We start from the raw sequence: 56,988 nt of genomic DNA, 5'->3' as shown, positions 1-56,988 counted from the left end.
CCGGCTGCCCCGCGACACCCCGCCGCCGCGCGGTCCGGGCCGTCCGCCGTCGAACCCCTGACCACCCCCTCGTTGTGGGCATGAAATCTGCAGGTCCGGACCGGTCCAGACCTGCAGATTTCATGCCCACAACGAGGGCGGGGTGGGGGGGGGGTGCCTAGGCTGTGGGCGTGGCCGACCCGAAGACAGTCCCCGCTCCGCGCTGGACCCCGCCCGCGCCCGCCGCGCCGGCCCGCACGCCGCAGGAACGCCGTCGGACCGGGGCCGAGATCTGGCTCGTCCTCGGCCTCAGCCTCGGACAGAGCGCGATCTACGCGGTCGTCAACATCCTCGCCCGGCTCACCTCCGGCACCACGCTGGCCGAGCAGTCCGCCACCCTGAACGCCACCCGGTCGGCACGCCCCTACGTCGACCTGACCTACCAGCTGCTCGGCATCGCCTTCGCCGTGCTGCCCGTCGCCCTCGCGATCTACCTCCTCAGCGCTCGCGGGCCAGGGACCCTGCGCCGCATCGGGTTCGACGCCGCCCGCCCCGGCCGCGACACCGCCTGGGGGTTCGCGCTCGCCGCCGCGATCGGCATCCCCGGGCTGGCGTTCTACACGCTCGGCCGCGCGCTCGGCATCACCGTGGAGATCCAGGCCAGCGCCCTGGCCGACTACTGGTGGACCGTCCCCGTGCTCGTCCTGGCCGCCCTGCAGAACGGCCTCCTCGAGGAGGTCGTCGCCGTCGCCTACCTGCACGAACGCACCGCGGACCTCGGCTGGCACCGGGTGACCTTCGTCGTGACCAGCGCGCTGCTGCGCGGTTCGTACCACCTCTACCAGGGCTTCGGGCCGTTCCTCGGCAACGTGGTGATGGGGATCGTCTTCTCCTGGTTCTACACCTCGCGCTGGGGGCGGCACCGCGTGCTGCCCCTGGTGATCGCGCACACGCTGCTCGACATCGTGGCGTTCGTGGGCTACGCCTTCCTGCCGGCCGACTGGCTTGCGGCCCTCGGCGTCGGATGACCTGACCGACCGACGGTCGACCCGGGCACGGATCACCCTCTCTCGACCGGCCCGACGCGGCCCGCGCACCTAGACTCGCCGATATGTCCCGAGCCAGCGGCGAGGCCCCCGCGGGCCCCGGCACCCCGCCGAGCACGGTGCACGACGTCGGCTCCTCCCGCCGGGAGGACGCCCAGCCGCCCACCGGCGCCTTCGACGCGCTCTTCCTCGCCGGCGGCGTCCCCGACGACGACGCCGGCCTCGTCCGCGTCGTCGACACGCCCGAGCAGCGGGTGCGCAACCCCTCCGACCTGCTCGGCATCATCAGCAGCGCCGTCGGCGTCGCACTGGTGCTGGTGCTGTCGGTCGTCGCCCACGGCACCACCGAGGGCGTCACCGCCGACGTGCGCGCGTTCAACACCCTCCTCGGCGAGCTGCTCTTCATCCCCGTGGTCGTCCTCGAGGGGCTCGTCACGCTGTTCGTCCCCGTCGTGGTGCTCGTCGAGCTCGCCGTCCGGCGACTGGGCCGCCAGGTCGTCGAGTCGATCGTCGCCGCCACGTTCGGACTCGTGCTCGGCGTCCTCGCGGTGCTGATGGTCGACTGGTGGGGCGGCGACGAGCTGCTGCGGTCGCTGTCGATCTTCCGCGACGGCGCCTGGCAGATCACGATCCCCGGGTACGTGGCGGGCCTGGCGGCGCTGCTCACCACCGCCGGCCCGCGCACCCGCCGCCGCACCGTGCGCTGGTCGTGGAACGTCCTCTACCTCGCCCTGATCATCGCCCTCATCACCGGGCAGGCGCCGCTGCCGGGCGTCCTGGTCGCCCTGCTGCTCGGCCGCCTGGCGGGCCAGACCGTGCAGTACGCCTCCGGCGTGCGCTCCGAGCGTGCCTACGGCGGCGAGCTCGTCACCGCCGTGCGCCGCGCCGGCTTCCGCCCGACGACGCTCGTGCGCGTGCGCGACGTCACGGCGCCCGCCGACGCCGGGGCCGCGGAGGACGCCGCTCGCCCGGAGCTGCCCGACGAGACGGTCACCGACGTCGACGCCTCCGGCGAGGTCACCTCGCGCACCACGCTGCGGGCCCTGCTGCGCAACCGACCCCGGTACGGCACCCGCCGCACCACCGGCACCGGCACCGACGACCCCCGCTCGCGGATCCCGTCGGCGCAGACCCTCGCCGACCCCGCCACCCGGGCCCTGACCCGCACCGGCGACGCCCGGGTCTACGCGATGTTCACCCCGGACGGGGACCGCCGCGACGTCGTCGTCCTCGACGGGGACCGCCACGTCGTCGGCGTGCTCACCCGGCTGTGGCGCGGCCTGCGCCTGCGGGGCCTGGAGGGCCGGGCGCAGGTGTCGCTCAAGGCCGTCGCCGAGCGCACCGCGATGCTCACCTACGCGGCCGACGCCGCGCACGTCCGCACCCCGCGCCTGCTCGGCGTCGGCGAGGCCGCGGACTCGATCGTGCTCGTCACCGAGCACGCCGTCGGTGCCGTGCCCTGGCGCGACCTGCCCGACGCGGCGCTCGCCGGGGCGCGCGGCGACGCCGTCCTGGCCGCCGCCTGGGCGCAGCTCGGGCGGGCGCACGAGGCCGGTCTGACGCACCACGCGCTCACGCCGGACGTGCTGCTCGTCGACTCCGACGGCCCCCGACCCCGCGTCTGGCTGACGGGCTGGGAGCAGGGCGAGATCGCCTCGACCGTCCTGGGCCGCCGGCTCGACCTGGTCCAGATGCTCGCGCTGCTGGCCCTGCGGGTCGGCCCGCGCCGCGCCGTCGCCTCGGCGGTGCGGGCGCTCGACGCCGACGACGTCGCCGCCGTCGGACCGCTGCTGCAGTCCATCGCCCTGCCGGCCGTGACGCGCGTGGCCGTGCGGCAGCGGCGCGGGATGCTCGACGAGCTGCGCGACGCCCTCGTCGAACGGCTGCCGCAGGTCGACGTCCAGCCGCAGAACATCACACGGTTCGGCGCACGGACCGTCGTCACGCTCGCGCTGTCGATCGTGGTGGTGACCGCCCTGGTCACCACCATGAACCTCGACGAGATCACCGACGCCGTGAGCCGGGCCAACCCCTGGTGGGTGGTCGCGTCCTTCGCCCTCGGGGCGATCACGTGGTTCGGGGCCGCCCTGACGTTCGTCGCGTTCTCCCCCCGACGGCTGCCGCTCTGGCGCGCCACGCTGACGCAGATGGCGGGGTCGTTCGTGGCGCTCGCGGCACCGGCCGGCATCGGTCCCGCGGCGCTGAACCTGCGGATGCTCACCCGACGCGGCGTCGAGCTGCCGATGGCCGTCGCGACGGTGGCGCTGGTGCAGGTGTCGCAGTTCGTCGTCACCGTGGTGCTGCTGGTCGTGCTGTCGATCTTCACCGGGTCGGGCGGGCTCATCGAGCTGCCGTCGATCACGGTGCTGCTCACCATCGCCGGGGTGGCGACCGTCGTCGTGGCGACGCTGCTGGTCCCGGCGATCCGCCGCTGGGTGTGGGGCAAGATCCGACCCACGCTGGAGCAGGTCTGGCCGCGGCTGTCGCAGATGCTCGGCCAGCCGACCCGTCTGGCGCTCGGCATCGGCGGCAACGTGGTGATGTCCCTGGGGTACGTGCTGGCGTTCGACGCCGCGCTGGCCGCCTTCGGCCAGTCCCTCAACCTCATCGACGTCGCCGTCATCTACCTCGTGGGCAACGCGCTGGGCGCGCTGGTGCCCACGCCGGGCGGTCTGGGCGGTGTCGAGGCGGCGCTGACCGCCGGTCTGACCGCCGCGGGCATCCCGGCGTCGATCGCGCTGTCCACGACCATCCTGTTCCGACTGGTCACCTACTGGGGCCGGGTGCCCTTCGGCTGGGCGGCGATGCGCTACCTGGAGCGCAAGGGCGACCTCTGAGCCGCCCCCGGCCGCTGTGCCGCCCGCGGCCGGTTGCCCGTCGACTGCCACCAGTCGCCCGCCGCCCGCCGCCTGCCGCCTGCCACCAGTCGCCGAGATCGACTCAGGGGGCCGAGATCGACTCACGGTGAGTCGATCTCGGTCCGGACGGGTCGATCTCGGCAGCGCGCAGCCCCGGATGCGCGCCCCCGGACGCGCGCCCCGGACGCGCGAAGGCCCGCCGTCCGCGACTCCGCAGACGACGGGCCTCCGAGGCGCTGACCGAGGTCAGCGGAGGATCACTTGGCGACAGCCTTCTTCAGCAGCGAGCCGGCGCTGATCTTGACGCCGTATCCGGCCGGGATCTGGATCTCCTCACCGGTGCGGGGGTTGCGGCCGGTGCGGGCGGCACGCTCGACGCGCTCGACCGACAGCAGACCGGTGACCTTGACGGCCTCGCCCTTGCCGAGGGACTCGATGAGCACCTCCTGGAAGGCGTTGAGCGCAGCCTCGGCGTCCGACTTGGTCAGGTCGGCCTTGGCGGCGATGGCCGAGGCGAGCTCGGACTTGTTCAGCGACATGTGAATCCCTTCTCCGGATCACGACGCACGGAGCCGTGCGCCGTCACGTTCACGGTCAGCCCGGTGGAACCGGTGGACCGGGAACACACTATGGAACATCCGCGGGTTCCTGCGACTTTTGGCCTCTTCGGCGCGCCAGCCGGACCCGTACGGACGGTTGGTCAGCTCAGCGGCCCCTGGGTGGGGCCCTGGCCGTGGTCGTCGTGCAGACGGCGTCGCGTCCGCATCAGCAGCACGGCCGCGACACCGATGATCGCCACGAGCGCGGCACCGTACAGCACCGGCATGGCCCCGGCGGCGGACGCGTCGTCCTCGGCGGGCGCCGACGGCGAGGGCTCGTCGGCCGGGGCGGCCGCTCCGAGCCCCTCCATCTCGCCCGACTCGGACAGCTCGGCCTCGGCGGACGCGGCGGGCACCGGCTCGTCGGTCTCCTCAGCGGCGTCCTGACCGGCCGCCGTGTAGGCGAAGCCGCCCTCGATCGGGTGCCCGTCCGAGGAGACGGCGCGCCAGGCGACCTCGTACTCGCCGCCGGCGACCTGCTCGCCCACCGTGGCGGTGACCACGGGGCCGTCGACGCTCACCTCGGCGTCGACGGCTTCGCCCGACGGCGGGGTCACCCGGACCTGGGTGCCGTCGGCGATGATGTCGGAGCTGTACGTCAGGGTCAGCGTGTCGACCGGCTCGTCCAGCGACGCCCCGTCCTCGGGGTCGGTGGACAGCAGCTGGTCGTGCGCGCTGGCGGACAGCGCGCCGAAGAGCATCGCGGCCGTGCCGCCGACGGCGGTCAGCAGCATCGCGAGCGCCACGATCGCCGCGATGAGCCGGTTCCGTCGCTGCGGGCGGACCGGTGTCCAGTCCGGCCCCTCGGACGGGACGGACGGTCGGGATCGGGGCCGGGAGCCCTCGGGGTTCTGCGCCACGTGGCCGACGATAGCCCCGCCGTCGGACGCTCGGCCAACGTCGACCCGGTGTCGTCGGGCACACTCGGGGTGTGGACTTCCGCAACGCCTACGCCCACGGCTTCGCCCGCGTCGCCGCCTGCACCGTGCCCGTGACGCTCGCCGACCCGGCGGCCAACGCCGCGGCGATCCTCGACCAGGCCCGGGCCTGCCACGACGACGGGGTGGCCGTCGCGCTGTTCCCCGAGCTGTCGGTCTCCGGCTACGCGCTGGACGACCTGCACCTGGCGGACACCCTGCTCGAGTCGGTCACCGACGCCCTCGAGCAGATCGTGGAGGCCAGCGCCGACCTGCGCCCGCTGCTCGTGGTGGGGGCGCCGCTGGAGATCGACGGCCGCGTGCACAACTGCGCCGTGGTGGTCCAGGGCGGCCGGGTGCTCGGCGTCGCCCCGAAGTCGTACCTGCCGACCTACCGGGAGTTCTACGAGAAGCGCTGGTTCGCCTCGGGCACCGACCTGCGCGGGGCGACGGTGCGGCTGCCGTTCGCCGACGACGAGGTCCCCTGCGGCCCGGACCTGCTGTTCCGCGCCTCCGACGTCGCGGGGCTGACGGTGCACGTCGAGGTGTGCGAGGACATGTGGGTGCCCGTGCCGCCGTCGGCCGAGGCCGCGCTGGCCGGGGCGACGGTGCTGCTCAACCCGTCCGCGAGCCCGATCACCATCGCCCGCGCCGAGGACCGCCGGCTGCTGGTGCGCTCGGCGTCCTCGCGCTGCCACGCCGCCTACGTCTACGCCGCGGCGTCGCAGGGCGAGTCGTCGACCGACCTGTCCTGGGACGGGCAGACGATGGTCTACGAGGCCGGCGACGAGCTCGCCGAGACCGAACGCTTCCCGGCCGGACCGCGTCGCGCGGTGGCCGACGTCGACCTCGACCGGCTGCGCCAGGACCGGCTGCGCCAGGGCACCTTCGACGACAACCGCCGCGCGCTCGGCGACCGGACCAGGGACTTCCGCACCGTCGAGTGGCGGGTGGGACCGCCGTCGGGCGACCTGGGCCTGCGCCGGCACGTGGACCGGTTCCCGTTCGTGCCCGACGACGCGGCGCGGCTCGCGCAGGACTGCTACGAGGCGTACAACATCCAGGTCACCGGCCTGGAGCGGCGGCTGGCCGCGATCGGGCAGCCGAAGGTGGTCATCGGGGTCTCCGGCGGCCTGGACTCGACGCACGCGCTGGTCGTGGCCGCGAAGGCGATGGACCGGCTCGGCCGTCCTCGCACGGACGTCCACGCCGTCACGATGCCGGGGTTCGCGACGTCGTCGGAGACCAAGGACCGGGCCACGCGGCTGGCGCGCGCGCTGGGCGTGCGCTTCGAGGAGCTGGACATCCGACCCGCCGCCGAGCAGATGCTGCGCGACCTCGACCACCCGTACGGCGCCGGTGAGCCCGTCTACGACGTGACCTTCGAGAACGTCCAGGCCGGGCTGCGCACCGACTACCTGTTCCGGATCGCCAACCACCGCGGCGGCATCGTGCTGGGGACCGGCGACCTGTCCGAGCTGGCGCTGGGGTGGTGCACCTACGGCGTCGGCGACCAGATGTCGCACTACGCGGTGAACACCGGGGTGCCGAAGACGCTGATCCAGCACCTCATCCGCTGGGTGGCGGACTCCGGCGACTTCCCGGCGGAGGTCGGCGACGTGCTGCGCGAGATCGTCGTGCAGGAGATCTCCCCTGAGCTCGTGCCGGCCGGCGAGGGCGAGGCGCCGCAGTCCACCGAGGCGATGGTCGGCCCCTACGCGCTGCAGGACTTCACGCTGTACTGGACGCTGCGGTGCGGGATGCGGCCGTCCAAGATCGCGTTCCTGGCGTGGCACGCCTGGCGGGACGCCGAGGCCGGGGCGTGGCCGCCGAACTTCCCCCACGACGACCGGTCGACCTACGACCTCGCGACGATCCGGCGGTGGATGCTGGTGTTCTTCCGCCGGTTCTTCGCCTCGCAGTTCAAGCGCTCCGCGCTGCCGAACGGGCCGAAGGTCTCCGCCGGCGGCACGATGTCGCCGCGCGGCGACTGGCGGATGCCCTCGGACGCCTCGGCGGCGGCGTGGCTGCGCGAGGTCGAGGAGAACGTGCCGGCCGAGTGAGTGCGGGGCGGCCCCCGTTCGATGCCGTCACCTGCTCCGTCGGTCGCCTCGGCCCGAGGGCTCGGCGATCACGTCGGTGATCATGTCGGCGACCGCTACGGCGATCTCGCTCGCCGTCCGGCCACTCGTCACGACGATGTCGGTCGCCATCGTGCGGCTGCCCGTGTCGTCGAACCACTCGGCCAGGAAGTCGTGACCGTTGCTGACCCAGTCGGTCCCCTTGTCGCGGAGCGACCGACGACGCAGCTCGGCCAAGGCCTCGGCGCGGTCCAGGGACGGCAGGACGAGGAGCCGGTGTTCGACCGGACGGAGAATGGTCGCCACGCGGGCGCGCAACGTGCCGTCCGCATAGCTGGTGTGCCCCGCACCGAGGGCGACGACGGCTCCGGGATGCGCGGCGACGACTCGTTCGACGGCGTGTGCGCGCGCCGGTTCCCACTCGCGCTCGGCCGCCACCCGTCCCACGGCGGCGATCCGGTCGACCAGCCGATCGATGCTCCATCCCACCTCGGCGTAGTAGGGGGCGGCGACCGCGTCGAGGTCGACGAACGGCCGTCCCAGCCCCTGGGCGACGAGTTCGCCCAGGGTCGACTTGCCGCACGCTGCGGGCCCGACGAGAACCATGAGCGGCGAGTCCGACATCGGACGATGATCGCACCCTCTGTCCGGGGGATATGGCGTCCTCGACCCACGCCGTCTTTCCGTATACGATATTCGAGTGAGTCAGGAGAAGATTCACGGGCAGCCCGTGAGCGACGAGCAGGTCCGCGCGTGGGCCGACGAGGCGGAGTCGGGCTACGACGTGACGACGCTGCGTCGGCGCGGACGCCCCAGCGCAGGCGACGGCCCCGGAACGGTCGTGCCGGTGAGGCTCGACGCCGCCACGCTCAAGGCACTGACCGAGCGTGCGCGAGAGGAGGGGCTGGCCAACCGGTCGGAGGCCATCCGTGCGGCGGTGCGCGCCTGGGCGCACGTCGCGTGAAGCTGCACGACGCAGCTCGCAAGCACTTCAGGCGCGACCGCCTGACCGAGGAAGGCGTCCTTCGAGCGGCAGCAGAACCCGTCTTCCGGTCCCCGCTCGACGACGAAGACGACCCCCGACGCTGGCTCCTGCTCGACGACACCGGGAGGCTCCTCGAGCTGGTCCTGCTCCGCTTCGACTCGGGGGACGAGCTCGTCATCCACGCGATGAAGGCGCGACCGCAGTACGTCGACCTGCTTCCCTGAGACCGACGGCTCGGACGCCGCGCACGATCCAGCGCACGCACTGGACGACGGCGGCGCCGACCGCGGCGTTGAGGGCACCGAGCAGCGCCCCTCCGAGCAACGCCGCCGGATCGGTCAGCGGCACGGCCCCGTCGACCACCAGCAGCACCGGCCACAGCAGCGTCGCCGTGAGCAGCGCCGACCGCCACCATCGGCCGAGGAGCAGCCCGAGCACGATCATCGTCGGGATCATCGATACCTCCTCGTCGTCGCGGACCGTCTTCCGAGCCTACCCACCCTGCCCGGATTGCCGTTGTCGACAATCCGGGCCGGTGGGTGGGGGCCGAGGCAGGATGGCCCCATGACTTCCACGCAGCAGCCCACCACCCCGGGCACCACCCGCAGCTCCGTCGCCCTCACGAACGGCCACGTCGTCCCCGTCGCCGGCGACCCGATCGAGCACGGCACGGTCCTCGTCGAGAACGGCGTCATCACCGCCGTCGGCGCCGACGTCGAGATCCCCGACGGCGTCCCCACCGTCGACGCGGGCGGCCGGTGGGTGCTGCCCGGGTTCGTCGAGTCCCACGGCCACGTCGGCGTGCACGAGGAGGCCGAGGGGTGGGCCGGCGACGACACCAACGAGAAGACGGCCCCGAACGGTGCCGCGTTCCGCGCGCTCGACGGGATCAACATCGAGGAGGAGGGTTTCCGCGACGCGCTCGCCGGCGGCGTGACCTCCGTCGTCGTCAAGCCGGGGTCCGCCAACCCCATCGGCGGGCAGACCGTCGCCATCAAGACCTGGGGCGGGCGCACCGTCGACGAGCAGGTCCTGCGCGAGGCCGTGTCGGTCAAGAGCGCGCTCGGCGAGAACCCGAAGCGGGTGTACGGCGAGCAGAAGAAGACGCCGTCGACCCGGCTCGGCGTCGCCTCGGTGATCCGCCAGGCCTTCCTCGACGCCCAGCACTACGCGGCCGCACGCGCCGCCGCCGAGTCCAAGGGCGAGCCGTTCGCCCGCGACCTGACCAAGGAGACGCTGGCCCGTGTGCTCGACGGCGAGCTCGCCTGGGACCAGCACACCCACCGCGCCGACGACATCGCCACCGCGATCCGCCTCGCGGACGAGTTCGGCTACCGGCTCGTGGTCAACCACGGCACGGACGGCGCCGCGGTCGCCGACGTGCTCGCCGAGCGCGGGATCCCGGTGATCTTCGGGCCGATGTTCACCACGCGCACCAAGGTCGAGCTGCGGAACCGCGACATCGCGCACCTGGCGCGGCTGGCCGAGGCCGGCGTGACGGTCGCGATCACCACCGACCACCCGGTGGTGCCGATCAACTTCCTGGTGCACCAGGCCTCCCTGGCCGTCAAGGAGGGCCTGGACCGGCAGGTGGCCCTGGAGGCGCTCACCACCAACCCGGCGAGCATCCTCGGGCTGGACGACAGGATCGGCGCGCTGCGCCCCGGCCTGGACGGTGACGTCGTGGTCTGGTCCGCCGACCCGCTGGACGTGAACGCCCGCGCCGAGCGCGTGTTCGTCACCGGCACCGAGGTGTACTCCTGGGACGCCGCGGCCGACGGCGGGCGGGGCGCGGGGCGCGTCGTCGAGCGGTCCGCGCGCTTCGTCTGAGCGCACCCCGCCCCGGGCAGGCGACCACGATGTGAGACACGCCACCAGTGCCTCGATCGAGTTGCCTGCCCGGGGCAACTCGGTGTCGAATCGTTCCTATGCGCTCCCTCTTCGCCGCGACCGCGGCTGTCTCCGCTGCCCTCCTGCTCACGGCATGCGCCGGACCGGACTCGGTCGAGCCGGCGGCGGACTCCTCCCCCACCCCGGAGGCCTCCACGGAGACGGAGGGTGCTGTCGACATCGCCACCACCTGCGCGGGCTACTACGACGGCGGCGAGCTCTCGATCGACCACCGGGTCACGACGTGGACTCCGGAGGTCTCCTCCCCGGCGACCGAGGAGAACACCGCGGAGCTCACCATCGTCCGCGACCGCCTCGACGCCCAGATCCGTTACGCCGACACCGGTCCCGCAGCGATCCTGCAGGCCATCCAGGAGCCGTTCGACGACGCGTTGAACGGCACGTCGGGGGATCAGGGCGCCGTCGAGGACGCCGTGACCGCGCTGGAGGCGATGTGCGACGACGCCGGGTTCGTGCGCCCCGAGTGACGACCCGTCGGCTGCTCGTCGTCCGGCCGGATCCCTGACCGGCCGGACGGCGGACCGCCACCCGGCGCGCGCCGGGCCCCGGGCGCTCAGCGCCCGGTGAGGAACCGGCCCATCAGCGGGCCCGCCGTCGTCGACCCGTACTCGCCGTCCTCCACGAAGACCGCGACCGCCAGGTCGTCCGCGATCGCCAGCATCCAGGCGTGCTGCCGGGACCCGTCCCCGTACTGGGCCGTCCCCGTCTTCGCGCCGGTCACCCCGGGCACGTCCGCCAGCGCCGACGCACTGCCCTCGGCGACGACGGCGCCCATCAGGTCGTGCAGGTCGGCGGCCTCGGTCTGCGTCAGTCCGCCCGCGGACCCGGCCGGCTCCGGCTCCTCGGCGGTGTCCGCTGAGGCGTCCGGCGAGGCGTCCGGCGAGGCGCTCGCCGAGGGCGAGGCCCCCGTGCCGCCGTCGTCCGTGCCGCCGTCGTCCGCGGCGCCGTCGTCCGCGGCGCCGTCGTCCTCGACCGGCCGGACCAGCACCGGCTCGACCCGCTCCCCCGCCGCGACCGACGCGGCGACGGTGGCCATGCCCAGCGGGGAGGCGAGCACCGCGCCCTGGCCGATGAGCGCCTCGGCGTGCCCCGTGGCGGACGCCTCGGTCGGCACCTCGCCCAGGAACGCCGGGGCCCCGACGGACGACGCCGCCCCGAGCCCCAGGTCCACCGCCGCTGCGGCGAGGTCGGCCTGCCGCACCTCCGCCCCCTCGCCGATCATGGCGGTGTTGCACGAGTGCGCGAACGCCGTGCGCAGCGACACCGCCCCCGTGGCGTCCTGCGGGTAGCCGGGCACGTTCTCGTACGTGCGGCCGTCCACGGTGACCGACGTCGGGCAGGTGACCTCGTCCTCGGGGAAGACCCCGGCACGCATCAGCGAGAGCGCGGTGGCCACCTTGAAGGTCGACCCCGGCGCGTACTGGCCCAGCGTCGCCGTCGACCAGCCCTCGCCGCCCGGACCGCTGGCGGCCGCCAGGACCTCGCCCGTCGAGGGCCGGACCGCCACGATCGCACTGGCCGGCTCGACGTCGGACAGCACCTCCTCGGCGAGGATCTGCAGGTCGGGCTCGAACGTCGTGGCGACGTCCGCACCGTCGACGGCCTCGACGCGGTACGCGTCCCGCACGACCTCGCCGTCACCGTCGACGACGTGGACGGCCAGACCCTCGCTGCCGGTCAGCGCCGCGTCGTACTGCCGCTGCAGACCGGAGATCCCGACGACGTCGCCCTGCTCGACCGCGCCGTCGGACTGCTCGATGATCTCGGCCGTCGCCTCCCCCGCGCGACCGAGGACCGACCGCGCGAACGACGACGTCGGGGCCAGCTCCATCGTGTCCGCCAGCACGTTCACCCCGTCGATCGCCCGGGCGTCGTCGGCGGTGAACGAGACCCCTGACGTCGCCTCGTCCTGGCGGATCGTGATCGCCAGGACGTAGGCCTTCTCCCCGGCGGAGGCCACGCGGTCCGCGTACGCCGCGGGGTCGAGCCCGACCAGCTCGGCCAGCGCCTCGGACTGCTCCGCGTACCGCGGGGGCTCGAGGTAGGTCTTGTCGATGCCGATGCGCCACACGTCGCGCTCGGTGACCAGCCGTTCGCCGTGGATGTCCAGCAGGTCGCCGCGGTCGGGCTCCAGGGACTCGAGCTCGAGGCGCTCGCCGCCGGCGAGGTCGGGGGCGACCAGGTCGTGCTGCCACTGCACCTCCCAGGTGCCGGTCTCCTCGGAGTCCTCGGGCGGCGGCGCCCAGACCAGCTCGGTGTCGGTCGTGTAGTCCCAGGTGTGGCCCGGCGCGAGCGGCCAGCTCCAGGCGAGCGTGACCGCGGCCCGCGGCGGCTCGTCCTCGGCCGTCTCGGCCTCGACGACCTCGGCCACCTCGACGCTCGACGCGGCGCCGGTCTCCTCGGCGGCAGCGAGCAGGGGTTCGACGACCTCGATCAGGTGCTGCTCCGGCAGGGCGCTCGTGTCGGACACCAGCGTCAGCGCCGACAGGTCCTGGCGGGCCAGCCCGTCGGCCAGCGCCTGCGCCGTCTCGTCGGGAGCCGGCCGTTCGGGCCCGGTGCACGCCGCGGCGGCGGCGAGCACGGCTGGAGTCAGGAGGACGGTCAGGGCACACGATGTCCGACGGCGCACCCGGCGAGCGTAGCGGGGCCGGCACGCGGGCGGAAGGTTCCGTGCGGCAACAGAATCGAGCGGGTGAAATCCGGCCGCACACGACACACGGTCCCGTCCGGGCCCTCCTCCTCGGTACGGTCGGAGGCGACCGGAGCGCCCGGCCGTGCCGGGATCATGTCCACGGATCGAAGACGAGGAAGCACATGGGGTTCATCAAGGCATTCGCCGGCGCTCTCGGCGGGACGCTCGCCGACCAGTGGAAGGACTTCATCGTCCCGCCGCCGGGTCTCGAGCCCACGGCGGCGCTGTTCCCGGCGGTCCGCCAGGGCCAGGACGCCGGACGTGGCGCGAACACCCAGGGTTCCGAGCACATCATCACCAACGGTTCCCGGATCGTCGTCCCCGAGGGGTACGCGCTGATGACGTTCCAGGACGGCGAGCTGACCGGCCTCGTCAGCGACCCGGGCGGCTACGTGTTCACCTCCGACGACCAGAACTCGCGGTCGGTGTTCGCCGACGACGGCTTCCTCAGCGCGACGGTGAAGACCTCGTGGGAGCGGTTCAAGTTCGGCGGGCGGCCCGGCTCCCAGCAGCTCGCGTTCTACGTCAACCTCAAGGAGATCCCGAACAACCGCTTCGGCACGCAGTCGGAGATCTACTGGGACGACGCCTACCTGCGGGCCCAGGTCGGCGCGATCACGCGCGGCAGCTACTCGCTGCGGATCGTCGACCCCGTGCTGCTCGTCAAGAACTTCGTGCCGCTGACGTACCTGAGCTACGACGCGAAGGTCTTCGACTTCGGCGACTTCGACAACGACGCGGCCAGCCAGCTGTTCAACGAGCTGGTGGGGTCGTTGGCGGCCGCGTTCTCCCACTACACGAACGACCCGAGCAAGGGGAACCGCATCGCCCGCATCCAGGGCGACGCGGTCGGCTTCGCGCAGTCGCTGAGCCACGCCGTCGAGGAGTCCTACCGGTGGACGTCGGACCGGGGGCTGACCATCGTCAAGGTCGCGCTGCAGGCGATCGAGTACGACGCGGACACCCGCAAGCTGCTCTCCGACGTCAAGAAGGCGGACGCGCTCGGCGGCGCACGCGGCAACTCGTTCATGCAGCAGGCCGCCGCCCGCGGGTTCCAGGCTGCCGGGGAGAACGGCGCGGGCGGGGGCTCCGACATGGCGTTCCTCGGCATGGGGATGAACGCGACCGGCGCGGCCATGGGCGGTCTGCAGCAGCCCGCCGGCCAGGTCCCCCCGCAGCAGGCGCCGCCCCAGGCGTCCGCGGAGCCGGCCGAGGAGGACGCCATGGCGAAGCTCACCCGGTTCAAGGCGATGCTCGACGCCGGGCTCATCACACAGGAGGACTACGACGCGGCCAAGAAGAAGGCGCTCGGGCTGTAGGCGATGGACGACGTGACCGAACCGGCCTCCGACGAGCAGGCCCCCGCCCCACCGACGACACCGCCGGAGCCCGACCACGGCCCCCGCGTGATCGACACCGACGCCGACGCCGTCGACGGACTGACCAAGTGCCCGCGCTGCGGGGCGACGCAGATCGCCCTGAACATCGGCTCGGGGATGCTGCGGTGCCACTACTGCCGCGACGAGTGGTCGACGCCGAGCGCCAACGAGGCGTTCGGCCTGGACGCCGGCGTCGGTGAGCTCCGCGGCGTCACGAGGGGGTCGGGCTCGTCCGACATCGTCCCGTCCGCCGAGATCGTGCTCACCTTCAAGTGCAGCGCGTGCGGCGCGGAGATCGTCATCGACACCGCGAGCAGCACCCAGGCGCGCTGCCACTGGTGCCGCAACACCCTGTCGATGAACCAGCAGGTGCCCAACGGCGCCGTGCCCGACATGGTGCTCCCGTTCAGCCTCCCGAAGGAGGAGGCCGTGCGGAAGATCGCCACGTTCGTGCGCAAGCGCCGCTTCTTCGCCCACCCGCGGTTCCGCAAGGAGTTCGACCCGGACAACGTGCTCGGCGCCTACCTGCCCTACATGGTCGTCGACGTCAACGCCCACGCCGCGTTCAGCGGGCAGGGCGAGCACCAGACCCGCAGCTACACCGTCTCGGTGGGCGAGGACCGGTCGGAGACCCGCTACGACGCGGACCTCTACGACGTCGGCCGCGCCTTCGACGTCGAGGTGCACGACCTCGCCGTCGTCTCGTCGCAGCAACGCCTCGACCAGGGGCTGAGCACCACCAACAACGTCATCAACGCGATCCGGCCGTTCGACCTGGAGAACGCCGTCGTCTACGACTCGAACTACCTGGCCGGGTTCACCTCCGAGCGCCGCGACACCAACATCGACGACCTGGCGCCGATCGTGGACGCGCAGTCGAAGGACGTCGCCCGGCACGCGGTCCACGACACCCTGCGTTTCTACGACCGCGGGGTGCGGTGGCACAGCGAGCAGCTCGAGGTCCGCGGGCAGCGGTGGGTGTCGGCCTACCTGCCGGTGTGGCTGTACAGCTACCACCAGACCAAGCGCGACGGCCGGTCGGTCACGCACTACGTCGCCGTGAACGGCCGAACCGGCGCGGTGATGGGCAGCGTGCCGATCAACTATCCCCGGCTGCTGCTGACCTCCGCGGTCGTCGAGGCCGTCGGGATCGTCGTCGGCACGGCCGTGATGATCTTCGGAGGTGGGTCATGACCGCTCTCGCCCTCACGCTCGACACGGCGGCCGTCCTGGCCTCCACCGGTTCGGACGGGGACGCCGGAGCCCTCGGGCTCGTCTTCTTCCTGTCCGGGTTCGTCTTCTTCGCCCTGATCTTCGCGCGCTACCGCAACGCGGACAAGCGGTACCGGCACGAGAAGCAGACCCGGACGGTCAGGAAGAACGTCCAGGTCCGCGACGACTTCGTCCGCTCCCGCACGGGGCTGAGGAACCGCACCATGGACGGCGCCAACCACGACTCCGTCTCCGGGTCGCTGAACCCGACGGCCGGCAGCGTCCAGGGCCTGATGCGGGAGATCGACCGCTACCGCCGTCTCGGCTGACCCGGAGCGCGTAGCCAGGACGACGAACGGTCTGGCAGAGTGCGGGCGTGCCCGCTGCCCTGCTCCGACGTCGTTGGCGTGCCCTCGTGACCGCGACGGCCGTCGCCGTGTCGCTCACCGTGCCGGTCGCCGTCCCTGCCACGGCGGCGGCACTGTCCCTGCCGTACCCGCCCGGGCCGACGCCGCCGGGTGCGCACACGGGCGTCGTGGGCTGGTCCCCGCTCGAGGAGACGACCGCGGGGACCGACTGGTCGGACGGCGTGGCGATCGCCCCGGGCGAGGGCAGGACGCTCGAGCTGCAGCAGGAGGTCGACGGCCGCTGGGTGACGCGGTGGACCACCACGATGCCCGACGACGGCACCTACTCCGCCGCGATCGAGCTCACCCGGCACTGGCGGCAGGCACCGGTCACCCGCTGGCGGCTCTTCGCCCCCGGCACCGCGCAGGTGGCACCCGCCGTCAGCGGGGTCAAGGTGGTCCGCACGACGTGGGAGGCGTCCACGGACCCCCGCGATCTCACCGTGCTCGTGACCAAGGACCGCGGCGTCACGCCCCGCGACTTCGTGCCGGGCCGGCTCGCCGCGCCCGACATGGCGGTGCAGGGCACCTGGGTCGAGCTGCGGCCGGCGGCGGCCGACGCCCTCGCCGAGCTGGCCGAGGCCGCGGAGGAGGCCACCGGGAAGCGGCTGGTCCTGGTCTCCGGGTTCCGTCCGGCCGGCTACCAGGAACGCCTCTTCGAGCGGTACGCCTCCCGGCACGGCGCCGAGGCCGCGTCGCGCTTCTCGGCACGGTCGGGGCACTCCGAGCACCAGACCGGGCTCGCGGCGGACGTCACCCAGGCCGGGGTGCCCTTCACCGAGTTCGGCGGCACGCCCGCCTCGGACTGGGTCGCCGAGCACGCGTGGCGGTACGGGTACGTCGTGCGCTACCCGGACGGCGGCGAGGAGATCACCGGCTACCGGGGCGAGCCGTGGCACCTGCGCTACGTCGGCGAGGACCTCGCCGCCTACCTGCACCACAGCGGCGAGACCCTCGAGGAAGCGTTCGGCGTCGACCCCGGAGTGGAGGGCGCGCAGCGCCCGTGAACGCGGCGGCGCCGGGCGTCTCGACACCTCGGACCCGGTAGCCTCAGCGCCCGAGCGCCGTCCCCAGCCGCTCGACGGCCTCGGTGAGGATCTCGGGCGAGGTGGCGAGGTTGAGCCGCAACCACCCGGCGCCGCCGGTGCCGAAGTCCCGCCCGTCGCCGAGCGCCACCTTCGCGGTGCGCAGCACGTGCCGGTGCGGGTCGACGTCGGCGGGGACGGCGTCGCGCACGTCCAGCCACATCAGGTAGGTGCCCTCGCCCGGGTGGACCCGGACGGCCGGGGCGTGCTCGGCCAGGAGCGTCGTGACCAGCTCGCGGTTGCGCACGATGCCGGCGCGCAGCGCGTCCAGCCACGCGTCGCCCTCGGTGTACGCGGCGGCGTGCGCCAGCACCGCGAGGTGGTTGACGGCGTGCCCGGCCTCCTCGGGGATGCGGCGCAGGTCGTCGGCCGCGTCGGGGCCGGCGAGCGCCGTCGCCGCACGCAGCCCGGCGAGGTTGAAGGCCTTGGAGGCCGAGTGCACGGCGATCGCCGAGCCGCTGCCGGGCACGGACAGCAGCGGCGTGAACGGCGTGGCGCCGTCGGCCAGGTCGGCGACGGTGAACGGCGCGTGGATCTCGTCGGCCACGACCCGCACGCCGTAGCGGCCGGCGAGCGCCAGGACCGCCTCGAGCTCGTCGCGGGTGTGCACGGTGCCGGTCGGGTTGTGCGGGCTGCACAGCAGCAGCACCGCGCGTCGGCCCGACCCGGGCCGGGTGCTGGTGGGTCCGCCGCCGGTGGCCTCGCGGAACGCCGACTCCAGCGTGCCCAGGTCCAGGCGGCCGGCGTCGGTCAGCGGCGCCTCGACGACCCGGCGCCCCTCGTTGCGGGTGTACCCGTAGAACGGCGGGTAGACGGGCGGGGTGACGACGACCGCGTCCCCGGGAGCGGTGAGCACGCGCAGGATCTCGACGAGGGCCACCATGACGTCGGGCAGGGTGCGGCTGGTGCGCTCGTCGGGCGTCCAGCCCCAGCGGCGCTGCGCGAACGGCACGAGGGCGGCGGCATAGGTCGTGCCCCGGTCGTAGCCGGTGTCACCGACCTGCAGCGCCCGGGTGACGGCGTCGACGACGAACGGCGCCTGCGGCACGTCCATCTCGGCGACGAAGAGGGGCAGGACGTCCTCGGGGTAGGCGGTCCACTTCACGGAGGTCCGCCGGCGCAGGTCGGCGAGGGTGAGCTGGTCGAGCGGGCTGGCGCTGGTGTCGATCACGTCTCCGGTCTACCAGACCGCGTGCGCGCGGGCCGTTCCCCGGGTCACACCCGGGCCCGGGGCACCTGTCGGCTCAGACCTCGGCGGGACGCACGACGTCGGACCACTGGTCCTCGCGCAGCGCGGTCCCGGTCTCCTCGAGCCCGGCCCAGCGGCGGGCGTCGGCGATGGTGTCGCCCAGCAGGCTCCGCAGGCGGTCGTCCGCGTCGCCGACGTAAGCCTCGCTGATGCCCTGCACGGCCGTGGACACGACCGATGGGGCGGCGTCCCGCACGAATCGCTTCGGCTTGACGTGGGTGCCGGCGCAGAACCGGCGGGCCCACTCGGAGGTCTTCGGCACCGCGCTCAGGGCCTCGACGCTCTCGACGGACATGGTCCCCTCGGGTCGGGCGTCCAGGACGTCGAGCATGCGCTCGGCGCCGTAGATCGCCACCGCGAGGGTCTGCTGCCGGTCGGCGGGCGCGACCGGGAGGGCCGTCTGGGCGGCACGCAGGGCGATGTGCACGTCCCAGCGCGGGTCGTCGCTGTTCAGCCCGATCACCGACGGGATCATCGGCGCGAGCTGCGGACGGTTCCGGTCCGACGTGAGGTCGTTGACGGCACGCGCCAGCATCGCCAGGAGCGGGTGCGTGCACTGCGGATGATCGCTCCAGCGCTCCCCGGCGAGGAACGACGCGAGCTCCATGAAGCAGGCGCCCTTCTTCGGGTTGCGGTGCTTGCCACGGCCCAGCATGGGCAGGGCGTCGAACGTTCCAGCGGTTCCCACCACGGTGCCACCCCCGTCTTGGTCCTGACTCCCAGTGTGCGCGCGGTGTGACGTAGATCGCAACGGGAAGACGCGAACTGGCTGGTCGCCGGGGGGCCCTCTCACCGACGCGGCCCGGGACCGTCCCCCGGACCGGGGCCGTCCGGGCCATACTGGGACGGTGCCCGCGACCCACGTCCTGGGTTCGCTGACCCACGGCGCTCCCGGGGACCACTCCGCGGACGAGGTGTTCGACCGCATCGTCCGGATCGCCCGCCGTACGCTCGACGTGCCGGCGGCGTGCTTCATCGTGCTCGGCGACGGCCCCGTGCAGCACCTCCCGGGTGCCTCGGGACTGCCCGACGCCGTCCAGCGCAGCCGGGTCTACGAGCTCGACCGTCCGGCCACGGGCATCGTCGCCGAGAGCCGGACGCCGCTCATCGTCCCGGACGTCGCCGCGGAACCGCTGGTCGCGGGCCGCGGCCTCATCGCCGAGATGGGCGTGCGCGCCATCGCCGGCTACCCGGTCGAGGACGGCCGTGGCGAGGTGGTCGGGGCGCTGTGGGCGCTGTGCGACGACCCGCGCGACTGGACCGACGCCGACCTGGCCACGCTGTCCGACCTGGCCGCCGCGTGCACCGGCGAGCTGCGGCTGCGCGCCGAGCGGGAACGCGCCCGGCGCGCCGAGCAGGTCGCCTTCCGCGCCCACCAGCGCGCCCAGTTCCTGCTCGGGCTGTCCGAACGGTTCGCCGGCGTCACCACCATCGAGGAGGTCGAGGAGACCATCGCCCAGGTGGTCGGCACCGGGATGGGGGCCCGCTGGTGCTCCCTGGCCCTGGTCGACGCCGACCGCCGTCACCTGCGCTACGTCACCGTCGGGCACCAGGAGCCGGGCTTCCCCGACGAGATGCGCAGCCTGCGCCTCGACGCTCCCCGGCCGGACGCCGCCGTCGTGCGCGAGCACCGCACCCGCTTCTACCGCGACCACTCCGAGATGATCGCCGCGTACCCGGCGATGGCCGGCCTCGGCCTGACGTCGACGGGAGCCCGGTCGTTCCTGCCGGTGATCGCCGACGACGACGTGATCGGCGTCGTGGTCTGCGTCTGGGACGAGGCCCGCGACCACGACGCCGGCACCGCTGCCCTGGAGACGACCGTCACGCGGTACGTGGCGATGGCACTGGAACGCGTCGCGCTGCTCGAGGCGCGCCGGCGCGTCGCCACCACCCTGCAGGAGTCGCTGCTGACCGACCCGCCGGACGTCGCCCACCTCGACATCTCCACGACGTACGCCCCGGCCGCGCGCACCGACCAGGTCGGCGGGGACTGGTACGACGCGGTCGTCCGCGAGGAGGGCACCGCGATCCTGACGATCGGGGACGTCGCGGGGCACGACGTCAACGCGGCCGCTCAGATGGGCCAGCTGCGCTCGATGCTGCGCGTGCTGGCCTGGAGCCACGACGAGGGCCCGGCGGAGCTGCTGTCCCGGCTCGACCGGGCGGACGCCCAGCTCGGGCTGCACGCCCTGGCGACCGCCGTCGTCGTCCGGCTGGACCACGACGCCGAGCCGCAGGGCGACAGCGGACCCGACGGCACCCCCGAGCGCGGCTACACCCTGACCTGGTCCGACGCCGGCCACCCGCCGCCGCTGGTGCTGCGCCGCGACGGCACGGTCGAGCAGCTCGCAGCGCGTCCGGACATGCTGCTGGGCATCGACCCGGGCACGGTCCGGCACGACCACGTCGACCGTCTGCTGCCCGGCGACACCCTCGTGCTGTACACGGACGGCCTGGTCGAGCGGCGCGGTGTCCAGGTGAACGACCGGATCGCCGAGCTCGAGCAGGCGCTCGCCGACGTGCACGGCGAGGCCACCGCCGCCCTGCCCCGCGCGCTCGTGCGTCGGCTGGTCGGCCGCTCGCAGCGCGACGACGTGGCGGTCCTCGTCGCGCGGGCCCGCGTGCCCGCGCCGTCCGGGCCGCCGTCCGAGGACGGTCCCGCCACGGCCGAGCGCAAGGTCGCGCACGAGGACCTCAGCGACCTCGGGCCCGCTCGCCGCTGGGTCGACGACGTGCTCGAGTCCTGCAGCGTCGACCCCGAGCACCGGCGCACGGCGATGCTGCTGTCCAGCGAGATCCTCACCAACGCGCTGGAGCACGGGGCGGGCCCGATCGTCGCGACCGTCGAGGTCGACGCCCACCGGTTGCGCGTCGGGGTCCGGGACGGCTGCACGCGCGCACCCGTGCTGCGCGCCCCCGAGCCGCAGGACCTGTCCGGACGCGGCGTGCAGTTCCTCGAGCGCCTGGCCTCCCGCTGGGGCGTGGAGCAGCACCTGGCCGGGGACGCGGTCGGCCGGCACGTCGCCCAGGGCGCGGGCAAGACGGTCTGGTTCGAGATCGACCGGTCGGCGCGCCCCCTGACCGGCGTCGTGCCCGTCGTGCGCCGCACCTCGCCCACCAGCTCGATCCCGCTGGTCGAACGGGTGCTGCCGTGGACGCGCGCGGAGGCCCGCCGCCGGCGCACCTGAGTCCTCCGCGCGGGTGTCGGAGGGACCGCCTAGCGTGTGAGACATGACACAGACGGCCTCCCCGGACGCCGGCACCTCTCACGACCTCGCCGCACGGCTCGAGGTCCACCGCCGCGAGCTGACCGGCTACTGCTACCGGCTGCTGGGCGGTGCCGCGGACGCCGACGACGCGGTGCAGGAGACGATGCTGCGGGCCTGGCGCGCGTACGACCGGTTCGAGGGGCGGTCCTCCCTGCGGTCCTGGCTGTACCGGATCGCGACCAACGTGTGCTTCGACGCGCTCGGGTCCGCCAAGCGGCGCGAGCGACCCATGGGCATCGGCGGCCCGCAGCCGGCCGAGATCGAGTACCTGGGCGAGACCCTGACCGAGGAGCGCTGGGTCGAGCCCGTGCCGGACGACGCCGTGCTGCCCCGCGAGGGCGACCCGGCGGACATGGCCGTGGGCCGGGAGTCGGTCCGGCTCGCCTTCGTCGCAGCGCTGCAGCACCTGCCGCCGCGGCAGCGCGCGGTGCTGGTGCTGCGGGAGGTGCTGCGCTGGTCGGCCGCCGAGACGGCCTCGCTGCTCGACACGACCGTGGCCTCGGTGAACAGCGCGCTGCAGCGGGCCCGCGCGACCCTCGGGACGAAGAACCTCTCCCGGGACGCCGACCGCTGGGGCGAGGTCGACGAGGCCCTGCTCGAGCGGTACCTCGACGCGTTCGAGCGGTACGACATGGACGCGCTGGTCGCGCTGCTGCACGACGACGCGGTGCTCAACATGCCGCCGTACACGCTGTGGGTGTCCGGTCCGGCGGAGGTCGTGCGCTGGATGGTCGGCCCGGGCCACGGGTGCCGCGGGTCGCGGTGCCTGCGCGTGCACGCCAACGGCTCGATGGCGTTCGGGCAGTACCGGGCCGCGCCCGAGGGCGGCTGGACCCCGTGGGGGCTGGTCGTGCTCGAGGACGACGGCGCCGGCCGCATCACGGGGATCACCACGTTCCTCGACACGGCCACCTGGTTCCCCCGGTTCGGGCTGCCGGACCGGCTGCCGGCCGAGCACGCGTAGCCACGGTCGGGTGGACCTCCGCCGGGTGCTCACCCGAGGATGGGCACCGTGACCGCCGACCGCGCCCCGCACCGGGACCTCCGGCTCCTCGCCCTGGTGGCGGCCGGAGGTGCCGTCGGTTCGGTGGCCCGCTACGGGGTCGGGCTGCTGCTCCCTCCGTCCTCGGGCGGCTGGCCGTGGGGCACCTTCGCGGTCAACGTCCTCGGCGCGTTCCTGCTCGGCTGGCTGCTCGAGGCGGTCGCCCGCCGGGGCCCGGAGACTCCGCGGCTGCGACGGGTCCGGCTGTTCGCGGGCACGGGTGTCCTGGGCGGCTTCACCACGTACTCCTCCCTGGCGCTGGAGACCACCGGCCTCACCGGGGACGGCGTCTGGCTCGTCGCCGCCGGCTACGTGGTGGCCACGCTGGTCCTCGGCACCCTGGCGGCCCTGCTGGGCGTGCTCCTCGGCCTGCGCAGCCGACGCAGCACCTTCGGCCGCCTGCTGCACCCGGAGGAGAGGCCGTGAGCGGGCTGCTGGGAGCGTTGCTCGTGGGCCTCGGCGGCGGGCTCGGTGCCGCCGCCCGGTTCTGGCTCGCGGACACGATCAAGGCGCGACGGCCGGACGGCTTCCCCTGGGGGACCTGGCTCGTCAACGCGCTCGGGTCGTTCCTCATCGGCCTGGTCGCGGGCTGGATGGCCCTCGGGGCGGCGGACCCCTCCTGGGAGCTGTTCCTCGTCGTCGGCGTCTGCGGCGGCCTCACCACCTTCTCGACGTCGATCCTGGAGACCGCGGCGATGCTGCGCACAGGCCGCCCCGCCCGGGCCGTGCTGCACGCGCTGAGCACGCTGGCGGTCTCGGTGCTCGCCGTCGTCGGCGGGCTCGGGGTCGTGGCGGTGCTGCTCGGCTGAGGGCCCGCGTGCCCGTGGCGCGCCCCGGGTGCCGGCACGACCGGCGAGGTGGAAGGCTGGCCCCATGCGCCTCCTGCTGCTCGACACCGCGTCGCTGTACTTCCGCGCCTACTTCGGGATGCCGGACTCGCTGCGCTCCCCCGACGGCCGGCCCGTCAACGCCGTGCGCGGCCTGCTCGACATGATCGCGTTCCTCGTCACCGAGCATCGGCCCGACCGCGTGGTGGCCTGCTGGGACGACGACTGGCGCCCGGCGTTCCGCGTCGAGGCGATCGGTACGTACAAGGAGCACCGGGTCGCCGAGCTGCGTGCCGACGGACCCGACGTCGAGGAGATGCCCGAGGATCTGCGCGCCCAGATCCCGGTGATCGTCGACGTGCTCGCCGCGCTGGGCATCGCCCGCGTCGGCTCCCCCGGCTTCGAGGCCGACGACGTGATCGGCACGCTCGTCGCGCGGGAGCTCGCCGGCCGCGGTTCCGGCGCTCCGGGGGACGACGGCGGCACCCCGGCCGCGCACGCTCGCTCCGGCCCGGAGGTCGGCATCGTCACCGGCGACCGCGACCTGTTCCAGCTCGTCGACGACGCCGCCGGGGTCGCCGTCCTCTACCCGGCCCGCGGGGTGCGCGACCCGGACGTGGTGGACCAGGCACGGCTCGCCGAGAAGTACGGCGTGCCGACCGGCACGGCCTACGCCGAGATGGCGGTGCTGCGCGGCGACCCGTCCGACGGGCTGCCCGGCGTAGCCGGCATCGGGGAGAAGACCGCGGCCAAGCTGCTCGCGGCGTTCGGGACCCTGGACCGTGTGCTCGAAGCGGCGACCACCGGGGAGAAGGGCGTCACGCCGTCGCAGCGCACCCGGATCGCCGCCGCGGCGGACTACCTCGCCGTGGCCCCCGGCGTCGTCCGCGTGGCCGACGACGCCCCGCTGGAACCGTTCGACGACACCCTGCCCGACGCTCCCGCCGACCCCGAGGCCCTGGACGCGCTGGCCGCCCGGTGGGGCCTCACCTCGAGCGTGCACCGGGTGGTGAGCGCCCTCCAGCCGTGATGGTCTGTGGGGACCCACCACGCCCTCGGAACGGAGCCCCTGAGATGCCCCCTGTGGAGAACCTGCCCGAGGGGGCGCCCGGCTGGATGGACCTGGCGGCCACCGACTTCGACGCCGCGGTCGCCTTCTACACCGCGCTGTTCGGCTGGGAGCACCGGGATCTCGGTGAGCACTTCCGGCACTACGGGCAGTTCACGCACCGCGGCGCGCCCGTGGCGGGCGTCGTGCCGCTGCAGGGCGACGAGCAGACCCCGGGCTGGCACGTCTACTTGTGGACGACGGACGCCGAGGCCGTCGCCGGTCGGATCGGCTCCCACGGCGGCACGGTCGACGTCCCGCCGCAGGACGTGCCCGGGATGGGCCGCTACCTGTTCGCCACCGACCCCGTCGGCGGGCAGATCGGCTGCTGGCAGGCCACCGGGCACCCGGGTTTCGTCCGGCTGGCCGAGGCCGGTGCGCCGTGCTGGTTCGAGCTGTGGACGACCGACTACGACACGGCGCTGCCGTTCTACCGCGACGCGCTCGGCTGGGACGTCCACGAGATGCCCGGCGGGGACGGCTTCCGCTACGCCACGCACGGCGCCGAGGACGCGGCGAGCGCAGGACTGTTCGACGCCGCCGCCGCGCTCGGGGAGCACGGCCGCCCGACCTGGATGGTCTACCTCGGCGCCGCGGACGTCGACGCCGCGGCCGCGCGGGCGGTCGACCTGGGCGGGACCGTGGCCGACGCCCCGGCCGAGACGCCGTACGGACGGATGGTCGACGTCGCGGACCCGAACGGCGCACCCCTGCGGATCATCACCGCCTGACCCGCTCCGGCCCTCGAGTCATCGCGAGGCGCCCAGGGCGGCGGCCGCTGCGGCGGCCACGACCGGGTCGGTGACCTCGTAGCCGTCGTCTCCCCCGCCGCCGGGCCCGCCGTCGTCGGTCACGACGCGCTTGGCGGACAGGTGCACGGCGTCCACCCCGGCCTCGACGAGCACGGGGACGTCAATGACCCGCACGCCGCCGCCGGCCATGACCTGGACGGCACCGTCGAGGACGTCCCGGCTGTGGACGGCGCAGGCCCGCAGCCGGTCGACCCCGTCGGCGCAGCGGGGCGCCCCGCCGGAGGTGAGGACCCTGGTCACGCCGAGCCCGGCCAGCGCGTCCAGGGCGGCCGTCGGTGCGGCGAGCTGGTCGAACGCGCGGTGGAACGTCACCTCGGTGCCCTCGGCCGCCGCCACCAGCTCGCGCAGCGCGACCGTGTCCACGGTGCCGTCCGCGCTCAGCGCGCCGACGACCACGCCGTCCGCCCCGGCAGCCACCGCGGCGGCGACCTCGCGCACCTGCACGTCCAGCTCGCCGTCGACGAGGACGAACCCGCCGGGTCGCGGCCGCACCAGCAGGTGCACCTCGACCGCGGTGGCCCGCTCCACGGCCGCGGCCAGCAGCCCGGGACCCGGCGTCATCCCGCCCGTCGCGCCCAGGGCGGCGCACAGCTCCACCCGACGGGCACCGACCGACGCCGCGACCTCGACACCGGCCACGTCCTGGACCGCCAGCTCGAGGGCCGGCACCGCGGACACGTCGGGACCGGCTCCCGCGGGCGCCGCAGCACCCGCGGGAGCCCCGCCGTCCGACACCGTCAGCCCGTGTTCTGCACGCCGGCGGACACGCCGTTGACCGTCAGCAGCAGCAGGTGGCGCCAGCGGTCCTTGTACCCGCCGTCGACCCACTCGCCCTCGTCCAGCGACAGCCCCTCGCTCGCACCCTGCGTGCGCAGCGCCCGCAGCGCGCGGACCTGCAGCAGCGACAGGGCGTCGACGTAGGGCGACCGGAGCTGCACGGCCCGGCCGAGCACGCGACGGCTGGCCAGCGGCCACTGGTTGCCGGTCACCTTGAGCACCCACTCGTAGGTGAGGTGCATCTCGGTGAGCACCATGTCGGCCAGGTCGTCCCGGTCGCCGAGCGCCAGGTACATCCGCGCGATGCGCTCGTCCGCCTTCGCCAGGGACATCTCGATGTTGTCCAGCAGCGTGGTGAACAGCGGCCACTCCTCGTAGGCGGCCCGGAGCTGCTCCAGGTCGCCGTACTCGCGCAGCGCGGTGCCGAGGCCGTACCAGCCGGCGAGGTTGATGCGCGCCTGCGACCAGGAGAAGACCCACGGGATCGCGCGCAGGTCGTCCAGGGAGTTGACCGACAGGCCGCGCTTGGCCGGGCGGGAGCCGATCGGCAGCAGGCCGACCTCCTCCAGCGGCGTCACCTCGGCGAACCACTGCGGGAAGCCCTCGGACTGCACGAGCTCGTGGAACCGGGCCCGCGAGGTGGCGTCCAGCGCGGCCGCCATGCCGGCGAACCGCTCGGTGGCCTCCGCGTTGCGCTTCTCCGTCGACGGGGCCGAGGCGAGCAGCGTCGCCGCGGCCACCTGCTCGATGTGCCGCGCGGCGATGGTCGGGTTGCCGTAGCGGGCCAGGATGACCTCGCCCTGCTCGGTGAGCTTGAACCGGCCGTCCACCGAGTGGGGCGGCTGGGCCAGCACGGCGCGGTTCGCCGGGCCGCCGCCGCGGCCGAGCGCGCCGCCGCGACCGTGGAAGAGCGTCAGCGTGATGTCGTGCCGCTGCGCCCACTGCGCGATGCGGGACTGCGCCGAGTGAAGCGCCAGCGTCGCCGCCACCGGGCCGACGTCCTTGGAGGAGTCGGAGTAGCCGAGCATGACCTCGACGCGGCGGCCGTTCTCGGCCAGCCGCTTCTGGACCTGCGGCATCTCGAGCATCGCCTCGAGGATCTCCACCGAGTTCTCCAGGTCGGCGAAGGTCTCGAACAGCGGGATCGCGTCGACGACGGGCGGGTCGTCGGTGCCCTCGAACGCCAGGGCGGCCAGCTCGTACACGGCCGCCATGTGCTCCGGCGCCTGCGTGAACGACACGATGTAGCGGCGCGCGGCCCGCTGGCCGAACCGCTTCTGCACCGCGCCCAGGGCACGGAACGTGTCCAGCACCTCGCGGGTGCGGTCGGACAGGTCGCCGTGCACACCCTTGTCGTGGATCTCCTCCAGCGCGGCGGCGTGCACCTGCGAGTGCTGGCGGACCTCGATCTCGGCGAGGTGGAAACCGAAGCTCTGCACCTGCCACACCAGCCGCTGCAGGTCGCCGTAGGCGGCGCGGTTCGCACCGGCCTCGACCAGCGAGTCCTGGACGATCTGCAGGTCGGCCTCGAGCTCGGCCGGCTCGCGGTAGGCCAGGTCGGCGTCGCGGGCGCGGGTCGCGCCGACACGGCCGGCGATGGCCAGCACGGCGGCACGGTGCGGCTCGTTCGGGGACTCCGCCGCCGCCTGGGCGGCCAGGTCCTCCGAGAGCTGGCGCATCCGCTGCCACAGCGCCTTGAGCTCGTCCGACGCCGGGGTGGACGCCTCCTCCAGCGTGAGCTTGCGGCCGGTGGCCCGCGCCGCCTGCTCGAGCGCCGTGAGCGCGTGCTCGGCGGCCAGCGTGGCTGCCTGGCGCGTCACCTCGGCGGTGACGTTCGGGTTGCCGTCCCGGTCGCCGCCGATCCACGACCCGAGGTAGACGAACGGGCTCGCGACGGGCTTCGTCCGTCCCGCGTCGCCGTCGAGCAGCCAGTCGTCCAGGCGCCGGTAGACCTCGGGGTAGGTCTCGAACAGCGTGGCGTCGAAGACGCCCATCGCCGTCTTGACCTCGTCGAGCACGGTCGGCTTCGCGGCACGGATCGGCGAGGTGCGCCACATCGTGTCGATCTCGGCGATGAGCCGGCGCTCGTTCTCCGAGCGGGAGGTGCCGCCCAGCTCGACGGTGTCGCGGTCGGCCAGCAGGTCGGAGATGCGCCGCACGGCACCCGAGACGGCCCGACGGCGGGCCTCGGTGGGGTGCGCGGTCAGCACCGGGCGGAACTCGAGCTCGGACAGGCGACGCAGCGCCTCGTCACGCCCGACCTCCTCGGTCAGCTGGGTGAAGGCCGCCGGCAGCGACTCCTCGATCGCCGCCCCGGACTCCGCCTCGCGCTGCCGCAGCACGCGCACGCGGTGGTACTCCTCGGCCAGGTTCGCCAGGTGGAAGTAGCAGGTGAAGGCACGCGCGACCTGCTCGGCCCGCTCCAGGCTGTAGCCGGCGACGACGTCGGAGGCCTCGGCCAGCGCGGCACCGCCGTCGTCCACCCCGTAGGCGCGGATCGTCAGCTCGCGCAGGCGTTCGACGTCGTCGAGCAGGTCCTGGCCGCCGGCCTCGCGCAGGACGTCGCCCAGGAGGCCGCCGAGCAGGCGGATGTCGTCGCGCAGCGGGTCGGGCATCTCGTGACGGGCGACCACACGCTCGATCGCGCCCGTGCTCGGGCTCTGGTGTCCGTAGTTGTCGCTCACGCGCTTCAGACTAAGCGGAACCACGCTTGAGACATAGTTTGCGTCCGCCAGGCGGGCGGCCGACCGACAACCGACGTCAGCCGGTGTAGGCGCCCTGCCAGACGGTGTCGAAGGGGGTGTGCGCGGCGACCCGGGCCCGGATGCCGGCCGTGACCATGTCCTTGGCGACCTCGACGGCCGCCGGGACGTCGGCACCCTTGGCCAGCTCGGCGGTGATCGCGGCCGCGAACGTGCAGCCGGCACCCGAGACACGCTCCTCGCCGACCTTCGGGGCCGTGAGCACCGTGACCTCCTCGCCGTCGAACAGCACGTCGACGGCGTCGGGACCGGGCAGCTCGGCCCCGCCCTTGGCGACCACGTAGCGGGGGCCCGCGGAGGTGTCGAGCAGCGCGTGGACGCGACGGGCGGCCTCGGTCAGGTCGGCGACGTCGTCGATCCGGTCCATGCCCGCCAGCGTCGCCGCCTCGAACATGTTGGGGGTGACGACGGTCGCGTGCGGCAGGACGCGCTCGCGCAGCGCCGTGTCGGTGTCGAGCGCCGCACCGGGCTCCTGGCCCTTGCAGATGAGGACCGGGTCGAGGACCACGTGCCGCCAGGGTCGCGTGGACACGGACTTCGCGACGACGTCGACGGTCGCGGGCGTGCCGAGCATGCCGATCTTCACCGTGTCGAGGTCGTGGGTGGCCGTGGCCGCCTCGATCTGGTCGACGATCACCTGCGGCTCGACCGGGACGAACCGGTGCGCCCAGTCGTGCAGCGGATCGAAGGAGACGATGCACGTCAGCGTGCCGACGCCGTAGACGCCGCGCTGCTGGAAGGTCTTGAGGTCGGCCTGGATGCCGGCGCCTCCCGTGGCCTCGGAGCCGGCGATCACGTAGGCGAGCGGGGGTGTGCTGGGCATGTCGACCAGCCTACGACGACGGCGCTCCGGCCCGGACCGGCCGTTCAGAGCGTGCCGAGCAAGCGGGCGCGGGCGTCGGCACGCTCGACGTCGCTGATCCGGCCGGCGGCGTGCAGCCGGTCGAGGTGCTCCAGCCGCTGCTCGAGCAGTCCGGGCCGGTCGGTGGGCACGGAGGCGCCGCGCGCACCACCGCGGACGAGCGCCACCGCGATCGCGACCAGAGCGAGCGCGACGACGACCGGCACCAGCATGTTGGCCAGCATCACCAGGGACATCCGCACCCTCACCCGTCGACTCGGTTGACCGGAGACACCGTAGCGGACGCTCCCGAGGCGTCGTCGGACCCTGCTCGTAGGCTGTCGGGCATGAGCATGCCGATCGGTGCCCACGTCAGCCTCGCCGACGCCGTGACCGAGGCCCAGGAGATGGGGGCCGACGTCGTCCAGGTGTTCCTGTCCGACCCGCAGGCGTGGAAGGTGCCGCCGCTGGACTACCCGGGCGGGGCGGAGGCCTTCCGGACCGCGACGTCCGAGGCCGGGATCGACGTCGTCGTGCACGCGCCGTACGTCATCAACGTCGCCTCGACGAACAACCGCATCCGCATCCCGAGCCGCAAGCTGCTGCAGCAGATCATGACCGGCGCCGGCGAGATCGGCGCGCGGGGCGTGGTCGTGCACGGCGGGCACGTCACGGCGAAGGACGATCCGGCGAAGGGGTTCGACAACTGGCGCAAGGCGATCGAGGCGCTCGACACCGACGTCCCCGTGCTCATCGAGAACACGGCCGGGGGCGACCACTCGATGGCACGGCGACTGGACCGCATCGCGGAGCTGTGGGCAGCGGTGCAGCAGGCGGACAGCGACGTTGAGGTCGGCTTCACGCTCGACACGTGCCACGCCTGGGCCGGGGGCCTCGACCTGTCCACGGTGGTGGACGACGTCCGGGCGATCACCGGCCGGATCGACCTCGTGCACGCCAACGACTCGCGCGACGCCGCCGGTTCCGGGGCTGACCGGCACACGAACTTCGGGGCCGGCGAGATCCCGCCCGAGCTGCTCCTCGACGTGATCCGCACCGCCGGTGCACCTGTCGTGTGCGAGACGAAGGGCGACGTCGCCACGGACATCACCTGGTTGCGCGAGCGCCTCTGAGCGTCTCGGCAGCGTCCCGGAGGCGGGCTCGGGCCGGGTCGGCCACGCACCGGCGAGCAGTGTCCTACCTCGCCGAGTAGTTGCCTACCTCGCGGAAGAGTTGCCTACCTCGCGAGTCCGGCGTCGTGCACGGCGATCGCCGCCTGCACCCGGTTCCCTGCCGCCAGCTTGTCGAGGATCCGCGAGACGTGCGTCTTCACGGTGGGCACGCTCATGTACAGCTCGCCGGCGATCTCCGCGTTGGACAGTCCCCGGGCGAGCACGACGGCCACGTCCCGCTCCCGCGCGGTCAGGGTCTCCACCCGGCGGCGTGCCGCCCGGCGACCGACCTCCGACTCCGCGGCCGCGCCGCCCGAGACCCGGTCGATGAGCTGGGCCGTCACCGACGGCGACAGCGTCGGCTCCCCTGCCGCGGCCGCCCGCACGGCGGCGACCAGCCGGTCCGGCGGCGTGTCCTTGAGCAGGAACCCCGCCGCCCCGGCGCGCAGCGCCCGCACGACCATGTCGTCCGTGTCGAACGTGGTCAGGACGATCACGCGCGGCGCGTCGGCGTCCGTCGAGGCCAGCTGCCGCGTCGCCTCGATCCCGTCGACACGGGGCATACGGATGTCCATGAGCACCACGTCCGGCCGGAGGCGGCGCACCAGGGTCACGCCGTCGTCGCCGTCCCCCGCGTCGCCCACGACCCGCACCTCGGGCGCCCCACCGAGGATGAGACCCAGCCCGGCCCGCACCAGGGGATCGTCGTCCACCACCACCACGGAGATCGCCTCGGTCATGACGCCCACGGTAGCCACGCCCGCACCGCGAAGGAGTCGCCGGACGCGCCTGCCGTGAGAGACCCCCCGGCGAGCTCGGCCCGCTCCTCCAGACCCAGCAGGCCGAGCCCCGACGGCGACACGACCGCGCCGTCACCGCGCCGCGGCACGGGCTCCGCCTCCGCGACCGGGTTCGACACCGTGATCCACAGGCCCTGACCAGGGCCGCCCCGCAGCACCACCGACGCCGGCATCCGCGCGGCGTGCTTGCGCACGTTGGTCAGCGCCTCCTGCACGATCCGGTACGCGGTGCGGGACGTCGCCGTCGGCAACCGGTCCACGTCGACGGTGCGGTCGACCAGACGCACCGGCACCCCGGCGTCCCGGGTCGCGGCCACGAGCTCCTCGACGGCGGCCAGCGTCGGCTGAGGCCCCTCGGGCGGGCCCTCGGCGTCCGCACCGTCCAGCCCGCGCAGCACCCCGAGCACCTCGCGCAGCTCGCCGAGCGCCTCGTGGGCGCTGTCGCGGACCAGGCCGGCGGTCTCGGCGACCTTCTCCGGCGGCAGGTCGCTGCGGTACGCGAGCGCGCCGGCGTGCATCGCCACCAGCGACATGCGGTGCGCGAGCACGTCGTGCATCTCCCGGGCGATCCGCGCCCTCTCGTTCGCCCGTGCCTGGGCGACCCGGCTCGCCTGCTCGCGCTCCGCCGTCGCGACCCGCTCGTGCAGCTCGGCGACGTGCTCCCGCCGCAGCCCGACGTATGCGCCGATCCAGACCATCAGCGCGAACAGTCCGACACCGCTGGCGACGTCGACGACCCAGGTCGTGCCGTCGTCCACCGGGTACAGGACCCCGTAGGCCCAGCCGCCCACGACGAAGACCACCCCGACCAGGCCGATGCGCCACCAGCGCCGGTGCGTCGCGAGCGAGACCACCGCGAGCGTCAAGGGTCCCGAGGCGAACACCGAGACCGTCGACGCCGCCGCGATCAGCAGCGCGACAGCCGTGGGGAACCGGTGGCGCAGCACCACCAGACCGAAGCAGAGCAGCCCCACGGCGATGTCCAGGGCGAGGCGGTCGGGGCTGGACGCGCGCTGGCCGGTCTCCACCTCCCACACGACCGCACCGGCCACCAGCATGCTGACGGCGAAGGCCGCCAGCAGCCGCCACGTCTCGGCCCAGACCCGCCGCCACCGGATCGGAGGTCCGTCCGGCGCACCGGCGGCCGGGGACGGAGCGTCGCTCGGGTCGACCCGGTACGGGTCGGCGGACGGGGTGGGCACGTGGCGAGCCTAGGCCGCGGCCCGACGCCGGGCATCAGCCGAAGGGATGAGCCGGAACCTCCGACCGGACGAGACGGACCCGCCGCACGGGCGATGTGCGCGCCCGCGTCCGGACGGGAACCTGAGGGCATGATCACCGTGGAGCACCTGACCAAGAGGTACGGCCCCGTCCTGGCCGTGGACGACGTCTCGTTCACGGCCGACCCGGGGGTCGTCACCGGCTTCCTCGGCCCCAACGGCGCCGGCAAGTCGACCGCCATGCGCATGATGTGCGGCCTGACACCGCCGACGAGCGGCACGGCCCGCGTCCTCGGCCGGCCGTACGCGGCCCTGGCCAACCCCGGACGGCGCGTGGGCGTGCTGCTCGACGCCTCGGCCCAGCACGCCGGTCGCACCGGCCGCGAGACGCTGACGCTGTCGGCGCTGCTGACCGGGGTCGACCGGCGCCGCGTCGACGAGGTGCTCGACGTCGTCGGGCTCACTCCCGCCGAGGCCGGACGTCGTGTGCGCACCTACTCGCTGGGGATGCGTCAGCGACTCGGCCTCGCGACCGCCCTGCTCGGAGACCCCGACGTCCTGATCCTCGACGAGCCCGCCAACGGCCTCGACCCCGCCGGCATCCGGTGGATGCGGGACCTGCTGCGCGACTTCGCGGGCCGTGGCGGCACCGTGCTGCTGTCCAGCCACCTGCTGGCCGAGATCGAGCAGGTCGCCGACCGGCTCGTCGTCATCGGACGCGGCCGGGTCGTGGCGGAGGGCACCAAGGACGAGCTGCTGCGCGCGGCCGGCATGGTGGTCCGCTCGCTGGACGACGTCGCCCTGGCCGCCGCGCTGCGCCACGCCGGCGTCGACGTCGAGCCGGGTGCCCACGGCGGGCTGGCCGTCGCCGCGGACGCCGAGACCGTGGCGCGCACCGCCGTCGGCGCGGGCGTCCTCGTGACCGAGCTGCGCCCCGCCGACTCCCGCGGGCTGGAGGAGCTGTTCCTCGAGCTCACCGCCGCGGACGCCCGCGAGGAGGTGGCGGCATGAGCGCCGTCGACCAGACCCGGACCGGCCACCGCCCCGGCACGCGCACCGGCACGCGCACCGCGGCCGAGATCCGCCCCGTCCCCTTCTCCCGCCTGACGCTGGTCGAGTGGCGCAAGCAGCTCGACACCCGGGCCGTGCGGTGGCTGTTCGTCACCATCGCGCTGCTGACGGCCGGCGTCGTCACCGTGACGGCCCTGGTCGGCGAGGGCGACGTGTCGTTCGAGACGTTCGTCTCGAACACCTCCACGCCCCTGGCCATGCTGCTGCCGATCGTCGCCATCCTGGCCACGACGGCCGAGTGGTCGCAGCGCACCGCGCTGACCACGTTCACGCTCGAGCCCCGGCGCGGTCGGGTCGTCGGGGCCAAGCTGCTGACCGCGGTCGGCTCCGGCCTGGCGTTCTTCGTCGTGGCCGTGGGGATCGCCGCCGTCGCCCACCTCGGTGTGGTGACCCTGCGCGACGCCTCGCCGGACTGGGGACTCGGCGCGATGACGGCCGGCATGGCCCTGATGATCGTGCTGTGGATGGTCCAGGGCGTCGCGTTCGGCCTGGCGCTGCAGAGCACCCCGGCCGCGATCGTCGTCTTCCTCGCGGTGCCGACCATCGTCGGGGCGATCACGATGCTGGTGACCGCCTGGTCCGACGTGTGGCCCTGGCTCGACCTCTCCACGTCGTCCGTCCCGCTGATCATGGGCGAGCCGCTGGGCGGCACCGAGTGGGCGCAGCTGGCGACGTCGGCGGCGATCTGGGTCGGCCTGCCCCTGGCGGTCGGCGTCCGGCGCGTGCAGCGCGGGGAGGTCAAGACCTCCTGACCCGCCTCAGCGGGGACCGAGGGTGATGGCGGCCGGCTCGCTCAGCTCCGTCCAGCCCGCGGACGGTGGGCCGGCCGCCGCCAGCGGCTCCAGGGCCCTGCGCTCGGTGGGCACCACGTCCGCACCGACCAGCGGGCCGAGGTCGAGTCCGGTCAGGTCCGCGAGGTCGGCGACCGGTACCTGGAAGGTGCGGTACGGGCCCAGCGGCGGGACGTTCCCCACCGCGAGCGCCCGACCGGTGGCGGTGCTCAGCTCGGCGTCGGTGAGCAGGGGCGACTGGTCGAGCAGGAACCCCGCCGAGCGCAGGACGCGTTCGCCGTCGACCTCCGTCACCCAGGCGGCGGCCTTCCAGAACCGTCGCGGCAGGGGGACGCCACGGTAGACGGGGTCGGCGTCGGCGAAGACGCAGCCGGTCAGCACCACGACCCGGTGGTCGTGGGCGTCGGCGAACGCCAGGACGTGGTCCTCCAGCCCGTTCCACAGGCTCTTGGACTGGTTGAACTCGTCGACCTGCGGGGCGGCGTTGGTGTAGACGAACGTCGCCTCGCCGGCCTCGCGCGCCTCCTCCTCGGTGCCCCACATCGGGTCCAGGCGGCGCACGAGGTGACCGCGGTCGAGGACGTTGTGGTGGTACAGGTCGTTGTCGGCCTGCTCCGCGGGCGGCGCCTGGGGGTCGAGCCGCCACGACCCGGAGCGGGCCAGCGGCTGCAGGCGGGCGCCGTCGATCATGCAGGCGGTGGCGACCGCCAGCCGGCGCCCGGAGTGCAGCAGCACGCTGAAGTGAGGGTGGTCGAGCCGGCGCAGCTCGGCCGGGTCGGGCCCGCCGTCGGCCGGCACCGGCAGCGGGACGCGCAGCCGGTCGTCGCGGTCGAGGAAGCAGGCGTCGTACCCCGTCATGCCGTCGAGCCAACCACGGTCCGCCGTCGGACGCTCACGATCCGGTCGTGTACCCCGTCAGGCCCCGGGGGGACCACCGCAGCAGGTGCCCCGACGCCGCCAGCTCCAGGCCCCAGCCGTCCGCGGCCAGCTCGGTGGACCACAGGTCCTCCCCCGTCCGGACGTCGACGGCACGCCACCGGGAGACCACCCGCTCGCCGGTGTAGGTGGGCACGACCACGGCCACGACGGCGCCGTCGGTGAAGGCCGCCTCGAGCTCACCCGTCCGGCCGCCGTCCTCCAGGGCCGTGAACTGGGTGACGACGTCGTCGCGCACCCAGCGCACGGTGCCGTCGGACCGGTCCAGCCCGAGGACGCGGTCCTGGACGTCCAGGACGACGGCGACCTCCTCGGTCCGGGCCAGGAACGTCTGCGTGTTCACGTCCGCCGTCCACAGCTCCTGACCGTCCTGGTCCAGCGCGACCGTGCGGGCGGCGTGGGCGACCAGCTGCTGGCCGCCGCCCCCGCCCACGGTGGACAGGGGTTCGAGCAGCCTCCCCTCCACGGTGTACCAGTGCTCGCCGTCCGGACCGAGGACAGCGTGGTCCCACACCGGCAGGTTCCAGACGCCGGAGGAGACGACGAAGCCGCCGTCGGCGAGCGGCCGGACCCGGCGCACCGTGCCCGCCTCGTCGTCGCCGTCGTCGTCCGGCAGGTCCAGGCGCTTCCCGTCGGGGGTGACGTAGGCGAGGATGCCGCAGCCGGCGACCCCGATCAGCTGCTGGCTGACCGCGTAGTCGAGGGTGGCCCGCCGGTCGACCTGCGCGTTGCGGCCCCCGGTGTCCCAGCTGACGCACTGCGTGGCGTCGCGGACGGTCCCGAAGGGCACCGTCGTGGCCCAGCGCTCCTCGTCGGTCACGGCGTCCACCGCCCGCAGCTGCAGGTCGTACCCGTCGTCGATGTCGCCGAGGACGGTGAGGTTCGTCAGCGGGTCGCCGCGCAGCTCCACGTCGACGTCGTCCGGGTCGCCGGTCCACGTCGCCGACACCAGGGTGCCGCGGGGTCCCGGCACGAGCAGGTCGTGCTCGCCCTCGACGGTGCGGCGCACCAGGACGCTGCCGTCGTCCTCCACGACGGTGACGTCCACCGCGTCGTCGGTCGTCCCGGCGACGCAGACCACGAGCTCCGCCGGTCGCAGGTCGACGGTGTCGCCCCAGATCGCCAGCCCGGGCCCGCAGCTCGCGTCGGTCGCGGTCAGCTCGACCGTCCACACGGGCTGACCGGTCCGCAGGTCGACCCCGACGAGCTCGTCGTGGTGCAGCAGGGCGGCCACGTCACCCTCCATCGCGATCAGTCCGCCGGTCAGCCCGATGCCGCCGACGTCCTCGTCGAGGCGCCAGGACTCGAACGGCGGACCGGACAGGTCGCTCACCCCGCCCGCCGCCGCCCGCAGGTCGTCACCGCGCCACCGGTCGACGACGCCCTCGACCACGACCACCGCGGCGAGCGCGACCACCGCGGCCACCGGCACGCCCCACCGCAGCAGACGGGGCCGGTCGGCCCAGCGCCGTCGGGCACCGGCGAGCAGGGCGGGGGGCTCGGCCTCCGGGGCGGTACCCGGCTCGGGTTCCTCCGTGACCCGTCGGTCCGCAGGGTGCTGCCCGGCCTCGGACCCGTCCTCGGGCACGAGGTCGAACGTGAACGCCCCCTGGGGGGCACCGCGTCGTCGCCCCACCCCTCGACGTTAGCGCGGTTCGAGCATCTTCACCGCAGCGATCCTCGGCCAGGCGGCGAATCCCCCGCCGCCCGGGTCGAGCTCGTGGAGCAGCAGGTGGCCGTCGACGGCGGTGACCCACGGCAGCCCGTCCCCGTCCAGCTCCGTCCGGCGGGCCTCCCCGGTGGCGAGGTCCACCGTCACCAGGCTGCCGGCCCAGGTCGGACCGCCGTCGAGGCCCTCCACGAGCGCGACCGTGACCCGCTCACCGTCGGTGACCGCCGAGGTGGGTTGGACCCAGCGACCGTCCGGGGCGGGGTGGACGAGGTCGACCCGCCACCGCTCCGACCCGTCGGCGTCGTCGAGCGCCACCAGCTCCGAGGACGCGTCGGTCGCCACCACCGTCGTCCCGGCCACGCGGGCGAGCACGTCCGGGTCGCCCCCGAGCTCCGCCTCCCAGCGGACGGCGCCGTCGTCGCCGATCCCGACGGCGGTGCTGAGCTCGCGGACGGCGACCAGCTCCGGCTCGACCGGCCCCACCTGTGCCGCGGGGACGCGGACTCGACCGCCGAGGTCCTCCCGCCGACCTTCCTCGGCGGTCACGAGCACGGTGCCGCCCCGGGGGCCGGGCACGACGTGACCGCCGCCCGGGAACGGCTCCACCACGCCGAGGCCCTGCAGGTCGGCGAACGAGACACCGGTGACGTCGGCCACGTCGAGCGGCGTGCCGTCGGTCGCCAGCCCGGTGCCGCCCTGGCACATCTGGTAGCCCACGACCGACGGCGTCGCGACGGGCTGCCGCACGCCCCACAGCTCGATCCGGGTGGTCGCCGGTCGCGGTCGTCCCTCGGCGTCGGCGCTGAACCACACGCAGTCCTGCAGCGACATCGGCCAGCGGTTCGCCGTGCTCTCGGCACGCACCTGCCCGGTGAGCGCGTCCTCCATCCGCAGCGTCGCCGCACCCAGGCCGTTCGGGTCGATCTCCTCGACGAGCTGCTGGGTGGTCGGCGAGTTCTCGACCGTCCGACGGCCGGGCAGGTCGATCACGTGCTCGACCACGGCCAGGCCGCCGGCGGCGGCCGGCGCGACCCGCACGTGCTCGCCGCCGTAGACCTCCGGGTCCAGGACGCGGTCCCCGACGACGGCACCGTCGGCGTCCAGGACCGTCACGGTGCGCTCGCCGTCGTCGCCGTGCACGCACGTCAGGGTCGTGCTCGGCATCGTCCACTCGACCCCGCTGCTCAGCCGCGGTCGAGGGCCGCACTCCAGGTCGGGTCCGAGCGCGGCACGCCACACCTCACTGCCGTCGGCCGCGTCGTGCACGACCAGCGTCCGGTCCTCGACGAAGGCCAGCCGGCCGCCGTCGAGCACGGCGACCACCCCGGACCCGTCCCGGCTCCACGCCTCGGTGAGCTCGCCCGCGAGGGAGAGCACGCCACCCGGTGCCGCCCGCAGCCGCTCCGACTCGAGGTGGGCCGCCGCCGCCCCGCCGGCGACCAGTCCGCCCACCAGGACGAGGACCGCGCCGCCACCGACACCCGCCGTCGCGCGCCGTCGACGCGGGGACGCCGCCCGCCACCACGCCGCGGCACGCTCGAGCCACCCCGGCCGCGGCGGCTCCGGCGTCCTCGCCCCGCCGTCGTGCCCTGCGCCCTGCTCGACGGCGTCGCCGGACGTGTCGGCGGAGACGTCGAAGGAGACCATCGCGTCGTCGCGGCGCCGCACCATCACGCCCCGCCCTCGCCGGGAGCGAGCACCCGCAGCCCCACCACCGGCGTCGTGGCGTCGCCGAGGAGCACCTCGTCGGCCGGCAGCTCGGGCACGACGAGGTGGCCGTCGACGGCCAGCACCGTGCGCGTGGCGACGTCCCGCACCCGCGGGGCCACCTCCTGCCCGGTGCGCAGGTCGAGCGTGAACAGCGACAGCTCGGCCGTGGCCTCGACCGAGACGTCCATCAGCACGCCCGTCATCCGCACGCCGTCGGTGACGGCCGAGAGCACGTACCGCCGCGGTCCGGCGTCCGGGGCCAGCCGCCACCGCTCGGTCCCGTCGGCCGCGTCGTAGCCGACCAGCTCGTCCCAGCCGCTGACCACCACGAGGTCGTCGGTGCGCACCAGGACGCGGGGGCTCTCCCCCGGCGCGCTCCACCGTTCGCTCCCGTCCTCGGCGAGCAGGACGACGCGCTCGGCGCCCTCCACGGCGACGTACCCGTCGCCGGCGGTCCCGTCCGTCGCGGGCACCTCCAGACGCAGGCCGGGGACGTCGAGGACCGGCTCGCCGTCGTCGGCGAGGAGGCTGCTGCCCTCCCCGGCCGGCACGACGAAGCGCTCGTCCGGGTACGGCTGGCGCACGGACTGCCGCGGCCACGTCGTGGCGAGCGCGGACCGGTACCCCAGGGGGACGCCCGTGTAGGTCGCGGCGCCGTCGGCGGCGCAGCCCGCGAAGCCGACCATCGTCGGCGTCCCCAGCGTCGCGCCGAGGTTCAGCGTGGCCCGACCGGCCGTCCCCAGGCCGGAGGAGTCGACCTCGTCCTCCCCCAGCGTGTAGCAGTCGACGCCGTGCGCCCACGGCAGCTCGACCAGGTCCAGGGTCTGCCGACGCTCCCCGGTCAGCGCGTCCTCGAGCCAGGTCCGCGTGCCCCCTCCGTCGACCTCCATCTGGCTCAGCTCGGAGAACATCTCGTCCGGCGTGGCGAAGGTGAGCCGTTCCGGCAGGTCGGTGTCGTGCTCGGTGACGGCCAGCGCGCCGTCCGCCGCCGCGACCACCGACCGGGCCCGGCCGCCGTACCGCTCGGCCGCCAGCCCGCGCTGCCCGACGACGGCACCGTCGGCGTCGAGCACCGTGACGGCACGGTTCCCGGCCCGGCCGTGCACGCACGTCACCGTCTCGACGGGCACCGTCCACTCCGCGACGCTGTCCAGCCGCGGCCGGGGACCGCACTCCACCGCCCCGGTCAGGGTGACCTCCCACCGTTCGGCACCGGTGGCGACCTCCCGGGCGACGACCCGGGGCCCCTCGGTGGTGACGATCCCGCCCGCGGGCAGCACGGCCGCGATGCTGCTGACGTCGGCGCTCCAGACCTCGGTGAGCGGCCCGTCCAGGGAGAGCACCCCGCCCGGGGCGGTGCGCAGCCGCTCGGCCTCGACGTGGTTCGCCAGCGTCGACGCCGCCACGGTGCCGCCGGTCAGCACCACGGCCGCGCCGGCGACGAGCGCGGTCGCCGTGCGGCGCTGGCGCCGCGTCGCGGCCCGCCACCAGCGGCGGACCCGGTCGCGCCGGGGCACCGCGGCGACGCCGTCCGCCCGCCCGTCGCCGGTGCGGGCGGCGTCGTCGACCCCGTCGTCGGCGTCGTGGGAGACGTCGAAGGTGACGACGTCGTCCCGGCGTGGTCGGCCCATACCGTGAATCTAGTTCGCCAGGCCGACGAGTGCGGCGTCGGAGGTCTCGACCTGCACCCCGTCGACCGTACGGATGTACCCTCCGCCCATCGCGTCGGCGAGGACGACCCGCCCGTCGATCACCGTCACCTGCCCGTAGCGGGCGTCGTACGCCTGGTTCCAGCGGGTGCGACCGTCGGCGAGGTCGAGGGCGACGAGGTCGGTCTGCGGGCCGCCGGACACGGTCACCAGGACGATCTCCCCGTCGGTGGCCGCTGCCCCGACACCCCCCTGCTCGGTCGTGACCACGTCGTCGCGTGTCCACCGGATCTCCCCCGTGCCCAGGTCGACGGCCTGGACGCTGCCCTCCGGGACCATCGCGAGAACCGCCGTGCCACCGGCACGCGCCAGGTACCGCGGAAAGCCCGCCACGTCGATCGTCCACAGGCGCTCCCCGGCGTCGTCGACGGCGGACAGCCGATCGGACCCGACGAACACGAGGCGCGGCCCGCCCGGTGCGTCCAGAGCCGGCGGCGGGAGCACGGACCCCGGCACCACGGCCTCCTCGGCGCCGGAGGCGTCCAGCACGCGCGTGCTCTCGTCGGCGGTGTACTCCAGGAACCCGCCGTCGACCGACGGCACGCGCATCGCCTCATGGCGCTCGCCGTCGGGGGTCACCGTCACCGACCGCCCGCACACGTCGAGCCGGACGGCGAAGCCCCAGGCCCACAGCGAGGGGTTGACGAACACCCGGTCGCGACTCGTACCCGTGCCACAGGATGCGAGGTCCTCCGCGCGGACCACGAGCGTCTCCTCGGCGCGGACCTCGCCGGTCAGCACGTCCTCCACCCGGACGGTCGGGTCCTGCCAACGGCCGTCGGCGCGGGCCTGCGCCAGGCCGGCCTCCAGATCCTCCCCGTCGAGCGTGAGCTCCCGCGCGCCGCCCTCGAGCACCGCGACGGTGCCGTCCCCCGCCGGGAGGACCTGCGGTGCACCGTCGACCCAGGCACCCCGCTGCCCGTGGTTGGCGACACCGAGCTCCCGGTCGCCGAGCACCGTGCCCGAGGCGTCCAGCACGGTGGCGGTGCGCTCCGGCGTGCCGTGCACGCACACGAGGGCCTCGAGGCCGGTGGAGAGCAGTCCGCGCAGGTTGTCCGGGCCGCACTCGACGAGAGCCCCCAGCTCGTGGCGCCACACCTCGTCCCCCGTGGCGACGTCGACCCCGAGCACGTCGGTCCCGTCGCGCGTGACGACGACCCCGCCGGGCAGCACCGCGACGACGCCCTCGTCGGTCTCCACCCGCCAGGTCTCCTCCAGCGGGGCGGACAGGTCCGCGACGCCGCCCGGCATCTCTGCCATGTGCTCGGCGTGCGCGGCGTCGGACCGCGCGTCGAGCGCCGCGACCCCGGCCGCCGTCCCGACGACGGCGACCGCGGTGACAGCGACGATCCCGGCCCGCAGCCGCCGGGGTACGGCCCGCCAGCGCTCCCGGACGGGTCCGGCGACGCGACGGCCGAACCAGCCGGGCTCGACGGGCTCGCCGGCCGACCCGGCAGCAGCACTCGTCCCTGCGTCTCCTGGCCCGTCCTCGTCCGGGACCAGGTCGAACTGCACGGGATCACGTCGTCGAGCCATGTCCGGCAATCTATCTCTCATGATTGCCCCAAGAAAGTCCCCTGACTAGCCCTGGGGGCGCAGCGCCTGCCGCCAGGACACGCGACCGCCGGTCTGCAGCAGCGAACCGCGGAACGCGCGCTCCGAGACGAGCAGCGCCGCGGCGGCGAACGCGGCCAGGAGCAACAGCGCGATCACCGGCTCCCACCACGCCGCGTCCCCGGCCAGGATGCGGGCAGGCATCGCCACCACGGAGGCGATCGGCACGTACGACAGCACGGTCAGGAACGTGCCCGAGGCCGTGAACGTCACGAAGTACACACCCATGACCAGGAACGTCATCGGGGTCGCCGTGTACTGCAGGTCCTCGGCGCGGCTGGCCAGGGCACCGGCCACGGCGTACAGCGCCGCCAGGGCGAGGAACCCGACCGCGAAGAACACCACGAACCAGATCAGCGACGTCGACAGCGCGGGCAATGCCATCGACACCGGGCTCGCCGAGACCGCGACCAGCCCGACGCCGGCGAACAGCAGGTTCTGCCCGACGGCGATCACCGAGCTGCCCAGGATCTTGCCCGCGAGGAGCTGGCGCAGCGGCACCGCCGTCGCGATGATCTCCACCAGCCGCGACTGCTTCTCCTCGACCACCGAGCTGGCGATCATGTTGCCCGACGTGATCGCCCCCGCGAAGAACAGGAACGACAGGGCGAACGTCGCGAAGAACAGCGCCTGCTCGCCGACCGCGTCCGGCTCGAGGGCCTCGGTGGTCAGCTCCGCACCGGCCGACAGCTCGGCCACCGACGTGCCGGCGGCCTCCGCGTTCGCGGCGACGACCTGCTGCTCGACGGCGGTGGCCACGTACCGCTCCAGCGACCCGCCGGGCTCGCCCTGGCCGGCCAGCACCCAGCCGTCGTCGCCCGGGTGCAGCCAGGCGTCGGCGTCGCCGGACTCCAGCGCCGCGCGCGCGGCGTCCGCGTCGGCGACCTCGAGCACCTCGACCTCGCTGTTGCTGCCCTCCGCCTCCGCGATCTCTCCGGCCGACGTGGCCGCGGCGACGGCCGCGCTGTCGGCGCCGCTCACCGCGACGGTGGAGGTGTCGACCCGGTTGGCCTGCCAGGCGAAGAAGGCCGCGAGCGCCGCGATGACGACCAGCGAGGTCACGAGCCCGATGACGAACGCCTTGTTCATCACTCGCGTGACGATCTCGCGCTGCATCACCAGACGCCAGGCGCCGCGGGTGCTGTCGTCCGGGGGCTCGGGCGACGGGCTCGTCGCGAACCGGGCCTGTTCCTGGGTGGACGTGGTCATGAGGTCACCTCGCGGTAGATCTGGGCCAGGGAGGGGCGGACCGGGGAGAGCTCGTGGACGGCGCCGCGCTCGAGCGCCGCGGCGAGCAGGCGCTGGGCGGCCGCGTCGTCGGCCAGCTCGAGCAGCGCCGTCGGACCGTCCACGTCGACGGCGTGCACGCCGGGCACTCCGCGGACCCAGCCGGCGTCGCCGTCGAGCACCAGGCGGTGCCGCAGCGTGCCGGTCTCCTGCAGCTCGGCCGGCGTGCCGTCGGCGACGACCCGGCCGCCGCGCAGGATCACGAGCCGCTCGCAGAGGCGCTCGACCAGGTCGAGCTGGTGCGAGCTGAACAGCACCGGGACCCCTCGGGCCGTGTGCTGGCGCAGCAGGTCGACCATGTCGTCCACCGCCGTGGGGTCCAGCCCCGAGAAGGGCTCGTCGAGGATCAGCGCGCGCGGCCGGCCCATGAGGGCCGCCGTGATCTGGACGCGCTGCTGGTTGCCGAGGCTGAGCTTCTCCACGTGGTCGCGGGCGCGCTCGCCGAGCCCCAGCCGCTCCAGATGCTCCATCGCCTCGGCTCGCGCCGTCGCGGCGGGGATGCCGCGCAGCCGGGCCAGGTAGACGAGCTGGTCGAGCGCCGGCTGCTTGGGGTACAGGCCGCGCTCCTCGGGCATGTACCCGAACGTGCGCCGGTCCGCGCGGGTCACGGGGGCGCCGTCGAACAGCACCTCCCCGGAGGTGGCCGCGAGGACCCCCATCATCATGCGCATCGTGGACGTCTTGCCGGCGCCGTTGGAGCCGACGAACCCGGTGAGCATGCCGCCCCGGGCGGCGAAGGAGATGCCGTCGACGGCCCGCAGGTCGCCGAAGGTTCTGGTCAGGTCCCTGACCTCGAGAGTGGACATGGATCTCACGCTACGCAGGGCGGTGCGTCGGCGGATCCGCCGCGAGAGGGATTCGCGCGGGTCCACCCCGCGGGCGACGACGCGAATCGTCAGGCATCACCGTCGGACGGCTGACGCAGCACGTCGTCGCTCGCTGCTGACGTCGTCCGCGGTCAGCGTTCGGCGACGGATGCCTGACCGGGCACGTCGCCGTGTCCACACCCTGTGGACGACCGGTCCGGGGGATCCCGCCGGCTGGTCTGCTGGGACGGTGCCCTCCCCACCGCTCGTCGTCCCGGACCGCGCTCACCGGATCGCTTCCCGGCAGGAGGGACTGCTCTCGATCGACCAGTGCCGGTCGTCCGGGGTCACCCGCCAGCAGGCGGCACGCCTGGTCGCCCAGGGGCGCTGGAGCCGACCGGTCCGCGGTGTGTACGACGTCGGCGTCGGCGGGGACCCGGCACGGGACCGGCTGGACCGTGCTCGCCGCCGGGCCTCCCTGCTCGGGCCGCTGGCATGCCCCGGCACGGTGGCCACCGGCGTCGCCGCGCTGGTCCTGCACGGCGTCCACGGCGCACCGCCCGACGTCCGGCCCGAGGTCACGGTCCCGGACGGGTCGGCCCGCCGGGGCCCCGACCCGGTCCGCGTCCGCCGGCTGCGGCTCCGCCGCTGGTCGGAGGTCGACGGCGTCGCGTGTGCCCTCCCGGAGGACGCGTTGGCCCAGGCGGTCCCCGCCCTGCCGCGGTACCGCGCCGTGGCGATGATGGACTCGGCGGGCCACCGCGGCCTCGTCTCGCGCGCCGGCCTCGACCGGGCCCGGGAGAAGTCCGGCGACCTCGTCGGGGCGGCCGCGCGCCGGTCCTGGTGGGACGAGTGCGATCCCCGGGCAGAGTCGCCGGCCGAGACCTGGGCACGCCTTGGCTGCGTCGACGCCGGCGTCGCGCCGGACGCGCTGCAGCTCCGGCTGGTCACGTCGTCCGGGCTGGTCGTGGCCCGGGTCGACCTGGCGTGGCTGCTCCCCGGCGACAGCGCGCTCCTGGTCGAGATCGACGGTCGTGACGTCCACTCCCGGCTCGACGCCGTCGTCGCGGACCGCGCCCGGCAGAACCGGATCGCCGGCCGACGGACGCTGGTACGCCGCTACACCGGACGGGACGCCTGGGACGGCACCGTCGCCCGGGAGGTGGCTGCCGTCCTGGCCGCGGAGGGCTGGTTCCCGCAGCGTCCCCCGGTGGACCACCGGTTCGTCCTGCCGTCGTGAGGTGACCGCCCCGACGTCGCGGCGGGTCAGGTATCGGGGCCGGACGGCCGACCGGCGACGCCGTCGCGGCCACGAGGCGACGGGGCGGGTCAGGCATCACCGGCTGATGGCTGACCGGCGACGACGCCGTCAGGCGCTCCCGGCCAGTCCGTGCTGGTGGACGTAGACGACCGCCTGGACCCGGTCGCGCAGGTGGAGCTTGCCCAGGACATTCGACACGTGGGTCTTGACCGTCGCCTCGCCGAGGAACAGCTCCTGGGCGATCTCCGCGTTGGACATCCCCCGCCCCACCAGCACGAGCACCTCGCGCTCGCGGGCGGTCAGACGGTCCAGGTCCGGGGCCGACGGCGGCACGCCGGTACTCCGGGCCGCCCCGGTACCCGTCGTCGTCCCGGTACCCGTCGTCCCGCCGGCGACCATCCGCTCCACGACCCGCCGGGTCACCTGCGGCGACAGCAGCCCGTGCCCGTCGGCGACGGTCCGGACCGCCTCGACGAGGTGGTCGGCGTCCGCGTTCTTCAGCAGGAACCCGGACGCCCCGGCGGCCAGGGCGTCGAAGACGTAGGCGTCGTCGTCGAACGTCGTCAGCACCAGCACGCGGGAGAGGTCCTCGGCGACGATCCGCCGGGTCGCCTCGATCCCGTCCATGACGGGCATCTGCACGTCCATGAGCACGACGTCGGGACGCAGTTCCCGGGCCGTGGCGACCGCCTCGACGCCGTCCGACGCCTCGCCGACCACGTCGAGGTCGTCCTCGACGGCGAGGATGAGGCGGAAGCCCGACCGCACCAGCCGCTGGTCGTCGACGAGCAGCACCGAGGTCATGCCGGGTCCTGGGGCAGGGGCAGTCGCACGCGCACACGGTAGCCGCCGGTCACCCGGGGGCCGATCTCGGCCACGCCGTGATGGGCCGCCACGCGCTCGCGCAGCCCGATCAGGCCGAGCCCGGTGCCGGAGGACCCGGGCCGCGTCCGCCCGTCGTCGAGCACCTCGACCTCGGCGAAGCCGGCCGACCCGCCCGACCCGGCCGTCCCGCCCGACCCCGCCGCCCCGGCCGAGGGGCCGGATCGCCGGTCGACCCGGACGGTGACCGAGGCCGTGCGGGCCGTGGAGTGCTTGCGCACGTTGGCCAGTCCCTCCTGGACGGTCCGGTACAGGCTGAGCGCGACGGGTGCCGGGACCTCGGCGTCGGCCCCGGGCGGCTCGGCGACGAGCGAGAACGCGACGTCGAGGCCGTCGTCGGCCGCCGTCAGCGCCGGGATGTCCGTGAGCCCTGGTCCGGGCGAGCGCGCCCCCGAACCCCCGTCGGGCCCGCCGTCGGACCCGGTCTCGGACCCGGTGTCGCGCAGGGTCCCCACGAGGCCGCGCATCTGGGTCACCGCCTCCCGGGACGCCGACTCGATGGTGGCCAGGGGTTCGGCGGCGAGGACCGGGTCCTTGGCGAGCAGCCGGCGGGCCGCGGCGGCCTGGATCCCGATGACCGAGACGTGGTGGGCGACGACGTCGTGCAGCTCGCGGGCGATGCGCAGCCGGTCGGAGACGACCGCGCGACGCTGCAGCTCGGCCGACTGCCGTTCGATGGTCAGCGCCTGGTGGGCCAGCTGCTGCCGGCGCCGGGCCGCGTTCCACGAGACCTGCCCGATCGCGATCGCGCCGAGGAAGTAGGCCATGTTGACCAGCCAGATGTGGGCGACCATCGCGGTGATCGGGTCGAGGTACCCGGGCGGGTCGTCGAGGAGGCCCCGCGACTCGGCCGCCTGCTGCAGGCCCGAACCGACGGCGAGCTGCCACAGGAGCCACGTGAACATGACCAGCAGGCACACCCCGACCACGACGACCATCGCCTGCCGGTCCCGTGCCCAGGCGACGGCCGAGTAGAGCGCGACGAAGTAGACCGCCTGGAGGACGACCGTCATCGGGATCGACGGCACGGTGAGGCCGAGCACGAGGAAGTGCGTGTAGGCGACCGCGAGGACCATCAGCGGGTAGCGACGGCGGACGACCAGCGGCAGCGCGCCGGCGGCGGAGAGCAGCGCCACGAGCCAGGGCGGGGTCGCCTCGTCGAGCAGTCCCGCCGACCGCGCCACCTCGGAGCCGGCGACGGCCAGGACGACGAGACCGACGCCGAGCCACACGTCGCGCCGGTAGGCCCCGGGAGGATCGGCCGGCGCGCGCTCGAAGTCGGTGTCGAGGCCGAACCACTCGGCGATCAGCTCGGGAGGACGCAGGCGCGGCATCCGTCCAGCGTACGGAGGAGCACCGCGTCGACGCCTCCCCCGCAGGACGGAGAACCCGTCAGGTCCGGCGCGGCGTCGCCGCCGCGCCGGACCTGACGTGGGAGAGGTGGAGCGGGTCGCTCAGTGGTCGTGGTCCTCGTGACCCTCGTCCGCGTGGTCCTCCTCGGAGTGGTCCTCCTCGGAGTGCTCGTCGCCGTGCTCCTCCTCGGAGTGCTCCGCCGTGGGCTCGCCGTAGACGCCGGAGATCTCGTTCGCCTCGACGCCGAGGTCCGCCGTGAGCCAGACCTCCTGCTCGACGAGGTCGACCGCGTGGAGCTGCTGGTTCGCCGGGTCGGTGACGTAGACCGAGCCGTCGAGCGCGAGCACCGTCGGGCGCGGCTGCTGCCAGTCCGTCGGCTCCTCCCAGGAGTCGACGACCGGGATCGAGGCGGTGATCTCGCCGGACTCGGGGTCGATGACCTGCAGGGAGCCGTCGGTGGTCAGGACGAGCGCCTCGCCGTCGTCACCGCGGGCCAGGGAACGGAAGCTGTACGAGCCCGGCAGGTCGACGAGCTGGTGGCTCGCGTCCCGGGTGTCGATCAGGCTGACGCGGGTCGGCCGCTCGAGCTCCGCGTCGGGGTCGGTCTTGTAGTCACCGAGGATGACGGGCGAGGCCTCCGAGCCGGCCTGGTTGCCGATCCGCGAGTAGTCGTCGGGCGTGTCGACGGCGGTGAACTCTCCGTCGGCGTGGACGACGGCGCCGTTCTCGCAGCCGACGACGACGGCCTCGCCCTGGGCGACGGACTCGCCGTGCACCCCGGGGCAGTCGTCGTACACGGCGATCTCCTCGCCGTCGTGGTCGAGGACCGCCACGCCGGTGCGCTCGTCCTCGGTGCCCACGGAGACGAGGATCGAGCCGTCGCTCAGCGGCACGGCGACACCGTGGTGGGCCTCGGGGAGCTCGAGCGCCTCGACCTCCGCGTCCGCGTGCGCCACCTCGAGCGAGTCCACGAGGTCGACGTGGGCCGTGTCGTCATCGAAGAAGGCGGTCGTGCCGTCGTGGGAGACGACGTGGCCGGGCTTGGTGGCCTCGTAGGTGACGTCCGTCAGCTCCGGCGAGGCCGTGTAGTAGTGGAAGTGCTCGCCATGGCCCTCGCCCCAGGTCCCGGTGTCGAGCAGCCGGAAGCCACCGGTGGTGGACACCGCGACGTGGCGTCCGTCCCCGGCGGGGTTGAGTCGGTTGAAGCCCTCGAGGTCGACGTCGCCGACCTCCTCGAGGGTCATCGCGTCGAGGACCTTGATCCCGCCGTCGTAGGTGACGGCGATGCGGGCGGTGCGGGACTGGACCTCGGTGGGCCCCTCCACGCTGTCCGCGGTGTCCTCGGTCTCGGCGGCGGTGGGGTCGCCCTCGGCGGCCGGCTCCTCGACGCTGGTGCCGCAGGCGGCCAGCAGACCGAGGGGCAGCGCGAGGGCGAGCGCCGTGGCGGCGCGGGATCGGGTGGTCATCGAACTTCTTTCCTCGTCGGGGACGACGCCGGGAGGCGGCACGGCGCCGGGAGCAGCGAGGGCGCCACGGGACGCCCGTCGCGAATGAGAACCATTCGCGTTCATGACCTGCAGTCAACCACGGATGAGAACGGTTATCAAACAGTGCGCGTCAGCCGCGGGAACGCTGCACGCGACCGGCCGCGAGGCTGACGATCATCGCCACGAAGACCACGAGGTACACCTGCCCGACGATCGCCTCGCTCGTGGCGAGGAGCCGACCCACCGGCGTCACGGCCGCGAGGTCGCCGTACCCGAGCGTCGTGATCGTCGTCAGCGAGAAGTACATGAACGACGTCGTCGGCTGCTCCGTGCCGAAGAAGGGAGACTCGGTGAGGTTGTCCACCGTGAGGAACGCGTAGTAGTACATCAGCGAGATGAGCAGGTAGGCCGACACGGCCCCGAGCACCGTCGCGAGGGTGACGATCCGGTGGTGCACCAGCCGCCGCACCACGACCACGGGAGCCAGCGCCGCGATGAGGAGCAGCAGCGGGGGCGCGGACGTCACGGCGTCCGAGGTGTCGAGCAGGAGCACGATCACCAGGGACACCGCGACCAGCACGCCCAGCACGACGTAGGCCCACCGCCGCCACCGGGTGCGCAGGCCCGCCGCGCGCAGCGCCAGACCCAGGGTCGCCCCGACCGTGAGCGTCGTCGCCAGGCCGGCCAGCGCCGGGCCGAGCTCGTCACCCGCGGCCCGGATGTCCACGAGCGACAGCAGCGCGACCGTCAGCCCGGTCAGGGCGAGCAGGATCCCGAACCGGTCGATCCAGCGCGAGTGCGGGTCGAACCGGGTGTCGTCACCGGCCGGCGGCTGCGGCTCGCGCGAGATGAAGGCGTCCCGGCCGGCGGGGGCCGGTTCGCGCGGCGGGTCCGGCTGCTCGGGCACGGCGTCAGACTCGCTCGTCGGGTCGGGTCGGCACGTCGTCCTCCGGGGTCGGGTCCGCACCATCGTGGCCGACCCCGGCGCTCGCCGCCAGGGCAGCGCCCGTGGGCACGGTGACCGCGGCGATCGCCGTCGTGATCGGGATCGCCAGCACCAGCCCGATGGACCCGACCAGCGTGCGCACGATCTCCTCGGCGATCTCCCCCGAGGTCAGCGTCATCATCGGGGTCTGGTCGAGCAGCCACACCGTCAGCAGCAGCGGCAGGGCCGCCCCGACGTAGGCGAACGCGATCGTGTAGACGGTCGAGGCGATGTGGTCGCGCCCGATGCGCATCGCCCGGGCGAAGAGCATCCGCCGCGGGGCCAGCGGGGCCAGCGCCCGCAGCTCCCACACGGCCGAGGCCTGCGTGATCGTCACGTCGTTGAGGACACCCATGCCGGCCAGCACCAGCCCGCACAGCGCGATGCCGCGCAGGTCCACCCCGGGCGCGATCGTCGGCAGGTTCTGCGCGATCTCCTCCGAGGCCCCGGTGATCTGCGCGGCACCCGTCGCCCACGCCCCGATCCCCGCGGTGAGCGCCAGCCCGGCCAGGGTGCCCAGCAGCGCCACGGTCGTCCGGGCCGTCAGGCCGTGCGCCAGGTAGAGGACGGCCAGCATCACCGCCGACGACGTCACCAGGGCCACGCCCATCGCGTTCTCGCCGGACAGCAGCGCCGGGAACGTGAACCCCACGAACACGGCGAACGCCACCGCCAGGCCGACCAGGGCCGCCAGGCCGCGCCAGCGGGCGACCAGCAGCACGACCAGCACGTACGCGACGGCGAGGATCCCCAGCGGCACCTCGCGCTCGTAGTCCATGAACACGTACGGCACGGGGGTCTCGGCGAAGTCGCCGATGTACAGCGCGATCACCGGGTCGCCGGGCTCGAGCTCGAACCGCGGCTCGGCCTGCATCCCGGACGTGCTGCCGTCGGCCAGGCGGATCTGGACGTTGCCGATCGTCGAGTCCTCGGAGGTCGGCCACGACGCGTCCCCGGCGGCCTCCCCCTCGAGCGGTCCGACGACGGTCGCCGACACGAGCTCGCTGCCCTCGACGACGACCGGCACCCGGTCCGGGACCCCGGCCGCGGCGGGCCACAGCTGCCACAGGCCGAGACCGGTGGCGACCAGCGCGGGCAGCACCAGGAGGGCGAGCACGATCCGGGTGCGCCAGGGCGCCGGCGGCACGGGCCCGCCGTGCCCGTGGCCGTGCCCGCCGTCGGGCAGGGTGGAGAGCTCCGTCGTGCGGGCGTGGCGGGCGCCTCGCCGGGAGCCGACGTCGGTCGTCACGGTGGCATGGTGTCATCCCGCGCCGCCCGGCCCGCGTCGCCCGCGCCGTAGACTCCGCGGGTGACCGCCCAGCCCGCTGCCCGCAGCGCCGGCACCGTCGCCGGAGTCGCCGCAGCCGTGGTGGGCGGGATCGCCGCCGCGTCCCAGTCCCGGGTGAACGGCACCCTCGCCGAGCACGTGGGCTCCGCGTTCGCCGCGGCGGTGATCTCGTTCGGCTCGGGCCTGCTGTGGCTGACGATCGCGGTCCTGTGCTGGCCCGCGGCGCGGACCGCCGTCGGGCACGTGCGCGGCGCCCTGCGCACCGGCGGGCTGCGCCCGTGGGAGGTGCTCGGGGGTCTGGGCGGCGGCTTCTACGTGGCGGCCCAGGGCCTGACCGTCTCCTCCCTCGGCGTCGCCCTGTTCATGGTCGCGATCGTGGCGGGGCAGTCGACGAGCTCGTTGGCGGTGGACCGGCTCGGCCTCGCGCCGGGCGGCGTCCGGCTGATCACGCTCGGTCGCGCCGTCGGCCCGGCCCTGACCGTCGTGGCCGTCGTCGTCGCCGTGTCCGGGTCCGTCGGACGGGTCGAGGACGTGCACCTCGCGGTGATCCCGCTGCTCGCCGGAGTGGTCCAGGCGTGGCAGCAGGCGATGAACGGACGGGTGCGGGCGGCGGCGGTCCCTGCACCGGCAGCCGGGCGGGCGCCGTCGTCGACGTTCCCGGGCGTGGCCGCGGCGACCTTCGTCAACTTCGGCGTCGGCACGGCGGCGCTGCTGGTGGCGCTCGCGGTGGCGACGCTGGTGAACGGGTGGCCCGACGGGGCGCTGCCGACACGGTGGCCGCTGGACCTGGTCCTCTACTCCGGCGGACTGCTCGGCATCGTCTTCATCGCCGTCCAGGCCGCCGTGGTGCACCGGATCGGCGTGCTGCTGCTGGGCCTGGGCCTCATCGCGGGCCAGATCGTCGGGGCGCTGCTGCTGGACCTGCTCGTCCCGGGCGCGACGCCACCCGGCCCGGCGATGTACCTCGGTGCGGCACTGACCCTGGTCGCCGTCGCCGTGCCGCTGGTCGAGTCGCGGCTGCGGCGTCGCTCCTGATCCACGCGCCGCCGTCGTCCCGTCCCCGGCACGGGTCGAGCGTCTCTGTTTCTCAGGAATCAACTGCTGATTCCTGAGAAACAGAGACGCTCGATGCGCCCGGGAGAGGGTCAGCCGTGGAAGCGGACCTGCCCCTGCGGGTTCAGCTCACGGTAGGTGTTCGGCTTCTGCTTGCCGACACCGGCCGCGTCGTCGATCTCCAGGACGTCGAAGCCCTGCTGGATGTCGTTCGAGAAGACGTACCCGTTGTAGTAGTACGCCGACCACGAGCCACCCAGGACCAGCCGCTCCGAGGACAGCGGGCCCCGGTCGAACCAGGCGATCTCCGTCGGGTTCGACGAGTCGGTGAAGTCGAACACCGAGATCCCGCCCTGGTACCAGGCCTGGACCATGATGTCCTTGTCCTTCACCGGGATCAGCGAGCCGTTGTGGGCCACGCAGTTCTCGGTGTTCGTGTTCGTCCGCGGGATCTTGTAGTAGCTGCGGAACTCCAGCTCGCCGTCGACGACGTCGTAGATCCCGTTGGCGCCCCGCTCGGAGCCGACGGTCTCGTTGCAGGTCGCGGCGCCGCCGCCGCCGAGCTCGTCGGTGAACACCACCTTCGTGCCGTCGTTGTTGAACGTCGCCGAGTGCCAGAAGGCGAAGTTCTCGGTGTCACGGACGGTGGAGATCACCTCGGGGTTGGCCCGGTCGGAGATGTCCATGAGGATGCCGTCGCCCATGCACGCACCGGCCGCGAGGTCTAGCTTCACGTAGGTGGTGATGTCGTGGCAGCCGGAGGTGTTCGTGTAGCCACCCTCCGGGAAGAGCACCGGCGTGGAGACGACCGCGGCCTCGGCCGGAGCCTTCGTCGGGATCTCGACCACGGAGATCTTGTCGTGCGGCGGCTGGCAGTCCGACAGCAGCGGGTGCGGCGAGTACGACGACACGTAGACGTACAGCGTCTGGCCGTTCTTGCTCGGCGCCAGGGAGTTCGTGTGCGAGCCGCACTGCGTCTCGACGGCGGCGACGTACTCCGGCTCGGTCGGCTCGGAGATGTCGAAGACCTTCAGGCCCTCCCAGTAGTCGACGCCGACCGGGTAGATCGACTCGCTCTCGCAGGAGTCGTCGGTGCGCCACGAGTCCGTGGACAGCACGAGGATGTCGCCGTAGACGGAGACGTCGTTCTGCGACCCCGGGCAGACGACCTGCGCGGCCTGCGTCGGGCTCTCCGGGTCGGAGATGTCGTAGACGGTGAACCCGTTGTAGTTCCCCGCGAACGCGTAGTCGCCCTGGAAGGCGAGGTCGGAGCTGTAGGAGTTCTCGGCGGCGAACGCCCCGTTCTTCGGGATGTTCGCCAGCAGCTCCATGTTCAGCGCGTCCGTGGTGCCCGGCTCCGTGAGCCCGTCCGGTGTCGCGGAGTCGTCCAGAGCGACGATGCTCTGGGCGGGCAGCTCGCTGCCGTCGTCGGGCGCGTCGCCACCGGGTTCGGCGAATCCGGGGGCGGCGACGGCGAACGAACCGACGGCGAGGGCGCTGGTGAGCGCTCCGGCCGCCAGGGCTCGACGTCGCTGTCTCGTGGTCAGATGACGCACAGGCGTCACACCTCCTTGGTAGGGTCCCCCTACTTTCACCCGGTGTGACGCCCGTCACCAGGGAATGTGCAGAGATTTAACCGGATGGTGACAGTGGACGTACAGGGAGCACCCAGGGCTCGACGGCGCCGGCTCCGGCGCGCGACGGGGACGGCCGTCGTGCTGGTCGCCGCCGCGACGGCGGCCGCCTGCACCGGCGGCGGGTCGCCGGCCACGACCGAGGCGGCCGCGACGCCGGAGAGCGTCGTGGTCCAGCCCGGCCGGCCCGGCGAGGAGAACGCCACCGTCGCACCGGAGGACGTCGCACCTCCGCGGGCCGACGACGAGTGGAACCGGGCCGACGCCACCTTCATCAGCGACATGATCGTGCACCACGCCCAGGCGCTGGAGATGTCCGAGCTGGCGCCGGACCGGGCCGAGGACCCCGGCGTCCTGGCGCTCGCCGCGCGGATCTACGACGTCCAGGGCGCCGAGATCCACGGTATGGCGGGCTGGCTGCAGGGGCACGACCTGCCCGTGCCCGTCGAGCTCGAGGACGGCGACGGCAGCGGCCCGCGGGCGCCGGTCGACGACGCCCACGACCACGACCCCGAGGACATGCCGGGCATGCTCAGCGACGCCCAGATGGCCGAGCTCGAGGCGGCGTCCGGCACCACCTTCGACCGGCTCTACCTGGAGGGCATGATCCAGCACCACCAGGGTGCGGTGACCATGTCCACCGAGCTGGCCGTCGACGGGATCAACTTCCGCACCCAGGAGCTGGCCAACGACATCGGCGCGGGCCAGCTCGCGGAGATCGGGCGCATGCAGGACATGCTCGACGACCTCTGATCGGGCGACGGCCTGACCCCCACCGCGCCGGTCGAGCGTCTCTGTTTCTCAGGACTCAGCGGCTGAGTCCTGAGAAACAGAGACGCTCGACCGCACCCGCCGGAGAGCTCTGGCGCGCCGGGAGCCCGGTCAGGGGGCCGTGACGAAGATGTCGAGCAGTTCCGGGTGGTGGCCGTGCACGAGCACGGCGAACACGACGGCGTCGAACAGCAGGTGCACGGTGACGACGTACGGCAGCGACTTGTACCGGGCGAAGATCCAGCCCTGGACGAGCGCGAACGGGATCGTCAGCAACGGACCCCACTCGCGGTAGCCGAGCTCCCACAGGAACGACACGAAGACCATGGCCTGCAGGACGTTGGCCGCCTGCAGCGGGAAGTGCCGCCGCAGCAGGGCGAACACGGTGCAGATGAAGAACAGCTCGTCCCAGATGCCGACCGCGTTGACACCCACGAACAGCCGCGCGATGTCGCTGTCGCCCTCGAGCGGCGGCCAGTTGAGGTAGGCGCCCGAGCCGAGGAAGTACCAGGGCAGCACGAGGTAGCCGACCACGACCACCACGACGAGGTACAGCCACTGGCCGCGGGTCCACCGGCGTCCGGTGAACGCCGGGAACCGCACCGCCCCCGCGCCGTCGTCGTCCCGGAACCAGTACTTCGACAGCGCCCAGGGCACCAGCACGGCCAGCGAGAGCGCCACCGTGAACCGCGCCATGCCGGCGTTCGACAGGTCGGCCTTCAGCGAGATCGACGAGACGATCGCCATGCCGAGCGCGATGAGGCCGAGGTCGCGGCCGAGCACGCGGTCGACGAGGAGTCCGAGCACGACGCCGGCGACGAGCGGCACGTAGCCGAGCGGACGCACGTGCACGGCGAAAAGCAGGATCGCCGCCCCGCACACGAGCACGGCTGCGCTGTAGCGTGCGAGGGTGACGGCCATCCCCGCACCCTAGCGGCGCAGCGCCGTCAGCGACCGGGGTGGGCCTCGCCGAGCTCGACGAACACGGCCCGGTTCAGGCGGAACGCCTCGCGGGCCTCGCCGACGGCGACGTCGATCTCGTCGGGGGTCAGCGCCAGGGCGTCGAGGCGTTCGCGGTACAGGTCCTTGAAGGGCTTCAGCCTGGAGATCTCGGGGAAGTCGTAAAACTCCAGCCCCGCCGATCCCATGCCGTAGTGACGCTGCATCATGCGCTGCACGATCTGTCCGCCGGACAGGTCGCCGAGGTAGCGCGTGTACGCATGGGCGGCATACTGCGGCAGGCGGGTCCCGACGTCGTGCAGCCGCTCGACGTACGTCCGGGTGGCCGGCAGCGTGCGGACGCGCTCGCGCCAGTCCGGCCCGTAGAGGTGGGCCAGGTCGCGCTCGATCGCCGGGACCCGGGTCAGCTCGTCGAAGACCAGCGCCTCCCCGCGCGCGTCGTGCCGCACGGCCTCGCTCGCCTGCTCCAGTGCCGTGTAGACGGCGTGCTGCTGAGCGGCCAGGTCGGCGTAGGCGGCGACGTCGAGGCTGCCGCTCATGAGGCGGGCGACGAACCCCTCGTTCTCGGCCTGCTCGTGCTCCCGGCGCGTGCCGTCACGCAGCAGGACGGAGAGGGTGCCCTCGGGGGCGACGACGGGCATGGGACCTCCACGGATGTTCATGACGAAGCGTCAGGTCGTCTCCC

Annotated in this window: 52 protein-coding genes (1 of these 52 cut by a window edge); 24 read left to right on the top strand and 28 right to left on the bottom strand. The window is 74.0% G+C overall.

The genetic code is table 11. The features are described from left to right. From V5O49_RS10215 to V5O49_RS10205, 3 genes are all read left to right on the top strand, one after another. Positions 1-61, top strand: the 3' end of a protein-coding gene (locus V5O49_RS10215) for a type II toxin-antitoxin system antitoxin (RefSeq protein ID WP_332902134.1). Its footprint begins 179 nt before the window's first position; 61 of the gene's 240 nt are visible here — the last part of the coding sequence; the start codon falls outside the window, past its left edge; it ends in the stop codon at positions 59-61. A gap of 109 nt (positions 62-170) precedes the next feature. Beyond that, positions 171-1,007 carry a CPBP family intramembrane glutamic endopeptidase gene (locus V5O49_RS10210; protein WP_405001161.1) on the top strand — a complete coding sequence of 279 codons (837 nt, stop codon included), beginning with the start codon at positions 171-173 and terminating at the stop codon, positions 1,005-1,007. 83 nt (positions 1,008-1,090) lie between these two features. Beyond that, complete coding sequence (locus tag V5O49_RS10205; RefSeq protein ID WP_332902133.1) at positions 1,091-3,862, top strand: lysylphosphatidylglycerol synthase transmembrane domain-containing protein; 2,772 nt, start codon at positions 1,091-1,093, stop codon at positions 3,860-3,862. A 278-nt stretch (positions 3,863-4,140) separates the two neighbouring features. Here the strand turns inward: V5O49_RS10205 and V5O49_RS10200 are convergent, their stop codons facing one another. Both V5O49_RS10200 and V5O49_RS10195 read right to left on the bottom strand, forming a co-directional pair. Continuing rightward, complete coding sequence (locus tag V5O49_RS10200) at positions 4,141-4,422, bottom strand: HU family DNA-binding protein (RefSeq protein ID WP_172153495.1); 282 nt, start codon at positions 4,420-4,422, stop codon at positions 4,141-4,143. Positions 4,423-4,583: 161 nt separating this feature from the next. Continuing rightward, on the bottom strand, positions 4,584-5,342 hold the full coding sequence (locus tag V5O49_RS10195) for a copper resistance CopC family protein (RefSeq protein ID WP_332902132.1): 759 nt from the start codon (positions 5,340-5,342) through the stop codon (positions 4,584-4,586). A 71-nt stretch (positions 5,343-5,413) separates the two neighbouring features. Here V5O49_RS10195 and V5O49_RS10190 point away from each other — a divergent pair, with 71 nt between their 5' ends. Continuing rightward, on the top strand, positions 5,414-7,462 hold the full coding sequence (locus V5O49_RS10190) for an NAD(+) synthase (protein ID WP_332902131.1): 2,049 nt from the start codon (positions 5,414-5,416) through the stop codon (positions 7,460-7,462). A 27-nt stretch (positions 7,463-7,489) separates the two neighbouring features. Here the strand turns inward: V5O49_RS10190 and V5O49_RS10185 are convergent, their stop codons facing one another. After that, positions 7,490-8,104 (bottom strand): shikimate kinase, encoded by a 615-nt coding sequence (locus V5O49_RS10185; protein ID WP_332902130.1) that lies wholly within the window; start codon positions 8,102-8,104, stop codon positions 7,490-7,492. Positions 8,105-8,180: 76 nt separating this feature from the next. Here V5O49_RS10185 and V5O49_RS10180 point away from each other — a divergent pair, with 76 nt between their 5' ends. Beyond that, positions 8,181-8,444 (top strand): ribbon-helix-helix domain-containing protein, encoded by a 264-nt coding sequence (locus tag V5O49_RS10180; RefSeq protein ID WP_332902129.1) that lies wholly within the window; start codon positions 8,181-8,183, stop codon positions 8,442-8,444. Further along, positions 8,441-8,689, top strand: a complete 249-nt coding sequence (locus tag V5O49_RS10175) for a toxin (protein WP_332902128.1) — start codon at positions 8,441-8,443, stop codon at positions 8,687-8,689. Before V5O49_RS10180 ends, V5O49_RS10175 begins: the two co-directional genes overlap by 4 nt. Here V5O49_RS10175 and V5O49_RS10170 read toward each other — a convergent pair. Next, positions 8,640-8,921, bottom strand: a complete 282-nt coding sequence (locus V5O49_RS10170) for a hypothetical protein (RefSeq protein ID WP_332902127.1) — start codon at positions 8,919-8,921, stop codon at positions 8,640-8,642. The two genes, V5O49_RS10175 and V5O49_RS10170, sit on opposite strands and share 50 nt — an antisense overlap. A gap of 108 nt (positions 8,922-9,029) precedes the next feature. Between V5O49_RS10170 and V5O49_RS10165 the strand changes: the two genes are divergently transcribed. Both V5O49_RS10165 and V5O49_RS10160 read left to right on the top strand, forming a co-directional pair. Beyond that, positions 9,030-10,295: an amidohydrolase gene (locus V5O49_RS10165; RefSeq protein WP_332902126.1), complete on the top strand. Its 1,266-nt coding sequence runs from the start codon at positions 9,030-9,032 to the stop codon at positions 10,293-10,295. Between the two features lie 98 nt (positions 10,296-10,393). Then, positions 10,394-10,843 (top strand): hypothetical protein, encoded by a 450-nt coding sequence (locus V5O49_RS10160; RefSeq protein WP_332902125.1) that lies wholly within the window; start codon positions 10,394-10,396, stop codon positions 10,841-10,843. 86 nt (positions 10,844-10,929) lie between these two features. Here V5O49_RS10160 and V5O49_RS10155 read toward each other — a convergent pair whose 3' ends face one another. Continuing rightward, the gene (locus V5O49_RS10155) at positions 10,930-12,957 is read right to left on the bottom strand and encodes a penicillin-binding transpeptidase domain-containing protein (protein WP_332902124.1); all 2,028 of its coding nucleotides are present in this window, start codon (positions 12,955-12,957) and stop codon (positions 10,930-10,932) included. Positions 12,958-13,190: 233 nt separating this feature from the next. Between V5O49_RS10155 and V5O49_RS10150 the strand changes: the two genes are divergently transcribed. The 4 genes from V5O49_RS10150 to V5O49_RS10135 are packed head-to-tail and all read left to right on the top strand — an operon-like array spanning position 13,191 to position 17,073. Further along, complete coding sequence (locus V5O49_RS10150; protein ID WP_332902123.1) at positions 13,191-14,387, top strand: SPFH domain-containing protein; 1,197 nt, start codon at positions 13,191-13,193, stop codon at positions 14,385-14,387. A 3-nt stretch (positions 14,388-14,390) separates the two neighbouring features. Then, positions 14,391-15,641, top strand: a complete 1,251-nt coding sequence (locus V5O49_RS10145) for a TFIIB-type zinc ribbon-containing protein (RefSeq protein WP_332902122.1) — start codon at positions 14,391-14,393, stop codon at positions 15,639-15,641. Next, complete coding sequence (locus V5O49_RS10140) at positions 15,638-15,988, top strand: hypothetical protein (RefSeq protein ID WP_332902121.1); 351 nt, start codon at positions 15,638-15,640, stop codon at positions 15,986-15,988. Before V5O49_RS10145 ends, V5O49_RS10140 begins: the two co-directional genes overlap by 4 nt. Before the next feature lie 47 nt (positions 15,989-16,035). Continuing rightward, the gene (locus tag V5O49_RS10135) at positions 16,036-17,073 is read left to right on the top strand and encodes a M15 family metallopeptidase (protein ID WP_332902120.1); all 1,038 of its coding nucleotides are present in this window, start codon (positions 16,036-16,038) and stop codon (positions 17,071-17,073) included. A gap of 43 nt (positions 17,074-17,116) precedes the next feature. Here V5O49_RS10135 and V5O49_RS10130 read toward each other — a convergent pair whose 3' ends face one another. Together V5O49_RS10130 and V5O49_RS10125 are read right to left on the bottom strand one after the other, a co-directional pair. Beyond that, complete coding sequence (locus V5O49_RS10130) at positions 17,117-18,322, bottom strand: MalY/PatB family protein (protein ID WP_332902119.1); 1,206 nt, start codon at positions 18,320-18,322, stop codon at positions 17,117-17,119. Between the two features lie 73 nt (positions 18,323-18,395). Beyond that, on the bottom strand, positions 18,396-19,088 hold the full coding sequence (locus tag V5O49_RS10125) for a hypothetical protein (RefSeq protein WP_332902118.1): 693 nt from the start codon (positions 19,086-19,088) through the stop codon (positions 18,396-18,398). A 160-nt stretch (positions 19,089-19,248) separates the two neighbouring features. Here V5O49_RS10125 and V5O49_RS10120 point away from each other — a divergent pair, with 160 nt between their 5' ends. From V5O49_RS10120 to V5O49_RS10095, 6 genes are all read left to right on the top strand, one after another. Next, positions 19,249-21,591: a SpoIIE family protein phosphatase gene (locus V5O49_RS10120; RefSeq protein WP_332902117.1), complete on the top strand. Its 2,343-nt coding sequence runs from the start codon at positions 19,249-19,251 to the stop codon at positions 21,589-21,591. 43 nt (positions 21,592-21,634) lie between these two features. Further along, positions 21,635-22,636: a sigma-70 family RNA polymerase sigma factor gene (locus tag V5O49_RS10115; RefSeq protein WP_332902116.1), complete on the top strand. Its 1,002-nt coding sequence runs from the start codon at positions 21,635-21,637 to the stop codon at positions 22,634-22,636. Positions 22,637-22,675: 39 nt separating this feature from the next. Beyond that, entirely contained in the window at positions 22,676-23,140 is a 465-nt protein-coding gene (locus tag V5O49_RS10110; protein ID WP_332902115.1) for a fluoride efflux transporter FluC, read from the top strand. After that, on the top strand, positions 23,137-23,523 hold the full coding sequence (gene crcB, locus V5O49_RS10105; protein ID WP_332902114.1) for a fluoride efflux transporter CrcB: 387 nt from the start codon (positions 23,137-23,139) through the stop codon (positions 23,521-23,523). The genes V5O49_RS10110 and crcB overlap by 4 nt, the downstream gene beginning before the upstream one ends. Positions 23,524-23,587: 64 nt before the next feature. Then, positions 23,588-24,571, top strand: a complete 984-nt coding sequence (locus V5O49_RS10100; RefSeq protein ID WP_332902113.1) for a 5'-3' exonuclease — start codon at positions 23,588-23,590, stop codon at positions 24,569-24,571. A 44-nt stretch (positions 24,572-24,615) separates the two neighbouring features. Beyond that, positions 24,616-25,380: a VOC family protein gene (locus V5O49_RS10095; RefSeq protein WP_332902112.1), complete on the top strand. Its 765-nt coding sequence runs from the start codon at positions 24,616-24,618 to the stop codon at positions 25,378-25,380. Between the two features lie 18 nt (positions 25,381-25,398). On the opposite strand, the gene V5O49_RS10090 is transcribed toward V5O49_RS10095, so the two are convergent. The 4 genes from V5O49_RS10090 to V5O49_RS10075 form a co-directional block, all read right to left on the bottom strand. Next, positions 25,399-26,139: a copper homeostasis protein CutC gene (locus V5O49_RS10090; protein WP_332902111.1), complete on the bottom strand. Its 741-nt coding sequence runs from the start codon at positions 26,137-26,139 to the stop codon at positions 25,399-25,401. Between the two features lie 59 nt (positions 26,140-26,198). Then, positions 26,199-28,853: a phosphoenolpyruvate carboxylase gene (locus tag V5O49_RS10085; protein ID WP_332902148.1), complete on the bottom strand. Its 2,655-nt coding sequence runs from the start codon at positions 28,851-28,853 to the stop codon at positions 26,199-26,201. Positions 28,854-28,998: 145 nt separating this feature from the next. Continuing rightward, entirely contained in the window at positions 28,999-29,823 is an 825-nt protein-coding gene (locus V5O49_RS10080; protein WP_332902110.1) for a hydroxymethylpyrimidine/phosphomethylpyrimidine kinase, read from the bottom strand. Between the two features lie 44 nt (positions 29,824-29,867). Beyond that, a complete protein-coding gene (locus V5O49_RS10075; protein WP_278235654.1) occupies positions 29,868-30,098 on the bottom strand; it encodes a hypothetical protein in 231 nt (76 codons plus the stop codon). A 90-nt stretch (positions 30,099-30,188) separates the two neighbouring features. Between V5O49_RS10075 and V5O49_RS10070 the strand changes: the two genes are divergently transcribed. Further along, positions 30,189-30,974, top strand: a complete 786-nt coding sequence (locus V5O49_RS10070; protein WP_332902109.1) for a deoxyribonuclease IV — start codon at positions 30,189-30,191, stop codon at positions 30,972-30,974. A 104-nt stretch (positions 30,975-31,078) separates the two neighbouring features. Here the strand turns inward: V5O49_RS10070 and V5O49_RS10065 are convergent, their stop codons facing one another. Together V5O49_RS10065 and V5O49_RS10060 are read right to left on the bottom strand one after the other, a co-directional pair. Beyond that, positions 31,079-31,753, bottom strand: coding sequence for a response regulator transcription factor (locus tag V5O49_RS10065; protein WP_332902108.1), 675 nt, complete (start codon positions 31,751-31,753; stop codon positions 31,079-31,081). Next, entirely contained in the window at positions 31,750-33,015 is a 1,266-nt protein-coding gene (locus V5O49_RS10060; protein ID WP_332902107.1) for a sensor histidine kinase, read from the bottom strand. The genes V5O49_RS10065 and V5O49_RS10060 overlap by 4 nt, the downstream gene beginning before the upstream one ends. Positions 33,016-33,144: 129 nt before the next feature. Between V5O49_RS10060 and V5O49_RS10055 the strand changes: the two genes are divergently transcribed. Both V5O49_RS10055 and V5O49_RS10050 read left to right on the top strand, forming a co-directional pair. Then, positions 33,145-34,044 (top strand): ABC transporter ATP-binding protein, encoded by a 900-nt coding sequence (locus V5O49_RS10055; RefSeq protein WP_332902106.1) that lies wholly within the window; start codon positions 33,145-33,147, stop codon positions 34,042-34,044. Next, positions 34,041-34,856 (top strand): ABC transporter permease, encoded by an 816-nt coding sequence (locus V5O49_RS10050; protein WP_332902105.1) that lies wholly within the window; start codon positions 34,041-34,043, stop codon positions 34,854-34,856. The genes V5O49_RS10055 and V5O49_RS10050 overlap by 4 nt, the downstream gene beginning before the upstream one ends. Before the next feature lie 6 nt (positions 34,857-34,862). On the opposite strand, the gene V5O49_RS10045 is transcribed toward V5O49_RS10050, so the two are convergent. The 7 genes from V5O49_RS10045 to V5O49_RS10015 are packed head-to-tail and all read right to left on the bottom strand — an operon-like array spanning position 34,863 to position 44,629. Continuing rightward, complete coding sequence (locus tag V5O49_RS10045) at positions 34,863-35,753, bottom strand: DNA/RNA non-specific endonuclease (protein WP_332902104.1); 891 nt, start codon at positions 35,751-35,753, stop codon at positions 34,863-34,865. A gap of 34 nt (positions 35,754-35,787) precedes the next feature. After that, positions 35,788-37,467: an outer membrane protein assembly factor BamB family protein gene (locus V5O49_RS10040; RefSeq protein WP_332902103.1), complete on the bottom strand. Its 1,680-nt coding sequence runs from the start codon at positions 37,465-37,467 to the stop codon at positions 35,788-35,790. A 9-nt stretch (positions 37,468-37,476) separates the two neighbouring features. Beyond that, the gene (locus tag V5O49_RS10035) at positions 37,477-39,174 is read right to left on the bottom strand and encodes an outer membrane protein assembly factor BamB family protein (RefSeq protein ID WP_332902102.1); all 1,698 of its coding nucleotides are present in this window, start codon (positions 39,172-39,174) and stop codon (positions 37,477-37,479) included. After that, positions 39,174-40,844, bottom strand: coding sequence for an outer membrane protein assembly factor BamB family protein (locus tag V5O49_RS10030; protein WP_332902101.1), 1,671 nt, complete (start codon positions 40,842-40,844; stop codon positions 39,174-39,176). The genes V5O49_RS10035 and V5O49_RS10030 overlap by 1 nt, the downstream gene beginning before the upstream one ends. A gap of 9 nt (positions 40,845-40,853) precedes the next feature. Continuing rightward, on the bottom strand, positions 40,854-42,458 hold the full coding sequence (locus V5O49_RS10025) for an outer membrane protein assembly factor BamB family protein (protein ID WP_332902100.1): 1,605 nt from the start codon (positions 42,456-42,458) through the stop codon (positions 40,854-40,856). A gap of 45 nt (positions 42,459-42,503) precedes the next feature. Next, on the bottom strand, positions 42,504-43,745 hold the full coding sequence (locus V5O49_RS10020; RefSeq protein ID WP_332902099.1) for an ABC transporter permease: 1,242 nt from the start codon (positions 43,743-43,745) through the stop codon (positions 42,504-42,506). Continuing rightward, a complete protein-coding gene (locus V5O49_RS10015) occupies positions 43,742-44,629 on the bottom strand; it encodes an ABC transporter ATP-binding protein (RefSeq protein WP_332902098.1) in 888 nt (295 codons plus the stop codon). Before V5O49_RS10015 ends, V5O49_RS10020 begins: the two co-directional genes overlap by 4 nt. 250 nt (positions 44,630-44,879) lie before the next feature. On the opposite strand from V5O49_RS10015, the gene V5O49_RS10010 reads away from it, so the two are divergent. Continuing rightward, positions 44,880-45,869, top strand: a complete 990-nt coding sequence (locus V5O49_RS10010) for a type IV toxin-antitoxin system AbiEi family antitoxin domain-containing protein (RefSeq protein ID WP_332902097.1) — start codon at positions 44,880-44,882, stop codon at positions 45,867-45,869. Positions 45,870-45,998: 129 nt separating this feature from the next. Here V5O49_RS10010 and V5O49_RS10005 read toward each other — a convergent pair whose 3' ends face one another. The 5 genes from V5O49_RS10005 to V5O49_RS09985 all read right to left on the bottom strand — a co-directional run bounded on the left by V5O49_RS10005 (position 45,999) and on the right by V5O49_RS09985 (position 51,846). After that, complete coding sequence (locus V5O49_RS10005) at positions 45,999-46,694, bottom strand: response regulator transcription factor (RefSeq protein ID WP_332902096.1); 696 nt, start codon at positions 46,692-46,694, stop codon at positions 45,999-46,001. Then, a complete protein-coding gene (locus tag V5O49_RS10000) occupies positions 46,691-48,106 on the bottom strand; it encodes a sensor histidine kinase (RefSeq protein WP_332902095.1) in 1,416 nt (471 codons plus the stop codon). Before V5O49_RS10000 ends, V5O49_RS10005 begins: the two co-directional genes overlap by 4 nt. 120 nt (positions 48,107-48,226) lie before the next feature. Continuing rightward, a complete protein-coding gene (gene aztD, locus V5O49_RS09995; protein WP_332902094.1) occupies positions 48,227-49,591 on the bottom strand; it encodes a zinc metallochaperone AztD in 1,365 nt (454 codons plus the stop codon). Positions 49,592-49,742: 151 nt separating this feature from the next. Continuing rightward, on the bottom strand, positions 49,743-50,519 hold the full coding sequence (locus tag V5O49_RS09990; RefSeq protein WP_332902093.1) for a potassium channel family protein: 777 nt from the start codon (positions 50,517-50,519) through the stop codon (positions 49,743-49,745). Between the two features lie 4 nt (positions 50,520-50,523). Beyond that, positions 50,524-51,846, bottom strand: coding sequence for a YibE/F family protein (locus V5O49_RS09985; RefSeq protein ID WP_332902092.1), 1,323 nt, complete (start codon positions 51,844-51,846; stop codon positions 50,524-50,526). Between the two features lie 60 nt (positions 51,847-51,906). On the opposite strand from V5O49_RS09985, the gene V5O49_RS09980 reads away from it, so the two are divergent. Then, positions 51,907-52,920, top strand: coding sequence for a DMT family transporter (locus V5O49_RS09980; protein WP_332902091.1), 1,014 nt, complete (start codon positions 51,907-51,909; stop codon positions 52,918-52,920). A gap of 110 nt (positions 52,921-53,030) precedes the next feature. Here the strand turns inward: V5O49_RS09980 and V5O49_RS09975 are convergent, their stop codons facing one another. Then, positions 53,031-54,494, bottom strand: a complete 1,464-nt coding sequence (locus V5O49_RS09975; protein WP_332902090.1) for an LVIVD repeat-containing protein — start codon at positions 54,492-54,494, stop codon at positions 53,031-53,033. A 159-nt stretch (positions 54,495-54,653) separates the two neighbouring features. Here V5O49_RS09975 and V5O49_RS09970 point away from each other — a divergent pair, with 159 nt between their 5' ends. Beyond that, positions 54,654-55,325: a DUF305 domain-containing protein gene (locus V5O49_RS09970; protein ID WP_278235675.1), complete on the top strand. Its 672-nt coding sequence runs from the start codon at positions 54,654-54,656 to the stop codon at positions 55,323-55,325. A gap of 129 nt (positions 55,326-55,454) precedes the next feature. On the opposite strand, the gene V5O49_RS09965 is transcribed toward V5O49_RS09970, so the two are convergent. Both V5O49_RS09965 and V5O49_RS09960 read right to left on the bottom strand, forming a co-directional pair. Further along, complete coding sequence (locus V5O49_RS09965; protein ID WP_278235676.1) at positions 55,455-56,264, bottom strand: CPBP family glutamic-type intramembrane protease; 810 nt, start codon at positions 56,262-56,264, stop codon at positions 55,455-55,457. Between the two features lie 26 nt (positions 56,265-56,290). Next, positions 56,291-56,944 carry a biliverdin-producing heme oxygenase gene (locus V5O49_RS09960; RefSeq protein ID WP_332902089.1) on the bottom strand — a complete coding sequence of 218 codons (654 nt, stop codon included), beginning with the start codon at positions 56,942-56,944 and terminating at the stop codon, positions 56,291-56,293. Positions 56,945-56,988 lie beyond the last annotated feature (44 nt).

Source organism: Isoptericola haloaureus (assembly GCF_036689775.1).
GTDB classification, from domain to species: domain Bacteria; phylum Actinomycetota; class Actinomycetes; order Actinomycetales; family Cellulomonadaceae; genus Isoptericola; species Isoptericola haloaureus.
The sequence above is the reverse complement of the archived record's forward strand: the minus strand, read 5'-3'. Positions and strand labels throughout refer to the sequence as shown.

Excerpts from the sequence above, each read along its gene's own strand:
- V5O49_RS10205 (WP_332902133.1), top strand. The coding sequence starts at position 1,091 with ATGTCCCGAGCCAGCGGCGAGGCCCCCGCGGGCCCCGGCACCCCGCCG.
- V5O49_RS10200 (WP_172153495.1), bottom strand. The coding sequence starts at position 4,422 with ATGTCGCTGAACAAGTCCGAGCTCGCCTCGGCCATCGCCGCCAAGGCC.
- V5O49_RS10185 (WP_332902130.1), bottom strand. The coding sequence starts at position 8,104 with ATGTCGGACTCGCCGCTCATGGTTCTCGTCGGGCCCGCAGCGTGCGGC.
- V5O49_RS10170 (WP_332902127.1), bottom strand. The coding sequence starts at position 8,921 with ATGATCCCGACGATGATCGTGCTCGGGCTGCTCCTCGGCCGATGGTGG.
- V5O49_RS10165 (WP_332902126.1), top strand. The coding sequence starts at position 9,030 with ATGACTTCCACGCAGCAGCCCACCACCCCGGGCACCACCCGCAGCTCC.
- V5O49_RS10160 (WP_332902125.1), top strand. The coding sequence starts at position 10,394 with ATGCGCTCCCTCTTCGCCGCGACCGCGGCTGTCTCCGCTGCCCTCCTG.
- V5O49_RS10150 (WP_332902123.1), top strand. The coding sequence starts at position 13,191 with ATGGGGTTCATCAAGGCATTCGCCGGCGCTCTCGGCGGGACGCTCGCC.
- V5O49_RS10145 (WP_332902122.1), top strand. The coding sequence starts at position 14,391 with ATGGACGACGTGACCGAACCGGCCTCCGACGAGCAGGCCCCCGCCCCA.
- V5O49_RS10140 (WP_332902121.1), top strand. The coding sequence starts at position 15,638 with ATGACCGCTCTCGCCCTCACGCTCGACACGGCGGCCGTCCTGGCCTCC.
- V5O49_RS10115 (WP_332902116.1), top strand. The coding sequence starts at position 21,635 with ATGACACAGACGGCCTCCCCGGACGCCGGCACCTCTCACGACCTCGCC.
- V5O49_RS10110 (WP_332902115.1), top strand. The coding sequence starts at position 22,676 with ATGGGCACCGTGACCGCCGACCGCGCCCCGCACCGGGACCTCCGGCTC.
- V5O49_RS10100 (WP_332902113.1), top strand. The coding sequence starts at position 23,588 with ATGCGCCTCCTGCTGCTCGACACCGCGTCGCTGTACTTCCGCGCCTAC.
- V5O49_RS10095 (WP_332902112.1), top strand. The coding sequence starts at position 24,616 with ATGCCCCCTGTGGAGAACCTGCCCGAGGGGGCGCCCGGCTGGATGGAC.
- V5O49_RS10085 (WP_332902148.1), bottom strand. The coding sequence starts at position 28,853 with ATGCCCGACCCGCTGCGCGACGACATCCGCCTGCTCGGCGGCCTCCTG.
- V5O49_RS10080 (WP_332902110.1), bottom strand. The coding sequence starts at position 29,823 with ATGCCCAGCACACCCCCGCTCGCCTACGTGATCGCCGGCTCCGAGGCC.
- V5O49_RS10075 (WP_278235654.1), bottom strand. The coding sequence starts at position 30,098 with ATGTCCCTGGTGATGCTGGCCAACATGCTGGTGCCGGTCGTCGTCGCG.
- V5O49_RS10070 (WP_332902109.1), top strand. The coding sequence starts at position 30,189 with ATGAGCATGCCGATCGGTGCCCACGTCAGCCTCGCCGACGCCGTGACC.
- V5O49_RS10065 (WP_332902108.1), bottom strand. The coding sequence starts at position 31,753 with ATGACCGAGGCGATCTCCGTGGTGGTGGTGGACGACGATCCCCTGGTG.
- V5O49_RS10055 (WP_332902106.1), top strand. The coding sequence starts at position 33,145 with ATGATCACCGTGGAGCACCTGACCAAGAGGTACGGCCCCGTCCTGGCC.
- V5O49_RS10050 (WP_332902105.1), top strand. The coding sequence starts at position 34,041 with ATGAGCGCCGTCGACCAGACCCGGACCGGCCACCGCCCCGGCACGCGC.
- V5O49_RS10045 (WP_332902104.1), bottom strand. The coding sequence starts at position 35,753 with ATGACGGGGTACGACGCCTGCTTCCTCGACCGCGACGACCGGCTGCGC.
- V5O49_RS10035 (WP_332902102.1), bottom strand. The coding sequence starts at position 39,174 with ATGGTGCGGCGCCGCGACGACGCGATGGTCTCCTTCGACGTCTCCGCC.
- V5O49_RS10030 (WP_332902101.1), bottom strand. The coding sequence starts at position 40,844 with ATGGGCCGACCACGCCGGGACGACGTCGTCACCTTCGACGTCTCCCAC.
- V5O49_RS10025 (WP_332902100.1), bottom strand. The coding sequence starts at position 42,458 with ATGGCTCGACGACGTGATCCCGTGCAGTTCGACCTGGTCCCGGACGAG.
- V5O49_RS10020 (WP_332902099.1), bottom strand. The coding sequence starts at position 43,745 with ATGACCACGTCCACCCAGGAACAGGCCCGGTTCGCGACGAGCCCGTCG.
- V5O49_RS10015 (WP_332902098.1), bottom strand. The coding sequence starts at position 44,629 with ATGTCCACTCTCGAGGTCAGGGACCTGACCAGAACCTTCGGCGACCTG.
- V5O49_RS10005 (WP_332902096.1), bottom strand. The coding sequence starts at position 46,694 with ATGACCTCGGTGCTGCTCGTCGACGACCAGCGGCTGGTGCGGTCGGGC.
- V5O49_RS10000 (WP_332902095.1), bottom strand. The coding sequence starts at position 48,106 with ATGCCGCGCCTGCGTCCTCCCGAGCTGATCGCCGAGTGGTTCGGCCTC.
- aztD (WP_332902094.1), bottom strand. The coding sequence starts at position 49,591 with ATGACCACCCGATCCCGCGCCGCCACGGCGCTCGCCCTCGCGCTGCCC.
- V5O49_RS09965 (WP_278235676.1), bottom strand. The coding sequence starts at position 56,264 with ATGGCCGTCACCCTCGCACGCTACAGCGCAGCCGTGCTCGTGTGCGGG.
- V5O49_RS09960 (WP_332902089.1), bottom strand. The coding sequence starts at position 56,944 with ATGCCCGTCGTCGCCCCCGAGGGCACCCTCTCCGTCCTGCTGCGTGAC.